General features: G+C 72.2%; 47 protein-coding genes and 1 pseudogene (2 of these 48 only partly in view). 30 read left to right on the forward strand and 18 right to left on the reverse strand.

Annotation, left to right across the window (positions count from 1 at the left end):
• Window positions 1-502: the 5' portion of a PucR family transcriptional regulator gene (locus OG730_RS31830; RefSeq protein ID WP_327307460.1), read on the reverse strand. Its footprint begins 1,121 nt before the window's first position; only the first 502 of its 1,623 coding nucleotides appear in the window; its start codon is at window positions 500-502; its stop codon lies off the left edge, out of view.
• 181 nt (window positions 503-683) lie between these two features.
• Here OG730_RS31830 and OG730_RS31835 point away from each other — a divergent pair, with 181 nt between their 5' ends.
• On the forward strand, window positions 684-2,216 hold the full coding sequence (locus OG730_RS31835) for an APC family permease (protein WP_327307461.1): 1,533 nt from the start codon (window positions 684-686) through the stop codon (window positions 2,214-2,216).
• 15 nt (window positions 2,217-2,231) lie between these two features.
• Entirely contained in the window at window positions 2,232-3,863 is a 1,632-nt protein-coding gene (locus tag OG730_RS31840; protein ID WP_327307462.1) for a flavin monoamine oxidase family protein, read from the forward strand.
• Window positions 3,864-3,878: 15 nt separating this feature from the next.
• Here the strand turns inward: OG730_RS31840 and OG730_RS31845 are convergent, their stop codons facing one another.
• A complete protein-coding gene (locus tag OG730_RS31845) occupies window positions 3,879-5,261 on the reverse strand; it encodes an FAD-binding protein (protein ID WP_327307463.1) in 1,383 nt (460 codons plus the stop codon).
• Window positions 5,262-5,321: 60 nt separating this feature from the next.
• Entirely contained in the window at window positions 5,322-7,127 is a 1,806-nt protein-coding gene (locus OG730_RS31850) for a glycoside hydrolase family 15 protein (protein WP_327307464.1), read from the reverse strand.
• A 540-nt stretch (window positions 7,128-7,667) separates the two neighbouring features.
• Here OG730_RS31850 and OG730_RS31855 point away from each other — a divergent pair.
• The 14 genes and pseudogenes from OG730_RS31855 to OG730_RS31920 all read left to right on the forward strand — a co-directional run.
• Entirely contained in the window at window positions 7,668-9,320 is a 1,653-nt protein-coding gene (locus OG730_RS31855; RefSeq protein ID WP_327307465.1) for a CTP synthase, read from the forward strand.
• Between the two features lie 88 nt (window positions 9,321-9,408).
• A complete protein-coding gene (locus OG730_RS31860) occupies window positions 9,409-10,041 on the forward strand; it encodes an NUDIX domain-containing protein (RefSeq protein WP_327309508.1) in 633 nt (210 codons plus the stop codon).
• A 692-nt stretch (window positions 10,042-10,733) separates the two neighbouring features.
• Window positions 10,734-12,725, forward strand: coding sequence for an AAA family ATPase (locus tag OG730_RS31865; RefSeq protein WP_327307466.1), 1,992 nt, complete (start codon window positions 10,734-10,736; stop codon window positions 12,723-12,725).
• A gap of 152 nt (window positions 12,726-12,877) precedes the next feature.
• Window positions 12,878-13,993: an alanine dehydrogenase gene (gene ald / locus OG730_RS31870; RefSeq protein WP_327307467.1), complete on the forward strand. Its 1,116-nt coding sequence runs from the start codon at window positions 12,878-12,880 to the stop codon at window positions 13,991-13,993.
• A 449-nt stretch (window positions 13,994-14,442) separates the two neighbouring features.
• Window positions 14,443-15,480 (forward strand): ParA family protein, encoded by a 1,038-nt coding sequence (locus OG730_RS31875; RefSeq protein WP_327307468.1) that lies wholly within the window; start codon window positions 14,443-14,445, stop codon window positions 15,478-15,480.
• Complete coding sequence (locus OG730_RS31880; protein ID WP_327307469.1) at window positions 15,465-15,953, forward strand: hypothetical protein; 489 nt, start codon at window positions 15,465-15,467, stop codon at window positions 15,951-15,953. Before OG730_RS31875 ends, OG730_RS31880 begins: the two co-directional genes overlap by 16 nt.
• Before the next feature lie 195 nt (window positions 15,954-16,148).
• A complete protein-coding gene (locus tag OG730_RS31885) occupies window positions 16,149-17,114 on the forward strand; it encodes a segregation and condensation protein A (RefSeq protein WP_327307470.1) in 966 nt (321 codons plus the stop codon).
• Window positions 17,111-17,743 carry an SMC-Scp complex subunit ScpB gene (scpB, locus tag OG730_RS31890; RefSeq protein WP_327307471.1) on the forward strand — a complete coding sequence of 211 codons (633 nt, stop codon included), beginning with the start codon at window positions 17,111-17,113 and terminating at the stop codon, window positions 17,741-17,743. Before OG730_RS31885 ends, scpB begins: the two co-directional genes overlap by 4 nt.
• Window positions 17,743-19,332, forward strand: coding sequence for a pseudouridine synthase (locus OG730_RS31895; RefSeq protein ID WP_327307472.1), 1,590 nt, complete (start codon window positions 17,743-17,745; stop codon window positions 19,330-19,332). The genes scpB and OG730_RS31895 overlap by 1 nt, the downstream gene beginning before the upstream one ends.
• A 121-nt stretch (window positions 19,333-19,453) precedes the next feature.
• The gene (gene pnuC / locus OG730_RS31900) at window positions 19,454-20,062 is read left to right on the forward strand and encodes a nicotinamide riboside transporter PnuC (RefSeq protein WP_327307473.1); all 609 of its coding nucleotides are present in this window, start codon (window positions 19,454-19,456) and stop codon (window positions 20,060-20,062) included.
• Window positions 20,059-21,189, forward strand: coding sequence for an AAA family ATPase (locus tag OG730_RS31905; RefSeq protein WP_327307474.1), 1,131 nt, complete (start codon window positions 20,059-20,061; stop codon window positions 21,187-21,189). Before pnuC ends, OG730_RS31905 begins: the two co-directional genes overlap by 4 nt.
• Window positions 21,186-21,950: an NUDIX hydrolase gene (locus OG730_RS31910; protein ID WP_327307475.1), complete on the forward strand. Its 765-nt coding sequence runs from the start codon at window positions 21,186-21,188 to the stop codon at window positions 21,948-21,950. Before OG730_RS31905 ends, OG730_RS31910 begins: the two co-directional genes overlap by 4 nt.
• Window positions 21,947-22,996: an ADP-ribosylglycohydrolase family protein gene (locus OG730_RS31915; protein ID WP_327307476.1), complete on the forward strand. Its 1,050-nt coding sequence runs from the start codon at window positions 21,947-21,949 to the stop codon at window positions 22,994-22,996. Before OG730_RS31910 ends, OG730_RS31915 begins: the two co-directional genes overlap by 4 nt.
• Before the next feature lie 15 nt (window positions 22,997-23,011).
• Window positions 23,012-23,122: pseudogene (locus tag OG730_RS31920) on the forward strand (nucleotidyltransferase domain-containing protein); the annotation flags it as partial.
• Between the two features lie 131 nt (window positions 23,123-23,253).
• Here OG730_RS31920 and OG730_RS31925 read toward each other — a convergent pair.
• From OG730_RS31925 to OG730_RS31935, 3 genes are all read right to left on the reverse strand, one after another.
• Complete coding sequence (locus OG730_RS31925; RefSeq protein ID WP_327307477.1) at window positions 23,254-24,003, reverse strand: nucleotidyltransferase domain-containing protein; 750 nt, start codon at window positions 24,001-24,003, stop codon at window positions 23,254-23,256.
• 28 nt (window positions 24,004-24,031) lie between these two features.
• Window positions 24,032-24,508 (reverse strand): Rieske (2Fe-2S) protein, encoded by a 477-nt coding sequence (locus tag OG730_RS31930; RefSeq protein ID WP_327307478.1) that lies wholly within the window; start codon window positions 24,506-24,508, stop codon window positions 24,032-24,034.
• An 83-nt stretch (window positions 24,509-24,591) separates the two neighbouring features.
• Window positions 24,592-24,933, reverse strand: coding sequence for a DUF952 domain-containing protein (locus tag OG730_RS31935; protein WP_327307479.1), 342 nt, complete (start codon window positions 24,931-24,933; stop codon window positions 24,592-24,594).
• 136 nt (window positions 24,934-25,069) lie between these two features.
• On the opposite strand from OG730_RS31935, the gene OG730_RS31940 reads away from it, so the two are divergent.
• The 5 genes from OG730_RS31940 to der all read left to right on the forward strand — a co-directional run bounded on the left by OG730_RS31940 (window position 25,070) and on the right by der (window position 29,844).
• The gene (locus OG730_RS31940) at window positions 25,070-25,516 is read left to right on the forward strand and encodes a YidB family protein (protein WP_327307480.1); all 447 of its coding nucleotides are present in this window, start codon (window positions 25,070-25,072) and stop codon (window positions 25,514-25,516) included.
• 157 nt (window positions 25,517-25,673) lie between these two features.
• Complete coding sequence (locus tag OG730_RS31945; protein WP_327307481.1) at window positions 25,674-26,762, forward strand: prephenate dehydrogenase; 1,089 nt, start codon at window positions 25,674-25,676, stop codon at window positions 26,760-26,762.
• 197 nt (window positions 26,763-26,959) lie between these two features.
• Window positions 26,960-27,664, forward strand: a complete 705-nt coding sequence (gene cmk, locus OG730_RS31950) for a (d)CMP kinase (RefSeq protein WP_327307482.1) — start codon at window positions 26,960-26,962, stop codon at window positions 27,662-27,664.
• Window positions 27,622-28,308, forward strand: a complete 687-nt coding sequence (locus tag OG730_RS31955; protein WP_327307483.1) for a lysophospholipid acyltransferase family protein — start codon at window positions 27,622-27,624, stop codon at window positions 28,306-28,308. Before cmk ends, OG730_RS31955 begins: the two co-directional genes overlap by 43 nt.
• A gap of 75 nt (window positions 28,309-28,383) precedes the next feature.
• Window positions 28,384-29,844 carry a ribosome biogenesis GTPase Der gene (der, locus tag OG730_RS31960; protein WP_327307484.1) on the forward strand — a complete coding sequence of 487 codons (1,461 nt, stop codon included), beginning with the start codon at window positions 28,384-28,386 and terminating at the stop codon, window positions 29,842-29,844.
• A 25-nt stretch (window positions 29,845-29,869) separates the two neighbouring features.
• On the opposite strand, the gene OG730_RS31965 is transcribed toward der, so the two are convergent.
• Complete coding sequence (locus OG730_RS31965; RefSeq protein ID WP_327307485.1) at window positions 29,870-30,298, reverse strand: hypothetical protein; 429 nt, start codon at window positions 30,296-30,298, stop codon at window positions 29,870-29,872.
• A 253-nt stretch (window positions 30,299-30,551) separates the two neighbouring features.
• A complete protein-coding gene (locus tag OG730_RS31970) occupies window positions 30,552-31,346 on the reverse strand; it encodes a DUF8842 C-terminal domain-containing protein (protein ID WP_327307486.1) in 795 nt (264 codons plus the stop codon).
• A gap of 286 nt (window positions 31,347-31,632) precedes the next feature.
• Here OG730_RS31970 and OG730_RS31975 point away from each other — a divergent pair, with 286 nt between their 5' ends.
• Complete coding sequence (locus OG730_RS31975) at window positions 31,633-32,325, forward strand: LysM peptidoglycan-binding domain-containing protein (protein WP_327307487.1); 693 nt, start codon at window positions 31,633-31,635, stop codon at window positions 32,323-32,325.
• Between the two features lie 119 nt (window positions 32,326-32,444).
• Here OG730_RS31975 and OG730_RS31980 read toward each other — a convergent pair whose 3' ends face one another.
• Entirely contained in the window at window positions 32,445-34,121 is a 1,677-nt protein-coding gene (locus OG730_RS31980; RefSeq protein ID WP_327307488.1) for an MFS transporter, read from the reverse strand.
• 244 nt (window positions 34,122-34,365) lie between these two features.
• Between OG730_RS31980 and OG730_RS31985 the strand changes: the two genes are divergently transcribed.
• The gene (locus OG730_RS31985) at window positions 34,366-35,490 is read left to right on the forward strand and encodes a putative hexosyltransferase (protein ID WP_442815070.1); all 1,125 of its coding nucleotides are present in this window, start codon (window positions 34,366-34,368) and stop codon (window positions 35,488-35,490) included.
• Between the two features lie 271 nt (window positions 35,491-35,761).
• On the forward strand, window positions 35,762-36,964 hold the full coding sequence (locus tag OG730_RS31990; RefSeq protein WP_327307490.1) for a phosphatase PAP2 family protein: 1,203 nt from the start codon (window positions 35,762-35,764) through the stop codon (window positions 36,962-36,964).
• Window positions 36,965-37,291: 327 nt separating this feature from the next.
• On the opposite strand, the gene OG730_RS31995 is transcribed toward OG730_RS31990, so the two are convergent.
• On the reverse strand, window positions 37,292-38,284 hold the full coding sequence (locus OG730_RS31995; protein ID WP_327307491.1) for a helix-turn-helix transcriptional regulator: 993 nt from the start codon (window positions 38,282-38,284) through the stop codon (window positions 37,292-37,294).
• Between the two features lie 129 nt (window positions 38,285-38,413).
• Between OG730_RS31995 and OG730_RS32000 the strand changes: the two genes are divergently transcribed.
• Window positions 38,414-39,583: an acyl-CoA dehydrogenase family protein gene (locus OG730_RS32000; protein ID WP_327307492.1), complete on the forward strand. Its 1,170-nt coding sequence runs from the start codon at window positions 38,414-38,416 to the stop codon at window positions 39,581-39,583.
• Window positions 39,584-39,649: 66 nt separating this feature from the next.
• Here OG730_RS32000 and OG730_RS32005 read toward each other — a convergent pair whose 3' ends face one another.
• Entirely contained in the window at window positions 39,650-40,102 is a 453-nt protein-coding gene (locus OG730_RS32005) for a cell division protein SepF (protein WP_327307493.1), read from the reverse strand.
• Window positions 40,103-40,385: 283 nt separating this feature from the next.
• On the opposite strand from OG730_RS32005, the gene OG730_RS32010 reads away from it, so the two are divergent.
• The 4 genes from OG730_RS32010 to OG730_RS32025 all read left to right on the forward strand — a co-directional run bounded on the left by OG730_RS32010 (window position 40,386) and on the right by OG730_RS32025 (window position 44,976).
• Window positions 40,386-41,561 carry a DUF5685 family protein gene (locus tag OG730_RS32010; RefSeq protein ID WP_327307494.1) on the forward strand — a complete coding sequence of 392 codons (1,176 nt, stop codon included), beginning with the start codon at window positions 40,386-40,388 and terminating at the stop codon, window positions 41,559-41,561.
• Between the two features lie 376 nt (window positions 41,562-41,937).
• Window positions 41,938-42,822, forward strand: coding sequence for a S1 family peptidase (locus OG730_RS32015; protein WP_327307495.1), 885 nt, complete (start codon window positions 41,938-41,940; stop codon window positions 42,820-42,822).
• A 724-nt stretch (window positions 42,823-43,546) separates the two neighbouring features.
• Window positions 43,547-44,371 (forward strand): S1 family peptidase, encoded by an 825-nt coding sequence (locus tag OG730_RS32020; RefSeq protein WP_327309509.1) that lies wholly within the window; start codon window positions 43,547-43,549, stop codon window positions 44,369-44,371.
• A 125-nt stretch (window positions 44,372-44,496) separates the two neighbouring features.
• The gene (locus OG730_RS32025) at window positions 44,497-44,976 is read left to right on the forward strand and encodes a hypothetical protein (RefSeq protein WP_327307496.1); all 480 of its coding nucleotides are present in this window, start codon (window positions 44,497-44,499) and stop codon (window positions 44,974-44,976) included.
• A gap of 20 nt (window positions 44,977-44,996) precedes the next feature.
• Here OG730_RS32025 and OG730_RS32030 read toward each other — a convergent pair whose 3' ends face one another.
• The 7 genes from OG730_RS32030 to OG730_RS32060 all read right to left on the reverse strand — a co-directional run bounded on the left by OG730_RS32030 (window position 44,997) and on the right by OG730_RS32060 (window position 56,162).
• On the reverse strand, window positions 44,997-45,893 hold the full coding sequence (locus OG730_RS32030; RefSeq protein ID WP_327307497.1) for a DUF4231 domain-containing protein: 897 nt from the start codon (window positions 45,891-45,893) through the stop codon (window positions 44,997-44,999).
• A 107-nt stretch (window positions 45,894-46,000) separates the two neighbouring features.
• A complete protein-coding gene (gene fxsT / locus OG730_RS32035; protein WP_442815072.1) occupies window positions 46,001-50,032 on the reverse strand; it encodes an FxSxx-COOH system tetratricopeptide repeat protein in 4,032 nt (1,343 codons plus the stop codon).
• Window positions 50,016-51,437, reverse strand: a complete 1,422-nt coding sequence (locus tag OG730_RS32040; RefSeq protein ID WP_327309511.1) for a TIR-like protein FxsC — start codon at window positions 51,435-51,437, stop codon at window positions 50,016-50,018. Before OG730_RS32040 ends, fxsT begins: the two co-directional genes overlap by 17 nt.
• A gap of 43 nt (window positions 51,438-51,480) precedes the next feature.
• Window positions 51,481-52,290 (reverse strand): AAC(3) family N-acetyltransferase, encoded by an 810-nt coding sequence (locus tag OG730_RS32045; protein ID WP_327307498.1) that lies wholly within the window; start codon window positions 52,288-52,290, stop codon window positions 51,481-51,483.
• A 56-nt stretch (window positions 52,291-52,346) separates the two neighbouring features.
• A complete protein-coding gene (fxsBH, locus tag OG730_RS32050; RefSeq protein ID WP_327307499.1) occupies window positions 52,347-54,629 on the reverse strand; it encodes a radical SAM/SPASM protein FxsBH, inactivated beta-hydroxylase extension form in 2,283 nt (760 codons plus the stop codon).
• Window positions 54,630-54,658: 29 nt separating this feature from the next.
• A complete protein-coding gene (fxsA, locus tag OG730_RS32055; protein ID WP_254384685.1) occupies window positions 54,659-54,823 on the reverse strand; it encodes an FxSxx-COOH cyclophane-containing RiPP peptide in 165 nt (54 codons plus the stop codon).
• Between the two features lie 436 nt (window positions 54,824-55,259).
• The gene (locus OG730_RS32060; RefSeq protein WP_250740272.1) at window positions 55,260-56,162 is read right to left on the reverse strand and encodes an alpha/beta fold hydrolase; all 903 of its coding nucleotides are present in this window, start codon (window positions 56,160-56,162) and stop codon (window positions 55,260-55,262) included.
• A 300-nt stretch (window positions 56,163-56,462) separates the two neighbouring features.
• Between OG730_RS32060 and adhE the strand changes: the two genes are divergently transcribed.
• Window positions 56,463-57,671: the 5' end (the start) of a bifunctional acetaldehyde-CoA/alcohol dehydrogenase gene (gene adhE, locus OG730_RS32065; protein ID WP_327307500.1), read on the forward strand. 1,428 nt of this gene lie beyond the right edge of the window; 1,209 of the gene's 2,637 nt are visible here — the first part of the coding sequence; its start codon is at window positions 56,463-56,465; its stop codon lies beyond the right edge, outside the window.

Consider the following 57,671-nt stretch of genomic DNA (forward strand, 5'->3'; position numbering starts at 1 on the left):
CCAGGATGTGCAGGACCTGGGGGATGCCGCCGCCGTCGAGCAGGGCCTCCGTACAGCGCCGGTGGACCTCCTCGGCGCGCTGGAGCAGGGCGTAGTGCCCGTTGACGATCTCGGTGTGGACCTCCTCCGTGACGGTCACGAAGGGGACCTCGCGGTGCAGCTGGACGAGGGGGAGGCCGACCGCCCGCGCCGTCTCCACCAAGGTCGCCGGGAGCCGGGTGAAGCGGGGTCCCAGCTCGACGACCAGGGCGGCGATGCCCCGGTCCGCGAGGCGGCGTACGAAGGCGCGCTGCTCGGCGGGGCGGGTGCCGAGGCCGAGGCCGGTGGTCAGCAGCAGCTCGCCGCCCTTGAGCAGGGAGGCGATGTTGGGGACCTCGCCCGCGTGCACCCAGCGCACGGTCCGGCCGAGCCGGTCGGCGCAGGCCACGACCTCGGGAAGTCCGCTGCGCAGCCCCGGCAGCTCAAGTGCCCGCTGAACCGTGATCCCGCCCTGATTGTCCATATGGCGGACGCTACCGGGGCTCTTGTTCCGTGGACATCACCGAGCGGTTACGGGGTTCCATCTACCCCCGTCCGGCCCGACAACTCGTCGCCCCTGCAAGGAGATTATCGGACTGCATGCCGATTGTGGCGTACGTCACGCGGGGAGAGAGTGAGCGCCCTCACGACAGGAACGAGGAGCCATGAGCACGGATAGCAGCACCGGCGGCGGCGCACCCCAGGTCCAGCGGCTGAAAGCCAATTCGGTGGGCCTGGTCGGTGTCGTCTTCATGGCCGTCGCCACCGCCGCTCCCATCACCGCGATGACCGGCAACCTGCCCATCGCCGTCGGCTTCGGCAACGGCATCGGCGCCCCCGCCGGCTACCTCTTCGCGACCGCCGTCCTGACCGTCTTCGCCGTCGGCTACGTGGCCATGGCCAAGCGGATCACCGCGGCCGGCGCCTTCTACGGGTACATCTCGCACGGCCTCGGCCGGATCGCCGGCATGGCCTCCGGCATGCTCGCGGTCCTGGCCTACATCGTCTTCGAGGCCTCGATCGTCGGCGTCTTCTCCTACTTCACCAAGACCACCGTCCACGACCAGCTCGGCGTGGACCTGCCCTGGATCGTCTACGCGGCCGGCATGCTCGCCATCACCGCGGCCCTCGCGCACTTCGACATCAACCTCACGGCCAAGGCGCTGGGCGTCATGCTCATCGCCGAGATCGCCGTCCTCTTCGCCGTCGCCACCGCCGTGCTCATCGCGGGCGGCGGCCCGGACGGGATACCGGTCGAACCCCTCAACCCCAAGAACGCCTTCACCGGCGCCTCCGCCGGGCTCGGCCTCTTCTTCGCCTTCTGGTCCTGGGTCGGCTTCGAGTCCACCGCCATGTACGGGGAGGAGTCCCGGAACCCGAAGAAGGTCATCCCCAAGGCCACCCTGATCTCCGTCGTCGGCGTCGGCCTCTTCTACATCTACGTCTCCTGGATGACGATCGCCGGCAACGGCCTGACCAAGTCCGTGGAGCTCTCCGCCTCCGCGAGCCCGCTCGACCTGTTCTTCGCCCCCACCCAGACCTTCATCGGCGCCTGGGCCGTCGACGCCTTCCAGTGGCTGCTGCTCACCGGCTCCTTCGCCTGCGGCATGGCCTTCCACCAGTGCGCCGCCCGCTACCTCTACGCCATCGGCCGCGAGGGCTTCCTCCACCCGGGCCTGGGCCGTACGCACGCCAAGCACGGCTCCCCGTACGTCGCCTCCACGGTGCAGACGGCCATCGCCACCGGCCTGGTCGCGCTGTTCTGGCTGACCGGGCAGGACCCGTACATCCACCTGTACACGCTGCTCGCGATCCTCGGCACCATGGCCATCCTCATCGTGCAGACCCTGTGCTCCTTCGCGGTGATCGGCTACTTCCGCAAGAACCACCCGGAGGACCGGCACTGGTTCCGCACCTTCACGGCCCCGCTGATCGGCGGCGTCGCCATGGCCGCCGTGGTCGTCCTGCTGCTGGTCAACATGAAGACGGCCGCCGGGCTGGCCGCCGACTCGTTCTTCTTCACGCTGATCCCGTGGATCGTCGGGCTCGTCTTCTTCGGCGGACTGGGACTGGGCCTGTGGCTGAAGTACAAGGCCCCCGCCCGCTACGAGATCATCGGCCGCGTCGTCCTGGAGGACGCCGCCGAGCGCACCGACGAGTCCACCGATGAGCCCGCCACCTCCGCCGCGAACGTCTGAGAAGGAGCCACCGCCATGGCCCGTACGCCACTCATGCACGTGCTCCGTCAGCTCGCCGCCGAACACGCCGCCGCCCGACGGCTCGGACTCCCCGTGGCGGAGGTCCGCGGCTCCACCCGCCGCCAGCTCCTCGGCCGCGCCGCCGCGCTCGGCCTCGGTACCGCCGTCGCCTCGGCGGCCGGCGCCCCCGCGCTCGCCCACGCCGTGGAGGCCGACAAGAAGCCCGTCACCCCCGCCCGCGTCGCCATCGTCGGCGCCGGCATCTCGGGGCTGACGGCCGCCCTCACCCTCAAGGACGCGGGCGTCCCCTGCACGCTCTACGAGGCCAACCCGAGCCGCGTCGGCGGCCGCATGTGGACCCAGCGCTCCCTGTGGGCCTACGGGCAGACCTCCGAGATCGGCGGCGAGCTGATCGACACCAGCCACAAGAAGATCCTCGAGCTGTGCCGCCGCTTCAACCTCCCCACCGAGGACTTCCTCGGCGGCGGCCCCAACGGCGCGGAGGAGGTCCTCTGGTTCAACGGGACCTACTATCCGCGCGAGCAGGCCGACGAGGACTTCAACGCCGTCTACCAGGCGCTGCGCCGCGACCTCCAGGAGGCCGGCGAGGTCTCCTGGAACACCACGACCCCGGCCGGCACCGCCCTCGACAACATGACCCTGTACCAGTGGATCGAGACCCGGATCCCCGGCGGACACGCCTCGCGGCTCGGCCGTTTCATCGACGTGGCGTACAACGTCGAGTACGGGGCCGACACCGATCAGCAGTCCGCGCTCGCGCTGGTCCTGCTGATGGGCTACCAGCCCAACCCGGGCAACTTCAACGTCTGGGGCCTGTCCAACGAGCGCTACCACATCACCGGCGGCAACGACCAGCTGCCGAACGCCATCGCCCAGTCCCTGCCCGCCGGGTCGATCGTCATGGGCCGCGAGCTGGTCGCCGTACGCGTCTCCGCCGACGGCACCCAGACGCTGACCTTCAACGACGCGGGCGCCACCCGGACGGTCGTGGCCGACCACACCATCCTGTGCCTGCCGCTGCCCATCCTCCAGCGGATCGACATCACCGGCGCCGGCTTCGACCCGCTGATGAAGAACCTCCTGCGCGACGCCCGCATGGGTTACTGCACCAAGCTCAACATGCAGTTCACCAGCCGCCCCTGGCGCGGAACCGGACCCTGGCCGGGGGTCTCCGCCGGCGACTGTTTCACCGACGGCGAGGTCCAGCAGACCTGGGACACCACCAAGGTCCAGCCGGGCAACGGCGGCATCCTGCTCCAGTACGGCGGCGGCACCCTGGCCGGCGCCCTCACCCCGGCGACCCCCTTCGCCACCGACTCCGACCCCTACGTACGCGCCCTCGCGGGCCGGATGCTCACCGGGATCGACGCCTTCTTCCCCGGCACCAAGGCGGCCTGGACCGGCAAGGCGCAGCTGTCGGCCTGGCACCGCAACCCGTACGCGCTCGGCGCCTACTCGTACTGGCCGACCGGCTACCTGCACAAGTACGCCAAGTACGAGGGCACCGCGCAGGGCCGGATCCACATCGGCGGAGAGCACTGCAGCTACGACTTCCAGGGGTTCATGGAAGGCGGGGCGACCGAGGGGGCGCGGGCGGCGCAGGAGGTGATCACCGCCCTCACGTAGGCCTCCGGCGGGCCGTCAGGCGGGGGCGATGTTGTGGTTGAAGCGGAAGACGTTGTCCGGGTCGTACTCCCGCTTCAGCCGGCCCAGCCGCCGCATGTTCTCGGGCCCGAGGCCGGCCGCCACCCGGTCACCGCCCTCGTCCCCGGTGAAGTTGAGGTAGACCGCGCCGGTGCTCCACGGCCGGACGTCGGCGCGGACGTCCTTGACCCACTGGCGGCAGCGGTCGTCGTCGCCCGGGTCCTCCCAGGCGGCGAACGGGTGCACCGCCCAGGGCGCGTCGCGGAAGGACACCGGGTAGTCGGCCGGCCCCTCGGCGATCGCGCCGCCCTGGGGCCACACCACGTGCTGGGTGCCGCTCGGCACCGGCATGGAGTCCGCGCGGGCGCAGAACACGTCCACGAACGCGTCGGGCACACCGGTCAGGTACTCCGCCGACCAGTAGTTCCGCAGGCCCGGCGGATCGTCGAGCATGCACTGGAGGTCCGGGTAGGGGAGGGCGGTCACCATCTCCACCTCGTGCGGGATCGCCAGCAGCGGCGCCACGAGCCGCCGCAGCTCCTCCTCGGGTCCCGCGTACGTGACCAGTGCGCCCGCCAGCAGCGCGCCGACCAGGTGCGGCGGGACGAACTCCTCGGGCGGGCCGGTCAGGTAGATGGCGCCGCCGCCGGCCTCGCGCGGCCCGTCCTCCATGACGTCCCGGTACGTACGGACCATCTCGGGCCCGTGCTCCGGCAGGTACAGCAGGAACGCGAGGGACATGACCGGCAGTTCGTGCAGCCGCAGGGTCAGGGAGGTCGCGATGCCGAAGTTCCCGCCGCCGCCGTGCAGCCCCCAGAACAGCTCGGGACGGTCCTGCGCGGTCGCCGTCACCATCTCCCCGTCGGCCGTGACCAGGTCCACGGCGAGCAGGTTGTCCACGGCCAGGCCGAACTTGCGGTCCAGCCAGCCCGTTCCGCCGCCCAGGACGAAGCCGCCGACCCCGGTGGTGGAGACGCGGCCGCCGGTGGTCGCCAGTCCGTACCGCTCGCAGGCCCGGTCCAGATGGCTCATCGTGGCGCCGCCCTCGACGCTGACGGACGAGGCCCCGGGATGGACCGTCACCGCCCGCATCCGGCGCAGGTCCACTACCAGGCCGCCGTCGTTCAGGGACATCCCGGCCACGCTGTGGCCGCCGCCGCGCACCGCGACCGGCAGGTCGAGCCGCCGTGCGAAACGCACGGCGGTCACCACGTCCACCGGGCTCTCGCACTGCGCGATGACGGCCGGCCGTCGGTCGATCATCCCGTTGTAGACGGCCCGGGCCTCGTCGTACCCCGGATCCTCGGGAGCCAGGACGGCGCCGGACAGGTCCTCGCGGAGCTCGGCGAGTGCCGTGCCCGCCTTCGAGAGGGGAGCCATGGCTACCCCCTTCCGGGAGATGCGGAAGGTGCGGAAAGGCCTACGACCCCTCCAGGTTAGTCAGCCCCCGTACGCACCGCTCGCCGTCAGCCGCAGGGCCGTGTCGATCAGGGGGACGTGGCTGAAGGCCTGCGGGAAGTTGCCCACCTGGCGCTGGAGCTTCGGATCCCATTCCTCCGCCAGCAGCCCCAGGTCGTTGCGGAGCGCGAGCAGCTTCTCGAAGAGCCGGCGGGCCTCGTCGACCCGGCCGATCATCGCCAGGTCGTCGGCCATCCAGAACGAGCACGCCAGGAAGGCCCCCTCGTCGCCCTCCAGACCGTCCACGCCCGCCTCCTCGCCCGAGGTCGGGTAGCGCAGGATGAAACCGTCGGGGGTGGACAGCTCGCGCTGGATCGCCTCGATGGTGCCGATCACCCGCTTGTCGTCCGGCGGCAGGAAGCCCATCTGCGGGATCAGCAGGAGGGACGCGTCCAGCTCCTTGGACCCGTAGGACTGCGTGAAGGTGTTGCGTTCCTTGTCGTAGCCCTTCTCGCAGACGTCCTGGTGGATCTCGTCGCGCAGCTCCCGCCACCGATCCAGCGGCCCGTCCGCGTCCCCGCTCTCGATCAGCCTGATCGTGCGGTCCACGGCCACCCACGCCATCACCTTCGAGTGCACGAAGTGCCGGCGCGGACCGCGCACCTCCCAGATGCCCTCGTCGGGCTGGTCCCAGTTGGTCTCCAGGTAGCGGATCAGCTTGAGCTGGAGCAGGGAGGCGTAGTCGTTGCGCGCCAGGCCCGTCATGTGGCCCAGGTGCAGGGCCTCGGTGACCTCGCCGTACACGTCGAGCTGGAGCTGGCCGGCGGCGCCGTTGCCGACCCGGACCGGGCCGGAGTTCTCGTAGCCCGGCAGCCAGTCGAGCTCGGTCTCGCCGAGCTCGCGCTCACCGGCGATCCCGTACATGATCTGCAGGTTCTCCGGGTCGCCGGCGACCGCGCGCAGCAGCCAGTCCCGCCAGGCGGAGGCCTCCTCGCGGTAGCCGGTGCGCAGCAGCGAGGACAGGGTGATGGCGGCGTCGCGGAGCCAGGTGTAGCGGTAGTCCCAGTTGCGGCTGCCGCCGATCTCCTCCGGGAGGGAGGTGGTCGGCGCGGCGACGATGCCGCCCGTGGGGCCGTAGGTGAGCGCCTTGAGGGTGATCAGGGAGCGGATCACGGCCTCCCGGTAGGGGCCGTGGTACGTGCACTGCTCGACCCAGTCCCGCCAGAACTCGGTGGTGGCCTCCAGGGCCTCCTCGGCCTCGGGCGGCTGCGGCGGCTCCTTGTGCGAGGGCTGCCAGCTGATGCAGAACGCCTTCCGGTCGCCGGGCCCGACCGTGAAGTCGGAGTACGTGGTCAGGTCCTTGCCGTAGGTCTGCACATCGGTGTCGAGCCAGACCGAGTCGGGGCCCGCGACGGCCACGGTCCGGTCGTCGACCCGGTGCACCCAGGGCACGACCCGGCCGTAGCTGAAGCGCATGCGGAGCGCCGAGCGCATGGGGACGCGCCCGCTGATGCCCTCCACGATGCGGATGATCTGCGGTGCGTGGTCCTCGCGGGGCGGCATGAAATCGATCACGCGGACCGTGCCGCGCGGGGTGTCCCACTCGGATTCCAGGACCAGCGAGTCCCCGCGGTAGCGGCGCCGGGTGGCACGCGGGGCCTCCGTACCGGCCGGGAACGCCGGGCCGATCCGCCAGAACCCGTGTTCCTCGGTGCCGAGAATGCTCGCGAAGACGGCATGGGAATCGAAGCGTGGCAGGCACAGCCAGTCCACCGCCCCGTCCCGGCAGACCAATGCCGCGGTCTGCATGTCGCCGATCAGTGCGTAATCCTCGATGCGCCCGGACACGTTGCATCTCCAGTCGAACAGCCACGTCCGCCCCGAAGGGCGCTTGCATTGCGCGATGCCGCGGATTCTCCGGTGATGAGGATGGCCGCGTCCAGCCCATGATTCCGGAACCGGACGGGTTACGCCGTTCGCGGGGCCGCTCGGCGGGGATGTGATCGAGATCCGAGCAGGACAAGACGGCACCCTAGTGATCCTCGTCAGCTTGGGGACAATGAGGTTCGGCCGAACGGGTGAGCGTCGGTGATACCGCGGTGACCGACCCCGCGGAGATCGTCCCGGACGGCCCTGGAACACCCCTCGAATGCCTCTCGGATAGCCCTCGGACGCCCCGGGGGCATCCCGCGGGACGCCCCCGCCGCGCGGCCGGAGGCGGACCGGCCCGGGCGCTGATAGGCTGGTATCCCGTGGACCGGTGGTCTGCCTGTGCAAATCAGGAGCCCCGAAACCGCAGCTTCGGCGCCCCCTGAGACCCCTTCGGATCGACGGTGGCAGGCGCCGGACGCACCTCACCTCGCGACCCACGGGAGCCCCCTCTTGGCGATGCCGCCCAAATCCATGACGACCAAGCACATCTTCGTCACCGGGGGTGTCGCTTCCTCCCTCGGCAAGGGCCTGACGGCCTCCAGCCTGGGTGCGCTGCTGAAGGCGCGCGGTCTTCGGGTCACGATGCAGAAGCTCGACCCGTACCTGAACGTCGACCCCGGCACGATGAACCCGTTCCAGCACGGTGAGGTGTTCGTCACCAACGACGGCGCCGAGACCGACCTGGACATCGGTCACTACGAGCGCTTCCTCGACGTCGACCTCGACGGCTCGGCCAACGTCACCACCGGCCAGGTCTACTCGCAGGTCATCGCCAAGGAGCGGCGCGGCGAGTACCTCGGTGACACCGTGCAGGTCATCCCGCACATCACCAACGAGATCAAGCACCGCATCCGCCGCATGGCGACCGACGATGTGGATGTGGTGATCACCGAGGTCGGTGGCACCGTCGGCGACATCGAGTCGCTGCCGTTCCTGGAGACCGTCCGCCAGGTCCGCCACGAGGTCGGCCGCGACAACGTCTTCGTCGTGCACATCTCGCTGCTGCCCTACATCGGCCCCTCCGGCGAGCTGAAGACCAAGCCGACCCAGCACTCGGTCGCGGCGCTGCGCAACATCGGCATCCAGCCCGACGCCATCGTGCTGCGCGCCGACCGCGAGGTCCCCACCTCCATCAAGCGCAAGATCTCGCTGATGTGCGACGTCGACGAAGAGGCCGTGGTCGCCGCGATCGACGCCAAGTCGATCTACGACATCCCCAAGGTGCTGCACACCGAGGGCCTGGACGCGTACGTCGTGCGCAAGCTCGACCTGCCGTTCCGCGACGTCAACTGGACCGTCTGGGAAGACCTGCTGGACCGGGTCCACAACCCCGACCACGAGGTCAAGGTCGCGCTCGTCGGCAAGTACATCGACCTGCCGGACGCCTACCTGTCGGTGACCGAGGCGCTGCGCGCCGGCGGCTTCGCCAACAAGGCCCGCGTCCAGATCAAGTGGGTCACCTCCGACGACTGCAAGACCCCGGCCGGCGCCGCGGCGGTGCTCGGCGACGTGGACGCGATCTGCGTGCCCGGCGGCTTCGGCGACCGCGGTGTCAACGGCAAGGTCGGCGCGATCACCTACGCCCGCGAGAACAAGATCCCGCTGCTCGGCCTGTGCCTGGGCCTGCAGTGCGTGGTCATCGAGGCCGCGCGGAACCTGGCGGGCATCGAGGACGCGAACTCCACCGAGTTCGACGCCTCCACCCCGAACCCGGTGATCTCCACGATGGAGGAGCAGCTGGCCTTCGTCGAGGGCGCGGGCGACCTGGGCGGCACCATGCGCCTGGGCATGTACCCGGCGAAGCTCGCCGAGGGTTCCATCGTGCGCGAGGTCTACGGCGACCAGGCGTACGTGGACGAGCGCCACCGTCACCGCTACGAGGTCAACAACGCCTACCGCGGTGAGCTGGAGAAGAAGGCCGGTCTGGTCTTCTCCGGCACCTCCCCGGACAACAAGCTCGTCGAGTACGTCGAGTACCCGCGCGAGGTCCACCCCTACCTGGTGGCCACCCAGGCCCACCCGGAGCTCCGCTCGCGCCCCACGCGCCCGCACCCGCTCTTCGCGGGTCTGGTCAAGGCGGCCGTGGAGCGGCAGCAGGCCGCGAAGTAGTCGTACGGCACATACCGTAGACAGCCGGGGTACGGAGTTCCGTACCCCGGCTGTCGCGCGTTGTGGAGGGCTTCGGGGCATGTCGGGCATGGAGATCAAGGACACGTCGGAATCCTGGGAGACGCTGTCCACCCAGCGGCCGTTCCAGGGCGCGAAGACGGCGGTTGCTTCCGACGAGGTGCGGATGCCGGACGGGTCCGTGGCCCGCCGCGACTACCAGGTGCATCCCGGGTCGGTGTGCGTGCTGGCCCTGGACGACGCGGGGCGGGTGCTGGTGCTGAGCCAGTACCGGCACCCGGTGCGGCGGCGGCTGTGGGAGCTCCCGGCGGGGCTGCTGGACGTCGTGGGGGAGAACCCGCTGCACGGGGCGCAGCGCGAGCTCGCGGAGGAGGCGCACGTCAAGGCCGAGGACTGGCGGGTGCTGGCGGACTTCTACGCGTCCCCCGGCGGCTCCGACGAGGCCACTCGGATCTTCCTCGCGCGGGGGGTCTCGGAGGCGGACGGCGAGCGCTACGCGGAGTCCGGCTCCGAGGAGGCGGACATGGAGGTGGCGTGGATGCCACTGGCTTCGCTGGTACGGGGTGTGCTGGCGGGCTCGCTGGGCAACCCCGGGCTGGTCACGGGAGTCCTGGCGCTCGCGGCGGCCCTGTCCACGGACCCGGCCCTGTCCTCCCTCCGCCCGGCGGACGCCCCCTGGCAGGCCCGGCCGTACGAGGCGTAGCCCTGCGGCGCCGCTGCCGGGGACGCTGTCCCCGGGGCCCTGCGCCTCAAGCGCCGGCGGGGCTGGGGTTGTGCCGGTGTGGCGCTCGCTGCGGGTGGGGGGTCGGTGCCGGGGGCGGGGTGGGGTGTCGGCCTGGACTGCATGATTTAGGCGCCCTGCCCCCTACTCCGACAGTGATCCCGAGTAGTGCGCCACACATCACGCTTTACGTCCCGGCCAACACCCCACCCCGCCCCCGTCCCCGCCCCGGCCGCAGCCCCCGACCCCGGCCGGGGGGATATTCCAGGCCGCCCGCGCCACTCCAGCCGTCCGGCGTTTGAGGACCGGGGTCTGGGGCGGAGCCCCAGGGGGTCCGGGCGCAGCCCGGTACCCCTCCCAGCCGGTCCGGCGCTTGAGGACCGGGTCCGGGCAGAGCCCGGGGAACGGTGGAAGGGCGGGTAGGGGAACTCCGCCCCGCAGGGCCGAGCCACCCGCACCCGCCCACCGGGCCCGCGCCGGGACGGCGGTGGCGAGCACCCCGCCCGGTCACCGTCGGACGGAGTCCGGCGCAGCGGTGCGAGGGGCGCGTGACGTAGGAGGTAAATGTGCCCATCCGCTGATCCGATCGGGCGATTTGTCCGCCGCGCTCCACCCTGTTCGTCGCTCTGCGTGAACTACGCTCGCAATCCGAAGGCAGCGAGAGGAGCGGATCCGTGACGGATTTCGTCGGGCGGCGGCGTGAGCTCAAGGAGCTCCGCGAGGACATCGCGCGAACCGGGCTCGACACCCTCTCCGGCCGCAAGGCCAAGTCCCCGCGGGCCCGGGTGCTGCTCGTCGCGGGGCGCCCGGGCTCCGGCCGGACGGCCCTCGCCGAAGCGCTGGTGCGCGAGATCGCCGAGGACTACCCCGACGGGGTGCTGAGGGTCCGGCTCACCGCCCCCACGGGCGAGGGCGTCGCCACGGAGCGTGCCGTCCGCACCCTCCTGGAGGGGCTCGGGCAGCCCACCCCGCCCGGCGCCGGGGAGGACGATCTCAGCTCCGCCCTGCGCACGGCCCTGGCCGGCCGCCGCATGGTCCTGCTCGTCGACGACGCCTCCGATCCGCACCAGGTGGACGCCCTGCTGCCGGACACCCCCGAGTGCCTGGTCGTCGTCACCTCGGAGGGCCCCCTGACCGGGATTCCGGATGTCCGGCCCTGCACCCTCGGTGGCCTCGACACCCCCTCGGCCGTCCGCATGCTGGTCCAGCGCATCGGCGACATCCGTGCGGCGAACGACCCGCGCGCGGCCGAAGCCCTCGCCGAGGAGTGCGGTGGCCAGCCCGCCGCGCTCGCCCTCGCGGGCGGCTGGCTCGCCGCGCGCCCCAAGGCCTCCGTGGCGGACGTGGGCAAGCAACTGCACGATATGCCCGGCGGGGTCGGCGGCCCGCTCGCCAAGGCCTTCAGGCTCGTCTACGAATCCCTCCCGCAGCCCGCCCAGCGGACCCTGCGGCTGCTTCCGCTCGCCCCCGCGGGCCTGGTCGACTCCCACGTCGCCTCCGCCCTGGCCGGCTGCTCCGTCGCCGCCGCGCAGTCGACCCTGGAGGACTTCGCCGCGCTGGGCCTGCTCAGACCCGCCCACGACGGGCTGTACCTGCTGCCCGGCTGCCTCGCGCCGCTGCTCCAGGCCCTGCTGGAGGCCAAGGAGCGGCCCGCCGAGGTCCAGCTCGCACGGGCCCGGATGCTGGAGCGCACCGTACGGCTGCTCCTGTCCTGCCGGGCGATGGCGGAGCCGGACGCCGAGGGGCACGACGGGCCCGGCGGCGCCGTCGGGGCGCCGGAGAAGCTCGACGGGGTGCCGCGCGCGCTCCGCTTCGCCGACCGGCGGGCCGCGGAGACCTGGCTGGACACCCGGCTGCCCGCGCTGCTGGCCGCCGCCTCGCTGGCGGTGGCCGACGGGGAGCTGGACACCCTGGCGCGCAGGTTCGTGGCGGCGCTGGCGCGGGCCCTGTCCGAGCACCGCGGCACCGCCGGGGCGGCTCCCGAGCTCTACGGGCTGCACCAGCTCGTGCTGGACGTGGCCGAGCGGCGCGATCTGCACCGGGAACAGGCCGCCGCGCTGCTGAACCTGGCCGATCTGGACGCCGAGACGGGCCGGACGCGGGAGGCGCTGGACCGGTACCGGGCCGCTTTGGACGCGGGAAAGGCGGCGAACGACCCGTACGCGTCGGGCCGCGCGATGGAATCCGTAGGCGGCGCGCACCAGGAGCTGGGGGACTGGCACCGGGCCTCCGACTGGTTTGGCCGGGCCCTGTCCCACGCGCTCGCGCGGGGTGAGCGGGCGGACGAGGCTCGGCTGTACGGACGGCTGGGGAACGTGCACACGTACGCGGGCCGGTACGGGGACGCGCTGCGGAGCTGGCGGGCGGCCTCGGCCGGCTATCGGAAGCTGGCCGATGTCCCGGGCCAGGCAAAGGCGTTGAGCGAGATGGCGCGGATCCAGGAGTACGCGGGGCGGCCCGAGGAATCGCTGCACACCTGCCGGGAAGCGGTGGAGCTGGCGCGCAAGGCCGGGGACCTGCGGCTTCAGGCCGCGCTCCAGGTCCGGCTGGCCGACACGCTGGACCGGCTCGGGGATCCCGCGGCCGCGAGGCTGCACAGGTCCGCGGCCGACAGATTGCTGGGAGATGACCCGGCGGCCTGCGAAATCCGTAGTGGTTCCGACTGAGATTATTACTTTGCAAGGCTAGACAGCGGCTCGTCCTTCATTAGACTGGGTTCACCAGGCCATCCCCTGGGGCATCCCGTTGCGTGTTCTTGTAAACGGGTTTGTATGGAAGTACCCCGAAACATCCCCTGAGCCAAGGACCGTGAGCCACGATGAAGGTCGGCATCCCCCGCGAGGTCAAGAACAACGAGTTCCGGGTCGCCATCACGCCCGCCGGCGTGCATGAGCTGGTCCGGGGCGGCCACCAGGTCTTCGTCGAGCAGAACGCCGGTGTGGGCTCCTCGATCACGGACGCGGAGTACGTCTCCGCCGGCGCCGAGATCCTGGGCACCGCCGACGAGGTCTGGGCGACGGCCGACCTGCTGCTGAAGGTCAAGGAGCCCATCGCTGAGGAGTACCACCGCCTCCGCAAGGACCAGACCCTCTTCACCTACCTGCACCTCGCGGCCTCCCGCGAGTGCACGGACGCCCTGCTGGAGTCCGGCACCACCGCCATCGCCTACGAGACGGTCGAGACGGCGAACCGCGCCCTCCCGCTGCTCGCCCCGATGTCCGAGGTCGCGGGCCGCCTGGCCCCGCAGGTCGGCGCCTACCACCTGATGCGCTCGGTCGGCGGCCGCGGCGTGCTCCCCGGCGGCGTCCCCGGCACCCACGCCGGCGAGTGCGTGGTCATCGGCGGCGGCGTCTCCGGCTGGAACGCCGTGCAGATCGCCGTCGGCATGGGCTTCCACGTGACCCTGCTGGACCGCGACATCAACAAGCTCCGCGAGGCCGACAAGATCTTCGGCACGAAGATCAAGACGATCGTCTCCAACGCCTTCGAGCTGGAGAAGGCCGTCATCGAGGCCGACCTCGTCATCGGCGCGGTGCTGATCCCGGGTGCGAAGGCCCCGAAGCTGGTCACCAACGAGCTCGTCGCCAAGATGAAGCCCGGAAGTGTCCTTGTCGACATTGCGATCGACCAGGGCGGCTGCTTCGAGGACTCCCGCGCGACCACGCACGCCGAGCCGACCTTCCAGGTCCACAACTCGGTCTTCTACTGCGTCGCCAACATGCCGGGTGCGGTGCCGAACACCTCCACCTACGCGCTCACCAACGCCACGCTGCCCTACATCGTGCAGCTCGCGAACCTCGGCTGGGTCGAGGCGCTGCGTCGTGACCCGGCGCTCGCGCTGGGCCTCAACACCCATGATGGCCAGGTCGTTTACCGCGAGGTCGCCGAGGCCCACGGTCTCGAGACCCTCGAGCTGAGCACGCTGCTCGGCTGAGCCGTCAACGACTGACGTCAATCTCACGTATCCGGCCGGACCTTGCTCGCGAGGTCCGGCCGGAGGCGTACTCGGGGTAGCCCGCGAGGCCGCTCAACTCGCCTCGAACGTAACCCTTTAACCCTTTCGCACACCCGTGAAACTTCCCGGCGACAGCTCGTGCGCCCTTGACAGAGTGGTGTTCGGTTGCCGACACATCGCGGCGGGTCCGGCGGATTGTGTTGCCGCTGAGTGGTGACACGCCATAGAGTCGCCAACCGTCGGCATGGTGCCACGCTGACCTATCGATAAGTGTCCTGGTCACGTCCGAGGAGGTAAGACGACTTGTGAATGAGTCGACATTTGCTCCTGGAGGTGGTCGAGCAGGAGGGCCTGCGCGGGGCCAGGGTCCTGCCGGAATCGAAGCCGTGGGATCCGTAGCGGTCCGCACCTTCGCAAACCACCAGCACATGACGACGCCCCAAAAGAGCATGGACGGCCTAGACGTGAACTCCAGGGCCGGCGACCTGAGCGGCGATAAGCCCGTGGGTTTCGCCGACTACGAACAGGTGCCCGAGGGGCATTTCTACGACCCCGACGCGGAGTACGAGCCCGACCCCGAGTACGCGGCCACTCTCGCCCCCGACGCTGCCCGCCAGCGCCGTGAGCGGATCGGCCCGACCGGACGGCCGCTGCCGTACTTCCCGATCCCGGGTCCGCTGACCGACCACGGTCCGGCGACGATCATCGCGATGTGCAACCAGAAGGGCGGCGTGGGCAAGACCACGTCGACCATCAACCTGGGCGCGGCGCTGGCGGAGTACGGACGACGGGTGCTGCTCGTCGACTTCGACCCGCAGGGCGCGCTGTCGGTCGGCCTCGGGGTCAACCCGATGGAACTCGACCTGACGGTCTACAACCTGCTCATGGAGCGGGGCATGTCGGCCGACGAGGTGCTGCTGAAGACGGCGGTCCCCAACATGGACCTGCTGCCGAGCAACATCGACCTGTCGGCCGCGGAAGTGCAGTTGGTCAGCGAGGTCGCGCGCGAGTCGACGCTGCAGCGGGCCCTGAAGCCCCTGCTGCCCGACTACGACTACATCGTGATCGACTGTCAGCCCTCGCTCGGTCTGCTGACCGTGAACGCCCTGACGGCGGCTCACAAGGTCATCGTGCCGCTGGAGTGCGAGTTCTTCGCGCTGCGCGGTGTGGCGCTGCTGACCGAGACCATCGAGAAGGTGCAGGAGCGGCTCAACCCGGATCTGGAGCTCGACGGCATCCTCGCCACGATGTACGACTCCCGCACGGTGCACAGCCGCGAGGTGCTGGCGCGCGTCGTCGAGGCCTTCGACGACCACGTCTACCACACGGTCATCGGCCGTACGGTGCGGTTCCCGGAGACCACGGTCGCCGGCGAGCCGATCACCACGTACGCGTCCAACTCCGTCGGCGCCGCCGCCTACCGCCAGCTGGCCAGGGAGGTGCTCGCCCGGTGTCCCGCCGAGTGAGTCTGCCCGGAGCCGACGAACTGTTCCGTACGACCGGAGGGATGGCGCTGACGTCGTCCTCGCCGTCGTCGCGGGGAGTCGAGCACGCCGCGTCGGCGGCGGAGGGCACGGCGGGAGAGGGCCGCAGCCGGGAGGCTGGGGCCGGTACGGAGCCGGGCGTCGGCCCGCAGCGGCGTCCGCAGGAAGGTTCCGGTAACGCCGTCCCCGCCCCCACCCCCGGTCGGGGGAAGGGGCAGGGCCGGGGTGCGAACCGGCGGCCCAGCGGGCGCGAGCGGCACGACGAGAAGATCACGGTCTACGTCTCCGCGGAGGAGCTCATGGACCTGGAGCACGCGCGGCTGGTGCTGCGCGGGGAGCACGGGCTCGCGGTCGACCGCGGGCGGATCGTGCGGGAGGCCGTCGCGGTGGTGCTCGCCGATCTGGAGTCCCGCGGTGACGCGAGCATCCTGGTACGGCGGCTCCGGGGTCGCTGATCCCGGGGGCCCCGGTCCTCAGACGCCGGACGGGCTGAAAGGACCCTGGGGCTCCGCCCCGGACCCCGGTCCTCGAACGCCGGAGCGCTGGAATTGCCCGGCCCGGCCGCCCGGGTCCCCGCTGCTCGCGTGGGAGCCTTGAGGACCGGGCTCCGGCCCTGACCGGCCACTTCCTCCGTACCACCCTGGATCGCGATGCCCCCTCCCGCCGAATCCGGCCTCCCGCCCCGCCGCTCGCTGGGCCGCGGCCCGGGTGCCCCCGTGCCGGGGGAGGAGGAGCTCCCCGGGCCGCCCGGTTCCCCCGTCGCGGCCGTACCGCGCCCGGAGGGCCCCGCCGGCGCCGAGGAGGCCGCCGCGGCCCCGGCGGACGGGCGGTTCACCGTACGGCTCGTGAACTTCGAGGGGCCCTTCGATCTGCTGCTCCAGCTGATCTCCCGGCACAAGATGGATGTCACCGAGGTCGCGCTGTCCGAGGTCACCAACGAGTTCATGGCGCACATCCGTGCCATGGGGCCCGACTGGGACCTCGACCAGACGACCGAGTTCCTCGTCGTCGCCGCCACCCTGCTCGATCTGAAGGCGGCCCGGCTGCTGCCCGTCGCCGAGGTCGAGGACGAGGGGGACCTCGCGCTGCTGGAGGCCCGGGACCTGCTGTTCGCACGGCTGCTGCAGTACCGGGCGTACAAGCGGATCGCCGAGATCTTCCAGGACCGGGCCGAGGTCGAGGGCAAGCGCTACCCGCGCACCGTCGGGCTGGAGCCCCACCTCGCCGAGCTGCTCCCCGAGGTGGTCATCAGCATCGGCGGCGAGGGGCTGGCCCGGCTCGCGGTCAAGGCCATGCAGCCGCGGGCGAAGCCGCAGGTGTACGTGGACCACATCCACGCGCCCCTGGTGAGCGTCCGGGAGCAGGCCGGCCTGGTCGTGGCGCTGCTCAAGGCCCGGGGCGAGGCCACCTTCCAGGAACTCACCGAGGACGCCGCCGACACCCTGACCGTCGTGGCGCGCTTCCTGGCCCTCCTGGAGCTCTACCGGGAGAAGGCGGTGGTCCTGGACCAGGAGGAGGCCCTGAAGACGCTCACGGTGCGCTGGAGCGGCGGGGACGGGGACGGCATGCCGACGGTGACGGACGAGTTCGACCAGATCGTGGAGGTCAAGGAATGAGTGACACGGCGGCCGCCGTGGCCGGACTCGCGCTGAAGCCCGCCCTGGAGGCGGTCCTCATGGTCGTGGACGAGCCGGCGACCGAGGCGCACCTGGCCAAGGTGCTGGAGCGGACCCCCCGCGAGGTGGCGGGGGCGCTGCGCGAGCTCGCGGACGAGTACGAGGCCCAGGGCCGCGGATTCGAATTGCGGCTGGTCGCCGGGGGCTGGCGGTTCTACAGCCGGGCGGACTGCGCGCCGGCGGTCGAGGCCTTCGTACTGGACGGCCAGCAGGCCCGTCTCACCCAGGCGGCGCTGGAGACCATGGCGGTCGTCGCGTACCGCCAGCCGGTCAGCCGGTCGCGGGTCTCGGCGGTCCGCGGAGTCAACTGCGACGGGGTCATGCGCACCCTCCTCCAGCGGGGTCTGGTGGAGGAGGCGGGGACGGAACCCGAAACAGGTGCGATCCTGTACAGGACGACGAACTACTTTCTGGAGCGGATGGGCCTGCGTGGCCTGGACGAGCTCCCGGAGCTCGCGCCCTTCCTCCCCGAGGCGGACGCGATCGAAGCCGAGACGCAAGAGGGTGTTCCGTCGTTCGATCCGGACTCTCCGGATACCGATGAAGACGACAAGACGACGGAACTTTGATGCGAAGCAGCGGCAACGGCAACGGTGGCGGCAACAGGAACAGCGGCGGCGGCGGTGGAGGCGGGCGCGGTAGCGCCCCCCGCGGCGGCTCCGGCGGCGGTGGTGGCTCCCGCGGTGGCAGCTCAGGCGGTGGCTACCAGGGTGGCGGCTCCCGCGGTGGGTCCTCCGGTGGTGGCTACCAGGGTGGCGGCTCCGGCGGCGGTGGTGGCTCCCGCGGTGGCAGCTCGGGCGGTGGCTACCAGGGCGGTGGCTCCCGTGGCGGCTCCTCGGGTGGTGGCTACCAGGGTGGCGGCTCCGGCGGCGGCTCCCGTGGCGGCTCCTCGGGTGGTGGCTACCAGGGTGGCGGCTCCCGTGGCGGCTCCTCGGGTGGTGGCTACCAGGGTGGCGGCTCCCGTGGCGGCTCCTCGGGTGGTGGCTACCAGGGTGGCGGCTCCCGTGGCGGCTCCTCCGGTGGCGGCTACCAGGGCGGCTCCGGCGGTGGCTACCAGGGCGGCGGCTCCGACCGTGACCGCGAGGAGGCCCCCCGCATCCGCAACCCGCGCCCCGAGGAGCGTCGCTACGACGTAGGCCCCGAGGGCGAGCGCAACGGCCGCGGCGGTGCCAAGGCGGGCGGCGGCGGTGCCCGTGGCGCGGCCGACGGCAACCGTGGCGGTGCGCGCGGCGCGGCGGCCCGCGGTGGCGCCAAGGGCGGCCCCAGGACCGCCAAGGCCCCCGCGATCGGCGGCGCGGGCGGCCCGCGCATCGGTCCCGGCAGCCGCAGCGGCCAGTCGAAGCCGCGCGAGCTGGAGGCGCGGATCGAGGAGCGCGTGCGCGACCGGTACGCCGACAAGCCCGTGATCAAGACCCCGAAGACCTTCCCGGGTGCCGAGGAGGAGGGTGAGCGTCTGCAGAAGGTGCTCGCCCGTGCCGGCATGGGCTCGCGCCGTGCGTGCGAGGAGCTCATCGAGCGGGCCCGCGTCGAGGTCAACGGCGAGATCGTGCTGGAGCAGGGCAAGCGGGTCAAGCCGACCGACGAGATCAAGGTGGACGGCCTGACCGTCGCCACCCAGTCGTACCTGTTCTTCGCGCTGAACAAGCCGGCCGGCGTCGTCTCCACCATGGAGGACCCGGACGGCCGCCAGTGCCTCGGCGACTACGTCACCAATCGTGAGACGCGTCTCTTCCACGTCGGCCGGCTCGACACCGAGACCGAGGGCATCATCCTGCTCACCAACCACGGTGAGCTGGCCCACCGCCTCACGCACCCCAAGTACGGCGTGAAGAAGACCTACGTCGCCGCGATCACCGGCCCGCTGCCGCGCGACATCGGCAAGCGCCTCAAGGACGGCATCGAGCTGGAGGACGGCTACGCCCGCGCCGACCACTTCCGCGTCGTCGACCAGCTCGGCAAGAACTACCTGGTCGAGGTGACCCTCCACGAGGGCCGCAAGCACATCGTCCGCCGCATGCTGTCCGAGGCCGGCTTCCCGGTCGAGAAGCTCGTGCGGACCTCCTTCGGCCCGATCGAGCTCGGTGACCAGAAGTCCGGCTGGCTGCGCCGCCTGACCAACACCGAGGTCGGCATGCTCATGCGCGAGGTCGGTCTCTAGGACCCCCGGCCCACACGGGCCTCCAGGACCCGCGGTGCCTTCGGGCGCCGCGGGTTTTTTGGTTGTGCGGACCCCCGGACCTGTTTATAGTCAGTCTGACTATAAAGGGAGTGGGGGCGTCATGGGGTGGCAGACGAGCTGGACCGAGATCCTCGGGTTCGTCACGGGGGCCGTGTGCGTCTGGCTGGTCGCCCGGCAGCACATCGCCAACTGGCCGATCGGCATCGCGAACAACGTCTTCTTCATCGTGCTCTTCGCCCGGGCGGGCCTCTACGCCGACGCCGGGCTGCAGATCGTCTTCATCGCCCTCGCCGCGTACGGCTGGTGGTCCTGGACCCACGGGGGTGGACCAGGAACCACCACGGCCCTGCCGGTGCGCCGCACCACGGCCGCCGAGTGGACCGTGCTGGCCGCGGCGGTGGCGGTGGCGGTGCTCGGCCTGACCCTGCTGCTGAGCCGGGTCACCGACTCCACGGTCCCGTTCTGGGACGCCCTCACGACGGGGCTCTCGCTCGCGGCCACGTACGGGCAGTGCCGCAAGCTCGTCGAATCCTGGTGGCTGTGGATCGCCGCCGACCTGGTATACATCCCGCTGTACGCCTACAAGGGGCTCTACCTGACCTCCCTGCTCTACGTCGGCTTCCTCGCCCTGTGCGTCGCCGGACTGCTCGGCTGGCGCCGGGCGCTCCCGGCCCGCGGGGCCACGGCGGCGACGGCGGTGACGGCGTGAAGCGCCACGGCCACGGCCTGGTCCTCGGCAAGTTCTATCCGCCGCACGCCGGCCACCACCACCTGGTGCGCACCGCGCAGGACCAGTGCGAGCGGCTGACCGTACTGGTCTGCGCGGCCTCGGTGGAATCCGTACCGCTCGCCGACCGGGTCGCCTGGATGCGCGAGGCGCACCCCGGGGCCGAGGTGGTCGGCGCGGTCGACGACATCCCGGTCGACCTCCACGACCCGGCGGTCTGGGAGGCTCACATGGCGATCTTCCGGGGCGCGGTGCGCCGCCCGGTCGACGCCGTCTTCACCTCCGAGGCCTACGGGAGCGAACTCGCCCGGCGGTTCGGCGCCGAGGAGGTCTGCGTGGACCGGGACCGCACCCTGTTCCCGGTGTCCGGCACGGCCGTACGGGCCGACCCCGTCGGGAACTGGGAGTTCCTGGGGCCCGCCGTACGGGCGGCCCTGACCCGGCGGATCGTCGTACTCGGCGCCGAGTCCACCGGCACGACCACGCTCTCGCGGGCCCTGGCCGAGCACTGGCGGGCACGCGGCGGGGTGTGGGCGAAGACGGGCTGGGTGGCGGAGTACGGGCGCCGGTACAGCGAGGAGCGGCTCGCGGCGGCGCGCGCGGCCGACCCGGCGGCGACCTGGGCCGAAGTGGGCTTCACCCCGGCGGAGTTCCCGGTGATCGCGCGGCGGCAGGACGCGGACGAGGAGCGGGCGGCCCGGCTGGGATCACCGGTGCTCTTCTGCGACACCGACTCCTTCGCCACCGGCATCTGGCACGAGCGGTACACGGGCGCGCGCAGTGCGGAGGTCGAGCGGATCGCCGCCGGGACGCGGCGGGACCTGTACCTGCTCACCGACCACGCGGACGTGCCCTTCGAGGACGACGGGCTGCGCGACGGGGAGGCGCTCCGGCCCTGGATGACCGGGCGGTTCCTGGAGGAGCTGGAACGGACCGGGAAGCGCTTCCTGGTGGTCCGCGGGGACCGGCGCGAGCGGCTCGCGGCGGCGGTGGCGGCCGTGGACGGACTCCTCGCGGAGGGCTGGCGGTTCGCCGATCCGCTGCCGGAGCGGGTGGCCGGGGAGATGCCCGGGCAGGCGGCCGGGCGGACCGGGGCGCGGAGCCGATGAGTGACACCGGACCCGGGGCGGCGCAGGAGTACGACCCGCGCGCCTTCGCACCCTTCGCGGTGACCGTGGACCTCGTCGTCTTCACCGTGCGCGGCGGGACCCTGCACGTGCTGCTGATCCGGCGCGCGCAGGAACCGTACGCGGGCGCCTGGGCGCTCCCCGGCGGCTTCCTCCTGCCGCGGGAGTCCGCGGAGACCGCCGCCCGGCGCGAACTGGCCGAGGAGACCGGCCTGTCGGCGCGGGTGATCGACGCCCTGCACCTGGACCAGCTGCGCACCTACAGCGAACCGGACCGGGACCCCCGCATGCGGGTGGTCTCGGTGGCCTTCACCGCACTCGTCCCCGACCTGCCCGAACCGGAGGCCGGGGGCGGCGGAGACGCGGACCGGGCCCGCTGGGTGCCGGTGCGGGAGGCCTGCGGGCCGGCCTTCGGACTGGCCTTCGACCACGCGGAGATCCTCGCGGACGCCCGCTCCCGCGTGGGCTCGAAGCTGGAGTACAGCTGCCTGGCCACCGCCTTCTGCCCGCCCGAGTTCACCCTCGGCGAGCTCCAGGCCGTCTACGAGACCGTCTGGGACACCGCCCTGGACCGGCCCAACTTCCGCCGCAAGGTCCTGGCCACGCCCGGCTTCGTCGAGGCCGTGCCCGGAGCCGCCCGGCTCACCGGCGGCCGCGGCAAACCGGCCGCGCTCTACCGGCCCGGCCCTGCCGACACCCTGCACCCGCCACTGCTGCGCCCTTCGGAAGGACACCCACGATGACGACGCCGACGACGCCGACGACACCGACCACCGCGAAGACGAAGCGGGCCGCCACCGGCTCCCTGATCGGACTGGCCCTGGGAGACGCCCTGGGCCTTCCGACGGAGTTCAACGACGTGCCCCGGATCCTGGCGAAGACCGGCCCCTGGCGGCAGATGGACCTGCCCCGGCCGGCGATCGTCACGGACGACACCCAGATGACGCTGGCCCTCGCCCGGGGCATACGGACGGCGACGGACCGCGGCCGGGTCGGCCCGCTGCGCCTCGCCCGCCCGGTCCGGGAGGAGTTCGTGGACTGGTACCACTCCCCGGAGAACAACCGGGCCCCGGGCCGTACCTGCCTGAAGGCCTGCAGCCTCCTCGACCACCCCGAGCGGGACTGGCGCGACGCCAGCCAGCTCGGCTCCAAGGGCTGCGGGGCGAACATGCGGGTGGCTCCGGTCGGGCTGGTGCCCGGCTGGACGGAGGAGGAGCGGGCCGGCGCGGCCCAGCTCCAGTCGGCCCTGACCCACGGCCACCCGACGGCACTGGCCGCCTCCGACCTCACGGCGCGGGCGGTGTTCCTGCTGGCGCGGGGCACCGAGGTGACCGGGCTGGTCGGGCAGCTGCGCTCGTACGCCCTCGAGAACCGCACCCGCTACCACGAGCGCTGGCTCGGCGACCTCTGGACGCGGACGGCATCCGACACCTCGGCCGAGTCCTTCATGGCGCGCGGCTGGGACGAGTGCCTGGAGGTCCTGGACCGCCTCGCCGAGGCCCTGCGCAGCCCGTCTCCGGAAACGGACCCCTGCCTGACGACGGGCGAGGGCTGGATCGCCGAGGAGGCCCTGGCCACGGCCCTCCAGTGCTTCCTGCTCTTCCCGGAGGAACCCCTCCTGGCCCTGCGCCGCGCGGCCTGCACGGCGGGGGACTCCGACTCCATCGCCTGCCTGGCCGGCGCCTTCGCCGGCGCCCACCTCGGCGCGGACGTCTGGCCCCGGGACTGGGAGGGACGCATCGAGTACCGCGCGGAACTCCTGTCCTTCGGCGCGCTCTGGGACGCGTGAGCCGTGCTGAACGCGATGGAGATCGACCTGACCGCCGTCGTCGCCGAGCAGCCGGATCCGCTGCTGTTCGCGACGGTCTCCGGCGCCCACCTGTACGGGTTGCCCTCCAAGGCCGCCGGCATCGACGGCGGGCGGGTGGAACGGGACTTCGAGGCCCTGCACGGGGTCCTGGAGGCGGCGCGGGCCGCTTCGCGGCTGCCGGAGCACGCGGACGCCTTCGACGCGCTCGACGAGTTCGTCGTGCGGCGCCGGGTGCGTTAGGCCGTTCCGGTACCGGTTGCCGTCGCCGACGCCCGGCGGGTGCGGAGGAGGAACTCCTCCACCCGGGCGAGGTCCGGGGATTCGGGGAGGGGGGTCGTGGCGAGGGCGGCTTCGGTCTGTTCCTGGAGGAGGGTCATCCACGCGTCGACCTCCTCCCAGGTGAGCTCGCCGCGGCGGACCGCGAGGAGGCGGTCGCGGTAGGGGGTCGCGTCGATCACCAGGCGGCCCGTGCGCAGCAGGTCGCGGCAGGACAGGAGCAGGCGCAGCAGGTGCATGGCGTGCTTCCAGCGCGGGGCGCCGTGGTTGCGGAGGTCGCCGAGGAGTTTGCCGCGCTGGGCGACGGCGTACCGGCTGAAGGTGGTGTGGGCCCGTCGGGAGAGGAACGCGCCGCGGAGCGAGAGGAGTTCCCCGCCGACCGGGGTGAGGTCCTCCACGAGCGGGGAGTGGAGGACCTCCAGGATGTTCGGGTTGGCGCGCAGCGCGAGCTCGCAGAAGCGCTCCAGCTCCCACGAGAACTCCTCGTCCCGGGGCCCCTCCACGTGGGTCGGCGGCTTCTCGAAGCGCCAGAACAGCGGCGTCGGGGCGAGGTAGACACCGCGCCGGTCGGTGTCGCTCGCCTCCGTCGCCAGGCCGAACGCCCTCGAACCGATCACGCACGAGTAGACCGTGTGCTCCCTGACCAGGGTGAGGGCGAGCGGATCGGTCGTCGCTCCGGGCGTCGGTTCGTGCTGGTCGGCCTCGTTCATCCCGCGAGGCTACGGCCGGGGCCGTCGGCTAGGCGAGCGAGATTTCGCCCGCCGGGGAGACGGTGATCTTCTTTTCCTCCAGCGGCCTGGTGGCCGGGCCCTTGGCCACCGCGCCGTCCGTGTCCTTGAACTTGCTGCCGTGGCACGGGCAGTCGATGGTGCCGGCCTCCACCTTGTTGACGAGGCAGCCCGAGTGCGTGCACACCGCCGTGAAGCAGCGGAAGTTGCCCGCCGTCGGCTGGGTGACGACCAGCTTCTCGCCCTTGAGGACCGTGCCGCCGCCGACCGGCACCTCCGAGGACTTGACCAGGGCCTTGGATTCCCCGGCCGGAGCCGAGGCGGGGGCGGAGGCGGACGCGGAGTTCTGCGCCGTGGGGGCGCTGCCGCCCTCGGACGAAGGCTTGGTCTCGTCGGCTCCGCCGCACGCGGTCAGCACGCCGCCCGCCAGGACGCTCGCGCCGGCCGCCAGTACGGTGCGCCGGGCGGCGCGGGTGGGGTCGCTCATGACTTCTCCTCGGGTGATCGCCGGGATGGCGAGAGGCATCCTGGCGCGTGACGGGCCTCAGCGACACCCCGCCACGCTTTGACTCAGCCCTCCGGCGGCCACGGAACGAGCTCCGCGGCGGCGCCGGGGGCGCGTACCACCTCCCACACGCGCACCACGGCGTCCCGGTTCAACGGTCCGTGGACGTGCGGGTAGCGCAGGCCCGCTTCACCCTCCCGGCGGACCTCGGAGGTCAGTGCGCGCTCGTCGAGTTCCACGGCGAGCAGGGTCCCCCGTACGTCCGCGTAGTGCGCGGCGGCGATCGCGAGCACCGTCTCCGGGTCCGCCGAACCGTGCACGAAACCCTCGGAGTCGAGGGAGGCCGGGGCGTACGGGCGTCCGGGGTCGGCGGTCCAGTCGGCGAGCGGTACGAGATGGAAGATCATGCCGATCGTTCTACCGCAGTCGGTGCGCGGCTCTGCGCCAAGTGGCAGACGTGGCCGGATTGGGTGACATTGTCCGTATCTCGAAGCCGGGTACGCCGCATTCCGCGCGCCCGGTCCCTCTTCGAAAGGCATCACCATGGCGGGCAATGACCTCGGCTCCCTCCTCGGCGGCCTCCTCGGCGGCAGCGGCGGACAGGGCGGCAGCGGCGGCGGCAACATCCTCGGCTCCCTCCTCGGCGCCCTGATGGGCGGCGGAGGTGGGGCCGGCGGCGCCCAGGCTGCCGGAGGCGCGGGGAACAACCCGCTCGGCGGGCTGCTGGACATGCTGACCAAGTCGGGTCTGACCGACCAGGCGCAGTCCTGGGTCGGCACCGGCGAGAACCAGCCGGTCAGCGGCCCGGAGATCGCCAAGGCCCTGCCGGACGAGACCCTGGCCAAGGTCGCCGAGCAGGCGGGCGTCACCCCCGAGGCGGCCGCCGACCAGATCGCGCAGGCGCTCCCGCAGGCCGTGGACAAGCTGACCCCGCAGGGCTCGGTGCCGACCGGCTCGCTGGAGGACATCATCAAGCAGCAGAACCTCTGAGCGAGCCTCCGAGCGCCCCGGTCCCTCCGGGCGCGGTTCCCGAGGGCCCGGCGTCCCGTCCCAGCGGACGGGACGCCGGGCCCTCGAGGCGTTCCCGCTGGCTACCCTGAGGCAGGCACCGCACCGCCGCCTCACCCCTGTACCCCTGGAGCACCCCGTGAGAACCGCCGTCGTCATCGGAACCGGACTGATCGGCACCTCCGCTGCGCTCGCCCTGGCCGCCCGCGGCATCGCCGTCCACCTGTCCGACCGCGACCAGGGGCAGGCCCGTACCGCCGCCGCGCTGGGCGCGGGCACGGAGGAGCCCTACCAGGGCAAGGCCGACCTCGCGGTCATCGCCGTACCGCCCGCCCACGTGGCCGCCGCCCTCGCCGACGCCATAGGCCGGGACCTGGCCCGCGCCTACGTGGACGTGGCCAGCGTCAAGGGCGGACCGCGCCGGGAGCTGGACGCGCTCGGCGTGGACACCCGGGCGTACATCGGCACCCACCCGATGGCGGGCAAGGAGCAGTCCGGACCGCTCGCCGCCTCCGCCGACCTCTTCGAGGGCCGGCCCTGGGTGCTGACGCCGACCCGGGAGACCGACCACGAGGTGCTCAACCTGGCGCTGGAACTGGTGGCGCTGTGCCGGGCCGTCCCGGTGGTCATGGACGCCGACGCGCACGACCGGGCCGTCGCGCTTGTCTCCCACACCCCGCAGCTCGTCTCCAGCATGGTCGCGGCCCGGCTGGAGGAGGCCGACGAGACCGCGGTGCGCCTGTGCGGTCAGGGCATCCGTGACGTGACCCGGATCGCCGCCTCCGACCCGCGGATGTGGGTGGAGATCCTCTCGGCCAACCCGGGACCCGTGGCGGACGTGCTCGCCGGGATCGCCGCCGACCTGGAGGAGACCGTGGAGGCCCTGCGGGGCCTGCAGTCGGCCGACGAGGCCAAGCGCCGGGACGGGGCGGCCGGCATCGAGGACGTACTGCGCCGCGGCAACGCCGGCCGGGTCCGGGTCCCGGGCAAGCACGGGGCCGCGCCGACGGTCTACGAGACCGTGGCCGTCCTCATCTCCGACCAGCCGGGCGAGCTCGCCCGGATCTTCGCCGACGCCGGCCGGGCCGGGGTCAACATCGAGGACGTGCGCATCGAGCACGCGACCGGGCAGCAGGCCGGTCTGGTCCAGCTGATGGTCGAACCCCGCGCCGTGGCCGGACTCCAGGCCGAGCTGCGCGAGCGCGGCTGGGCGCTGCGCCAGCCGTAGCGCCTCCGGGGCGGGCCCCGGCGGGCCCGGGACCCGCCTCGCGCCCGCCCCGGGCCCGGTCCCGGACCCGCTCGGGCCCGTCCCCGGGCGGCCCTGCCGCCGCCCCGGCGGGCGGCGGCGAAAAGCCCGGTAACCTGGAGGAGGGGCGCTATTGGCGCGCCCGGACACGTACGCGCAACCAGGAAGGTGCCCGCACCGTGGAAACCGCAGCTCCGACCGCCGTGATCGTCGCCATCGACGGTCCCTCCGGCACGGGCAAGTCCAGCACTTCCAAGGCCGTGGCCGCCAAGCTCGGGCTGCGCTACCTGGACACCGGTGCCCAGTACCGGGCCATCACCTGGTGGATGATCACCAACGGCATCGACATCGAGGACCCGCAGGCGATCGCCCTGGCGGCGGGCAAGCCCGTCATCGTGTCCGGCACCGATCCGTCCGCCCCCACGATCACCGTCGACGGCCAGGACGCCTCCGGCCCGATCCGGACCCAGGAGGTCACCTCCAAGGTCAGCGCCGTGAGCGCCGTCCCCGAGGTGCGCGCCCTGATCACCGAGCTGCAGCGCTCCATCGCCGCCGAGGCGGCCGACGAGGCCGAGGGCATCGTCGTGGAGGGCCGTGACATCGGCACCACCGTGCTGCCCGACGCCGACCTGAAGATCTTCCTCACCGCTTCCGCCGAGGCCCGCGCGGCCCGCCGCAGCGGAGAGCTGCGGGGCAAGGAGGCCGCGGACCTCGCGGCCACCAAGGAAGCGCTGATCAAGCGCGACGCGGCCGACTCCGGCCGCAAGACCTCCCCGCTGGCCAAGGCCGGCGACGCGGTCGAGGTGGACACCACCGAGCTGACGCTCGACAGGGTGATCGAATGCGTGGTCACCCTCGTGGAAGAGAAGCGGGGCCGCGCGTGAGCGATACGCCCTCCCTCAAGGGTGCGGCGGTCGGCCGGAGGATCGGCATCGGTCTCATGTACGGCCTCTGGAAGCCGCGCGTGCTGGGGGCCTGGAAGGTCCCCGCCACCGGCCCCGTCATCCTGGCCGTGAACCACTCGCACATCATCGACGGCCCCATGCTCATGGGCACCGCACCCCGGCCGCTGCACTTCCTGATCAAGAAGGAGGCGTACGTCGGTCCGCTCGGCCCGTTCCTCGAAGGGATCGGGCAGGTCAAGGTGGACCGCTCCGGGACCGACCGGAGCGCCGTCAGCCGTGCGCTGGGCGTACTGGAGAACGGCGGGGCGCTGGGGATCTTCCCCGAGGGCACCCGGGGCGAAGGAGACTTCGCCTCGCTGCGCGCGGGCCTCGCGTACTTCGCGGTCCGGGCCGGCGCACCCATCGTGCCGGTCGCCGTCTTCGCGAGCACCGAGCGGCGCAGCCGGGTCGTCAAGGCCCTGCCGCCGCTGAAGAGCAGGGTGGACATCGTCTTCGGCGATGCCTTCGACGCCGGGGACGGCAGTGGCCGCCGCACCCGTACCGCGCTGGACCAGGCCACCGTACGCATCCAGGACCGGCTGACCGCCCACCTGGCCGACGCCAAGCGCCTCACCGGGCGCTGAGCGAGACTTGACCTAGTAGTGGAACCGCGCTGCGCGGGCCCCACCGATCACCACGAACGACGAGGAACGGACTTCATGAACGACCAGCAAGACCACGGAGCACTTGGCGATGCCGAGTACGCGGAGTTCATGGAGCTCGCCGCGGAAGAGGGCTTCGACATCGAGGACGTCGAGGGCGCTCTCCAGGAAGCCGGCCACGGCCCGCTCCCGGTCCTCGCCGTCGTCGGCCGCCCGAACGTCGGCAAGTCGACCCTGGTGAACCGGATCATCGGCCGCCGCGAGGCGGTCGTCGAGGACAAGCCCGGCGTCACCCGCGACCGCGTCACCTACGAGGCCGAGTGGGCCGGCCGCCGCTTCAAGGTCGTCGACACCGGCGGCTGGGAGCAGGACGTCCTCGGCATCGACGCCTCCGTCGCCGCCCAGGCCGAGTACGCCATCGAGGCCTGCGACGCGGTCGTCTTCGTCGTGGACGCCAAGGTCGGCGCCACCGACACCGACGAGGCCGTCGTCCGCCTGCTGCGCAAGGCCGGCAAGCCCGTCGTCCTGTGCGCCAACAAGGTCGACGGCCAGAGCGGCGAGTCCGACGCGGCCTCGCTGTGGTCCCTGGGCCTCGGCTACCCGCACCCGGTCTCCTCCCTGCACGGCCGCGGCACCGGCGACATGCTCGACGCCGTCCTGGAGGCCCTGCCCGAGGCCCCCGAGCAGACCTTCGGCACCGCCGTCGGCGGTCCGCGCCGGATCGCGCTCATCGGCCGCCCGAACGTCGGCAAGTCCTCCCTCCTGAACAAGGTGGCCAAGGAGGACCGCGTCGTCGTCAACGAGATGGCCGGCACCACCCGCGACCCGGTCGACGAGCTGATCCAGCTCGGCGGGGTCACCTGGAAGTTCATCGACACCGCGGGCATCCGCAAGAAGGTCCACCTCCAGCAGGGCGCCGACTACTACGCCTCGCTGCGTACGGCCGCCGCGGTGGAGAAGGCGGAGGTCGCGGTCATCCTGATCGACACGACCGAGCAGATCTCCGTCCAGGACCAGCGCATCATCACCATGGCCGTCGAGGCGGGCCGCGCGATCGTGATCGCGTACAACAAGTGGGACAACCTCGACGAGGAGCGCCGCTACTACCTCGAGCGCGAGATCGAGACCGAGATGCAGCAGGTCGCCTGGGCGCCCCGGGTGAACGTCTCGGCGCTCACCGGCCGCCACATGGAGAAGCTGGTCCCGGCCATCGAGACCGCGCTCGCCGGCTGGGAGATGCGCATCCCGACCGGCCGTCTGAACGCCTTCCTCGGCGAGGTCGTCGCCGCCCACCCGCACCCGATCCGGGGCGGCAAGCAGCCGCGCATCCTGTTCGGCACGCAGGCGGGCAGCAAGCCGCCGCGGTTCGTCCTCTTCGCCTCGGGCTTCCTGGAGCACGGCTACCGCCGCTTCATCGAGCGCCGCCTGCGCGAGGAGTTCGGCTTCGAGGGGACCCCGATCCACATCTCGGTCCGCGTCCGCGAGAAGCGCGGTGCCCTGCACAAGCGCAAGATGTAATGGCAGTTCGGTAGGGCCGCCGGGGCTAGTAGCCCCGGCGCGGAGCGGGCGGCAGGGCCGCCGGGATGTGCTGCATCCCGGTCTGGTGCTGCCGCCCGCTCGCGTATCCGGCTCCGGCGTACGAGTACTGCGGCTGCGGGGCGGGGGAGGGCTGCCAGGCGTCCGCCTGCTGCCCGGCGTGCTGTCCCGCCGGCTGCCATGAGGAACCGTTCCAGCCGCTCCCGTAGGAGCTCGCGGAGCCCGTCGTGGACCCGCTGCCGTACGCGCCCGCGCCGCTGCCGTACGCGCCGCTGTAGGGGCCCCCGTACGAGAACGCCGTGAAGCCGAGGTCCTCCTCGCCCGTGCGGTCGCCGGGCAGGGCCCGGAAGGCGCGCAGGTACTCCGAGTACAGCGTGTCGTAGATGGGCGTGTGCGAGGCGGTCGGAGAGCTCCCCAGCTCCCGTACGGGGCGCATCGGGGGGACGCTGCTCGGATAGGACGGGGCGCGGGAGACATCGTAGGAATGCACGTATCAGCCAACGAAACCGGCGCCCCACGGATGCGGGGTCGCGGGGCGGAAAACGCAGATCGCCGGGGGTGCGCGGGACGGACCGCGCACCCCCGGCGCACACCGCCCGGCCCCCTGGGCGGGGGTCGGACGGCCGTTTTCGGGGACGAGAAGACAGAGCGGGGGCGGGCGGGCGGGGGAGCCCCGGGATTCCGGGTGCTCAGGCGCCCGGGGTGCCCGCCAGCGGCATCGAGGCGGCGACCAGCTTGCCGTTGCGGGCGGCCTTGTCCAGGGCGTCGCGCAGCAGGTCCTCGCGGGGCTGCTGGCCGATGGTGCCGACCGGAGCGGCGTACACCAGGACGCGCTGCGTCTTGTTGACGGCGGCCCGCCAGCCGTCGGTGACCGACAGCGGCCGGTGCGCCTGCCACCAGGCGATCTGACCGGGCTGGAGCACGGAGTGCAGCTGGCCGGCGGCGAGCAGGATCGACCAGCCGCTCAGGGCCTGCGGGACCTCTTCGGTGTCGGTCATCGGGATGAAGCCCTGCTCGATGAGGAGCGGGAGGAAGTCGTCGCCGGGGCCGGTGGTGCCGGGGCGTGCGATGGGCGCGGTCGGCTCCACCACGAGGGCCGGGTGCAGCTCCCCGTTGATCAGGATCAGGCCGCTGGTGATGCCGAGGACGGCCTGGCCGCCGGGCACGGACTGCGGTACGTCGCCGGCGGGGGCCGCCGGGGCGGGGCTGTCGCCGGTGATGGAGCGGACGGCGCCCTGGAGGTCCGCCTCGGGTACGGAGACGACCTGCGAGGGGATGCAGCCGGCGTGGGCGAAGGCCAGGACGGCCGTCTCGTCGCCGACGAACAGCACGGTGCTGGTCTGCTCGCGCTCGGAGTCTCCGGGGGTGCGGCAGGACGTGCAGTCGTAACTGCCCGGGGACCCGTCGCCCGCGAGCAGCCGCTCGGCCTCCTCGTCGCCGATCTCGGCACGTACCTCATCACTGACTTCGAGCATGCGCGGCACGGGGTGGCTCCTCGGACTAGGCGTGCGGTGCCGGGGGGTTCCGGCTCGCCGGGCTCAACGGGGGAGTGGCGGCCGGGGTCACGCCGTTTGAGGGAACGGAATCGAACCGGACCCCCGAAGGAGTGAACGGTCCGACCGGGCCGTTGTTTTGGTGCCAACTCTTTTTTGGTTGTGCGCAGTTGATGGCCGGTGCTGGCCGTTTCGCCGGTGGGCCGAGCGGGTGGGGGCGCGCGGGGCCCGGTGTGGCGGGCGCGGGGGGTGGTACGGGGCTGCGTAGCGTGACCCGATGCGCAACTTCGGGGTTCCGGGTGGGGTGGGCGCGGCGGCGCTTGTGCTGGTCGTGCTCGCGTCGGCTTCTGCATCGGCATCGGCAGCGGGGGCGATCTCGGCGGTCGCTGCGCCGCCCCCGCCCGTGCCGGGGGCGCCCGGCCGGGCGGTGGACTGCGGGCCCGGCGGGCAGTGGCCCTGGGACTGCGTGGCCGACTGCGAGAGCGGGGGCCGCTGGGCGGTGAACACGGGGAACGGCTTCTACGGCGGACTGCAGTTCTGGCAGCCGACGTGGGAGGAGCACGGGGGGCTGGCCTTCGCACCGAGGGCGGACCTCGCCAGCCGGGAGCAGCAGATCCGGGTGGGGGAGGAACTGCTGGGGAGCCAGGGCTGGGAGGCGTGGCCCGTGTGCGCGAAGCGGTACGGGCTGGCGGGGCGGATGCACGTGGTGCGCGGCGGGGACACGCTGGTGGGGATCGCGCGGAGGCATCGGGTGCGGGGTGGGTGGCAGGCGCTCTACGCGGCGAACCGGGGGGTGGTCGGGCCGCGGCCCGGGGTGCTGCGGATCGGCATGCTGTTGGCTCTGCCGCCTGTGGGGGAGGAGGCGCCCGCGGGCGTGGCACCTCCGGCCGTGCCGGCCGTGCCGCCTCCGGTGTCGTCGGCTGCGCCGTCCCGGCCCGTGCCGTCTGTGAGTCCCGGCCCGGTGCGCTAGCGGGCGGCGGGTGCGGGTGGGTGGGCCCTGCGGGGCGAAGTCCCCTACCCGCCCTTCCGCCGTTCCCCGGGGCTCTGCCCCGGACCCCGGTCCTCAAGCGCCGGACGGCTGGATTCGCGTCAGGCAGGGTGGCCGAGGGCTGGGTCGTGGTCGGGGAGGGGCTGGGTCGGGATGCGGGGGGTGGGGGCGTCGGGGGTTTGCTGGGCGGGGAGGCGTACCGGCTCCGGGTCCGCGCACTCCATCGTGCGCGGGAGCTTCAGGGCCATCAGGGCGCCCGCCAGGAGCAGGGCCGCGCTCACCAAGAGGGTGACGTGCAGGCCGTGGACGAAGGAGTGGCGGGCCGCCGCGAACAGGGATTCGCCCGCCGGGCCGCCGAGGCGGGCCGCGATCTGGTAGGCCTCGCCCAGGGAGTGCGAGGCGCCGGTGGAGTCGGCGGCGGAGACACCCGGAACCGAGGCCAGACCCGGTGCGTAGGCCGCGTTCATCACGCTGCCCAGCAGTGCGATGCCCATGCCCGCGCCGAGCTGGTAGGAGGTCTCGCCGATCGAGGCGGCGCCGCCGGCCGTCGCGGCCGGAGCCTCGCTCAGCATGGACTCGTAGGCCGCGAAGAGGGTGGTCTGGAGGCCGAAGCCGAGGAGGACGAAGCCGACCGTGAGCAGGACCGGCCGGTCGTGCTGGCCCATGAAGGTCAGGAGGAGCACCGCCCCGGCGGTCAGCACGAAGCCCAGCGAGACCATCCTGCGCGGTCCGGTCCGGGACAGCGTGTACGAGCCGGTCGCGCCCGCGGCCATCGCCGCGAAGGTGAGCGGCAGCAGGCGCAGCCCGGTTTCCAGGGGGCTCAGGTGCAGCACGAGCTGGAGGTACTGGACGGCGATCAGCTCCAGGCCGACCAGCGCCAGCATGGCCAGCACGATGCAGCCCACGGAGGTGGTGAAGGCCGGCCGGGAGAACATCCGCATGTCGATCAGCGGGTGCGCACGGCGCTTCTGGCGCCGGACGAAGAGGACGAGCAGCCCGGCCCCGATCAGGAGGGGAAGCAGTGCCTGCGGGTCGACGAGCTGGCGCTCCGCGCCGAGCCGCTTGACGCCGAGGACCGCGCCGAGCACGCCGCCGGCGGCCATGAGCGCGCCGAGCACGTCCCAGGGCCCGTCGCAGGACCCCTTGGACTCCGGCAGCAGCCAGCGTCCCAGCGGCAGGAGCATGATCATGAGCGGGATGTTGATGAGGAAGACCGAGCCCCACCAGAAGTGCTGGACCAGGAAGCCGCCGAGGACGGGACCGCTGGCGGCGCCGACGGCCGCCACGGCCGTCCAGATGCCGATGGCGAGGGCCCGCTCGCGCCGGTCGGGGAAGACCTGGCGCAGGATCGACAGGGTGGCCGGCATGATCATCGCGCCGCCGACGCCCAGCAGGGCGCGGGCGGCGATCAGGACCTGGGCGTTGTCGGCGAGGGCGGCCAGGGCCGAGGCCGCGCCGAAGAGCCCGTAGCCGAGGAGCAGGACGCGGCGGCGGCCCACGCGGTCACCGAGGGTGCCGAAGAGGATGAGGAGGGCGGCGCAGACCAGCGGGTAGGCGTCGACGATCCAGAGGAGCTCCATCGGGCCGGGACGGAGGTCCTCGGTGACGGAGGGAACGGCCACGTGCAGGATCGTCGCGTCGAGCGCCACGAGCACCAGGCTCACGCAGAGGACCGCGAGCACGGCCCAGCGGTTGGCCCCGCCGGAGGCCGCGCCGAGTCGCCGCAGTCGCTGCCAGGGGGAAGGGTTCCTGTCGCCGGTCACGTTCGTCCCCGACATGCATGTACCTCCCAGGTGATCCCTCGCACTCGGCGGACCAGCGTCTTTTCGGGGCCACGGATGGGGAGGGTGGCATCCTGCGGGGTCCGGCGTCGACATGCGAGTGAAGAGTCAGCGTACGCGAGTTCGGCTCTCCGACACGTGGTCAAGCTCTCATAGCGCCGCCGGCCGCGCTGTGGTGTGCGCCACTCGTCCCACCTCGGCCGTTCCTGTCCGGGCGCGACCGCCCCGGACCTCGATAATCATGCCCGTGAAGGATCTTGGATTTCGCCGGGCCGCGCCCGCTCTGACCGTGTTCGTGGCGGTCCGGCTGCTCGGGCTCACCGTGCTCGCGGTGTGGGGGGCGGTGGCCGGCAGCAGTCCGCACACCTTGCTCTCGGCCCGCTGGGACTCCCTCTGGTACGCCCGCATCGCCGCCGAGGGGTACGGGTACGAGGTGGCGCTCCCCAACGGCGACGTCCACTCCAACCTGGCCTTCTTCCCGCTGCTGCCCTGGCTGGAGCGGCTGGTCTCGGCCGTCACCGGGCTCGGCCACGGATCCGCCGGCCTGGTGGTGTCGGCGCTCGCCGGGCTCGCCGCGGCCTGGGGGATCTTCGCCGTCGCCGAGTCGGTCCACGGCCGCCGGGCCGGGGTGTTCGCCGTCGGGGTCTGGGCCGCGCTGCCCGTCGGGATCGTGCAGTCGATGGCGTACAGCGAGTCGCTGTTCACCGCGCTGGCCGTCTGGAGCCTCTACGGGGTCCTGCGCGGGCACTGGCTCACCGCCGGCCTCCTCGCGGCCGGTGCGGGGCTGACCCGGCCGGTCGGAGCCGCGGTCGTCGCGGCGGTGTGGGTGGCCGCCGCCCTGGCCCTGCGCGGCGGGGAGCGCTCCTGGCGGCCGGTGGCGGGGGCGCTGCTGGCCCCGCTCGGCGCGGCGGCGTACGTGCTGTGGGTGGGCGCGCGGACCGGCGGCGGCCTGACCGGGTACCTCGACGTGCAGGGCGGCTGGGGCAACGGCTTCGACGGCGGCCTGACGTTCGCCCGGTTCATCGGGGCGCGGCTGGCCGCCCCGGGCTTCCCCTCCCTGCTCGCCGGGGTCGGGCTGATCGCCGGGGTGGCGCTGGTGCTGTGGCTGTACGCGCTCTGCGTGCGCCGCCGACAGCCGGTGCCGCTGCTGGTGTACGCGGGGATCGTGGTGGCGCTGGCCCTGTGCGCCTCCGGGTACTTCGGCTCCAAGCCCCGGCTGCTGCTGCCGGCCTTCCCGCTGGTGTTCCCTCCGGCGGTGGCGCTGGCCCGGTGGCGGGCGGGCCGGGCGGCCGCGGTACTGGCCGTGGCGGCCGCCGCGTCGGCCGCGTACGGGGCCTTCTGGCTGAACGGTTCGGGGCCGCCGTGAGGCGCGGGGCGGGCCGGGCCGGAGGGTCCCGATGACCCATGATCACGGAATGGACCATTCCGATCCATCTTTGGGCAAAGCAATTGAGCGGGCGTGATAAACGCGGCCTAAGTATGCGAGGAAAAGACCGGAGGAAGGGCCCTTCCCCGCTCCAACCAAAGGCCGAATGCGGGGAATTAAGTCCCGTGTGAGAGCAACTCCACATCACATGGTCATCACAAAGCCCGCGATTCGACCGGGCCGCCCATCGGCGCGCGGTAACGTCGATTGAGTGCGTACCGACCAAATCCTGCCCAGACTGGAGCGGGTGTTCGCCCGGCTGGACCGGGAACCAGAGCGACCGGCTCATCTGCAAACACCGCGGATGAGCCGGCACCGCGTCGTGCTCCTCGGGTCGACCCTCGGCATCTACCTCGCCATCGTCGTCGCGGTCCTGACCACTTCCTGGCTCGTCCGCCTCGACTGGCAGATCATGTTCTTCCGGCCGTACGAGCAGTGGCCGCAGCTCCACGCCTTCCTCGACTACCTCGTCGTCCTGGGTCAGCGCGGCCCCACCGCGGTCATGGTCGCCGCGTGGCTCGGCTGGCGGTCCTGGCGGCAGCACACCCTCCGCCCGCTGATCACCCTCGGCGTGGCGCTGCTGCTGCTCAACATCACCGTGGGCGCCGTCAAGCTCGGCCTGGGCCGGCTCGGTCCGCACTACGCCACCGAGATCGGCTCCGCCGAGCTCTTCGCGGGCGGCGATATATTTCCTTCCGGCCACACCGCCAACGCCGTGGTGACCTGGGGAATCCTGGCCTACCTGGCTTCCACGGGGGTCACCCGCCGGGTGCTCTCCCTGGTCTCGGCCGTGGTCTCCCTGAGCGTCGGCGCGACCACCGTCTACCTCGGCACCCACTGGGTCAGCGACGTCCTGCTCGGCTGGCTCGCCGGCCTGCTCGTGCTGCTGGCGCTGCCGTGGTTCGAGCCGCTCATCGCCTGGGTCGAGGCCTACGTCTTCGACGTGCGGGCGAGGCTGCGCAGCCTCGTGGAGGCCGGGCAGGTGCCCGAGGCCCTCACCGGGGTGCTCGTCCCGCTGCTCTCGGCCGGAGGCAAGTGGCAGCTCCAGCGGACCGTCGGGGAACCGTCCGAGCGGCAGCCGGCGGGCGTGCCCGGCGCGGCCGTGCCGGGTGCCGCGGCCGTGCGGCCCGTGCAGCCCGTACAGCCCGTCGTCCTGCGGCAGCCGGAGCCGGAGCCGGCCGAGCCGGTCCAGGTTCCGGTTCCGGCCTCGGCGGGCGGCGCGGCCCCCGCTTCCGCTTCCGTGCCGGGCGGGGCGCACCAGCCGGCCGCCCGGCCCGCCGCCCACCTCTCCGCCCGTCCGCACCTGATCCGTTCCGAGCGGACCCCGCTCACCCCGGCCGGCAGCCGCCGCCCGGCCCACGCGGAACGCGCCCCGGCACGCGGCGCGGCGCCCCGCCCGGCCGCCGGCGGCTGAGCCGGACGGTACGCACCCCCTCCGCTCGCACGTCCACGGCGGGCCCCGGTTCGAGGACCGGGGCCCGCCGCGGCGCGTCCGGGGCGGACTGCGGCCCTTTCGCGGCCGGACCCGGCCGCGAAAGGGCCGGAGCGTCAGCGTCGCGCCCGGACGTTCCTCCATACCGGGTCACGCTTGGGTCACGGATTGTCGACAGTCTCCCACGGCTGAGTTCGTCTGGACCTTTTATCTGCGGTCCCGCGACACGCCCGAGGAGAATTCTGTTTCGAATTCATCCGGAACTCCCCGGAATTGTGGCCGGAGTGCACTCGGGGCCCCTCTGCTTCCTTACAACTCCTTCACTTCTCCGGCCGCTTCGCGCGGTTCCAGAGACCTGCCGAGCCGATCTCGAGCGGCCCGGATCCGGTCCGTCAGCTCGGCCGGTTCGACGACCTCGAACTCACACCCGATCAGCATGACGTGAATCACCAGGACATCGAGGTTGACCGCCCCGGTGCGCAGGATGCAGCTCTGGTAGTCGAGCGGCTCCAGGGTCCCGTCGGCCGGCCCGATGATCCGCGCGGCCTCCTGCTCGGGCACGCGCAGCTTGAGGACCGCGCGGGCCGCGTACACCCGCTGGGAGATGCCCCGGGAGACGTACGCCGCGAGGTCCCCGGCGGGCGGCGGGCGCGGGGTGAAGCGCGGTCCGTGCGGGGGCCTGGGCTCGATCCGGTCCACCCGGAAGGTCCGCCAGTCCTCCCGGTCCAGGTCCCAGGCCACGAGGTACCAGCGGCGCTCGCTGCACACCAGCCGGTGCGGCTCCACGGTCCTGCGGGTGGCCGTGCCCCCGTGGTCCCGGTAGTCGAAGCGCAGCCGCTCGGTGTCGCGGCAGACGCCGGCCAGCTCGGTCAGCACGGAGGGGTCGATCGTGGACGCGCCCGCCCCGCGGAGCATGGGGACGGTGAACCGGTTCAGCGCGGACACCCGGGCCCGCAGCCGGGACGGCAGCACCTGCTCCAGCTTCGCCAGCGCCCGTACGGAGGCCTCGCCGATGCCCTCCACGCCGTTCCCGGCGGCGGTCCGCAGGCCGACCGCCACGGCCACGGCCTCGTCGTCGTCGAGCAGCAGCGGCGGCAGTTCGGCCCCGGCCCCCAGCTGGTACCCGCCGCCGGTGCCCGGACTGGCGTTCACGGGGTACCCGAGCTCCCGCAGCCGGTCCACGTCCCGGCGCACGGTCCGCGGGGTCACGCCGAGCCGGCCCGCCAGGTCGGCCCCGGTCCATTCCCGGTGGGCCTGCAACAGGGACAACAGGCGCAGCAGTCGCGCGGAGGTATCGAGCATGCCCGCAGTCTGCCCGCAGGAACCGGGGAAACCCGACGGGGGTCACACCGGAAGCGGGTGGACCGCGGACCGGCGGACCGACAAACTTGCGGCGCTAGGTTTTGTGATCCCGGCCTGCCAGGAGGCGCAGTGTCCTTCGTTCCCACCGACCCGCTCGGGCTCGACGAACTCCTCACGCCCGAGGACCTCGCCATCCGGGACACCGTCCGCGGCTGGGCCGCGGACCGGGTCCTGCCGCACATCGCCGAGTGGTACGAGAACGGCGAGCTGCCCGGGATCCGGGAGATCGCCAAGGAGCTCGGCGCCCTCGGCGCCCTCGGGATGTCGCTCCAGGGGTACGGCTGCGCGGGCGCGAGCGCCGTCCAGTACGGCCTCGCCTGTCTGGAACTGGAGGCCGCCGACTCCGGGATCCGCTCGCTGGTCTCCGTACAGGGCTCCCTCGCGATGTACGCGATCTGGAAGTACGGCTCCGAGGAGCAGAAGCGGCGGTGGCTGCCCGGCATGGCGGCCGGCGAGCTCATCGGCTGCTTCGGGCTGACCGAGCCGGACGTGGGTTCGGACCCCGGCGCGATGCGCACGCACGCCAAGCGGGACGGTTCGGACTGGGTGCTGAACGGCCGCAAGATGTGGATCACCAACGGCTCGGTGGCCGCCGTGGCCGTCGTCTGGGCGCAGACCGAGGAGGGGATCCGCGGGTTCGCCGTCCCCACGGACAGCGCCGGCTTCTCCGCCCCGGAGATCAAGCACAAGTGGTCCCTGCGCGCCTCGGTGACCAGCGAGCTGGTCATGGACGAGGTACGGCTGCCCGCCGACGCGGTGCTTCCGGGCGTCACCGGGCTCAAGGGGCCGCTCGGCTGTCTCAGCCACGCTCGGTACGGGATCGTCTGGGGGGCCATGGGCGCGGCGCGCGCCAGCTTCGAGTCGGCGCTGGACTACGCGAAGACGCGCGAGCAGTTCGGCAGGCCCATCGGCGGCTTCCAGCTCACGCAGGCCAAGCTCGCGGACATGGCGCTGGAGCTCCACAAGGGGATCCTGCTCGCCCACCACCTGGGGCGGCGGATGGACGCGGGGACCCTGCGCCCGGAGCAGATCAGCTTCGGCAAGCTCAACAACGTCCGCGAGGCCATCGACATCTGCCGCACCGCGCGGACGATCCTCGGTGCCAACGGGATCTCCCTCGAATACCCCGTCATGAGGCACGCCACCAACCTCGAATCGGTCCTCACCTACGAGGGCACCGTCGAGATGCACCAGCTCGTGCTGGGCAAGGCGCTCACCGGGCTCGACGCCTTCCGCTAGGCCGGAGTGCGGCCACTGGATGCCGGGAGGGCCGGAAGGAGCCCGAGGCGGCCGGTGAAGCCCTGCTCAGCTCTGGTTGAAGAAGTCGCGCGAGCGGCCGCCGGACTCGCCGCTCACGATCTGGGTGTCGGCCGGGGTCAGCAGGAAGACCCTGGTCGCCACCCGCTCGATCGAACCGCGCAGACCGAAGGTCAGACCGGCCGCGAAGTCGACCACGCGCTTCGCGTCGCCCGGGTCCATCGAGGAGAGGTTCACGATGACCGGGACACCGTCGCGGAACAGCTCGCCGATGCCGCGGGCGTCGCGGAAGCCGTCCGGGGTGACCGTCGCGATGCGGCGGCCCTCCTCGACGGCGGACTCCGAGGCCACCTTGACGCGCGGGTCGGTGACCCACTGCTCGCCGGGGCCGACCACCGAACCCCCCTGCGGGGCCTCCGCGTAGTCGTCGTCGTAGTAACGCTCGTCGTCGCTGTCCTCTACGAGACCCAGCCAGGCACTCGCCTTGCGCACCGAACCCATGGACGCCTCCTTTCATCGCGGTCAGTTCTGTCTTGTCTTCCGCGTTCCTATCGTCGTCCATGATGCTGACAACGCGCCAAGTGGATAGTCGCCGCGCAGGGGTTTCGTGACGGTACTGGTGCAGAACATCCGTTGCACCGTCAAGGATCCGGGCGGCTACCGCTGCTGACTGAGTGAAAATACGACCGGCGCCGCCGTACGGGTGACTGACGGGGGCGTACGGGTGACGGCCGGTCTCGCTACCATGCCCGTCAGTACGCGTATGACACACGGGGGAATCGTTTTGTTCGGCATTGTCAGACCCTGCACGCACCGCCTCGGGGAACGGTTCAAGACGGAGTGGATGGCCCATCTCTGCGGGCTGTGCCTGGCACTTCGGGGGGACCACGGCCAGTTCGCGAGGATCGTGACCAACTACGACGGGCTGCTCGTCTCCGTTCTGACGGAGGCTCAGTCGGGTCCCGCCCCGGGCTCCCGGCGCACCGCAGGTCCCTGTCCACTGCGCGGGATGCGCAGCGCGGCCGTGGCCAACGGCGAGGGGGCGCGGCTCGCCGCCGCCGTCTCGCTGGTCCTGGCCTCCGCGAAGGTGCGCGACCACGTGGCCGACCGGGACGGCCTGTTGGCCCGCGCCCCGATCGCCCTCGCCGCGCGCCGGGTGGCCCGCGGCTGGGACCGGGCGGGCGCCCGCACCGGCGCCTCGCTCGGCTTCGACACGGCCGTGCTCGTCGACGCCGTGGACCGGCAGGCGGGCATCGAGACCCTGGCCGGAGCCGGCACGCCGGTGCTCGTGGTGACCGAGCCGACCGAGACCGCCACGGCCGCCGCCTTCGCCCATACCGCGACCCTCGCCGGGCGGCCAGGCAACGCTCCCGCGCTCGCCGAGGCGGGACGCTACTTCGGACGGCTCGCGCACCTGCTGGACGCCGTCGAGGACCAGACGGCGGACGCGGCGGCGGGGGCCTGGAACCCGCTGACCGCCACCGGGACCTCCCGTACCGAGGCGCGCAGGCTGTGCGACGACGCGCTGCGGGGCATCCGGCTGGCACTGCGGGAGGTGGAGTTCGCCGACGCGGGGCTCGCCCACCGGCTGCTCGTGCACGAGCTGCGCACCTCGGTGGACCGGGCCTTCGGGACCGCGAACTGTTCCCATACCGCCCACACGGGGACGGACCGGATGGAACGGGCGGACCGGGCGCTCGAGGGCTCCTTCGGTCCGCCCCCGGTGGACTTCGGCCCCCCGCCGGCGCCTCCGCGCAAGCCGCGCCGGGACCTGCTGCCGGGCTGCGCGGTGGCCCTGGGGCTGTTCTGCACCTGCCAGCTGTGCTGCACGGACCACGAGGGCCCGTGGTCCCGCGAGAAGAAGGACGCGTGGTGCAACGACTGCGACTGCGGGGGATGTGACTGTGGCGGCGACTGTGGCTGCGGGGACTGCTGCTGCTGTCCCTGCGACGGCTGCTGAGGACGTTCCCGCTCCGCTTCGGCTCCGGCTCGGTGACGGATTGGTTCCGGTTTGGCGCGGACGTGGCCCGGCCCCTCGCATCGGTGATTCGGTGGGGCGATTTCCAGCCGTTCCCGGAGCCGGTGGACGGGGGGCGGTGGCAAGGCCTGGTCTGCGGCAAGGGAGTATGTCGGTCGAGTCGGTCGGACGTAAGCGGACAGTGGCTGGAATCAGCTCTTGCCGGGCGGGTCTGACGGCGGAAATTCTTCGATAGCATTTACGGGGTTTGTCAGGGGCACGGCGAACGGCGATATGCCGGTCGCGGTTCCTGACAGCCCGCACAAGCCCGGGCACTGCACCTGCCCCCGGGCTTCGATTCCCTTCGGGAGGACAATAAGTGACGATCAAGCGCAACTTCCGTTCCCGGCTCTTCGCCGTGGCCGCCGGTCTGACCGCCGTGGCCACCCTCGCGGTTCCCGCGTCGGCGTCCGAGGCCCCGAGCGGCGGCAGCGTCAACGCCGAGCGCCTCGCCGCGGTGGAGGCCTCGCTCCTGCGGGCCGACGTCGCCGGCACCGCCTGGGGCACGGACCCCGCCACGGGGACCCTCGTGGTCACCGCGGACTCCACCGTCTCGGACGCGAACATAGCGAAGATCAAGAAGGAGGCCGGGGCGAGCGCCTCGGCGGTGCGCATCGAGCGGACCCACGGCAAGCTGTCGAAGCTCATCACCGGCGGCTCCGGCATCTGGACCTCGCAGTGGCGCTGCTCCCTCGGCTTCAACGTGCGCCGGGGCACCACGTACTACCTGCTGACCGCGGGCCACTGCACCGACGGTGCGGGCACCTGGTACGCCAACTCCACCGGCTCCACCAAGATCGGTGCGACCGCGGGCAGCAGCTTCCCGACGAACGACTACGGGATCGTGCGCTACGACAACAAGTCCCTGTCGCACAAGGGCATGGTCGGTAGCCAGGACATCTCCAGCGCCGCCAGCGCCACCGTGGGCATGGCCGCCAAGCGTCGCGGCAACACCACCGGTATCCACAGCGGCAAGGTGACCGGCCTGAACTACACCGTGAACTACGGCAACGGTGAGATCGTCTACGGTCTGATCCGGACCAACATCTGCGCCGAGCCCGGCGACAGCGGCGGCCCGCTCTACTCGGGTACCCGCGCGCTCGGCCTCACCTCCGGCGGTAGCGGCAACTGCACCTCGGGTGGAACGACTTACTTCCAGCCCGTGAAGGAAGCCCTCTCCCGCTGGAACGTCAGCGTCTACTAGGCCCTAGGAGCCCGGGCCCCAGGGTCCGGGCGCCAGGTCCGTTCGGCGCGTGAGCACGACACCGCCCCGGATGTCCTCCCCCTGTGGGGAGGATGTCCGGGGCATCCGTGTTTCCGGCCGCGTGCGGAGGCGTGCGGCCGCGTCCGGAGGCGTGCGGACGCGGCCGGAGGGTCGGGGACGTGTCCGGGCGCGGACGCCGACAGGTCCGGACGGCGTACCGTCCGGTTTCCGGCCGGGCCCGCGTGGAAGGGGTGAGCGGCATGAGCGCTGACGCAGACGACACCGACGGAATCGGCGGGTCCGGGAGGACCCCGGGGCTCGCCGGCTACCCGGAAGGTCGAATTCCGGCCGTTCCGGGATTCTGGCGGGCCGGCGCCGGAGGGGACGGGGCGGTGCGGGTGTTCGACCCGGCCGCACCTGGCGGCGCGGGGCGTTCGGCTCGCGCCGGGGGTCGCGGCGGACCCCGCCCTCCGGGATGGCGGCGGGCCGGAGGCGGCTGAAAGGCGCCCTTGCTAGCGGTATCCGACACCAGGAGACTCCCGTCAGCGTCTCTCGGGGCTTGTCAGGGGCACGTCGAACGCCATCCCGTCCGCCGTGTCCCCGGCCGCCCTCCACGGGCTCCGGCACCACCCCACCCCGCCGGGCCTCCGAACCCCACTCGGGAGGACGACAAGTGACGATCAAGAGCATCATCCGTTCCAGGCTCTTCGCCGTGGCCACCGGCATGGCCGCGGTGGCCGCCCTCGCGGCCCCCACGGCCGCACACGCCGACGGCGGCTTCAGCGCCGACCGGCTCGCCTCCGCCGGCGCCTCGGTCCTGCGCGCCGACGTGGCCGGCACGGCCTGGCACACCGACCCCGCCACCGGCACCCTCGTGGTCACCGCGGACTCCACCGTCTCGGCGGCCGACCTCTCCAGGATCCGCAGCGAGGCCGGAGCCAACGCGGCCGCCCTGCGCATCGAGCGCACCCCCGGCAAGCTGAGGAAACTGATCTCCGGCGGCGACGCCATCTACGCCTCCGGCTGGCGCTGTTCGGCCGGCTTCAACGTGCGCAGCGGCAGCACCTACTACATCCTGACCGCCGGCCACTGCACCGACGGCGCGGGCACCTGGTGGACCAACTCCTCGCACACCACCGTCATCGGGTCCACCGTCGGGTCCAGCTTCCCGAACAACGACTACGGCCTGATCAAGTACGCCTCCAACTCCCCGGTGCCGCCCGGCACCGTCGGCAGCCAGGACATCACCAGCGCCATCAACGCCACCAACGGTCTGGCCGTCACCCGCCGCGGCTCCACCACCGGCATCCACAGCGGCTCGGTGACCGGGCTCAACGCCACCGTGAACTACGGCGGCGGCGACGTCGTCTACGGAATGATCCGGACCAACGTCTGCGCCGAGCCCGGTGACAGCGGCGGTCCGCTCTACTCGGGCACCCGCGCGGTCGGCCTCACCTCGGGCGGCAGCGGCAACTGCTCCTCGGGCGGCACCACGTTCTTCCAGCCGGTCGTCGAGGCGCTCAACGCGTACGGCGTGAGCGTGTACTAACCCGGCTCTCCGTGTGCCGCGGGGCCGCCACGGACCCGTGCGCCCCCGCCGCACCCCTGGACGTCCTCCCGCCTTCTGGGAGGATGTCCAGGGCGTTCGTGTCCACGGGGGGAGCGGGTTTCCGCATGAAGCGAATCGGCGTGACCGGGCACCGGTCCATTCCGGACGAGCTGCTCGGCCATGTGGAAGAAGGGCTGCGGGCCGTCCTGGGGGGCCACGAAGGGCCGTTGGAGGCCCTCTCCAGCCTCGCCGAGGGAGCCGACCAGCTGTTCGCCGCCATCGCCCTGGAATACGGCGCGGACCTCACCGTGGTGATCCCCAGCGGGGACTACGAGGACGGCTTCGGGGACACCGGCGCGCTGGACCGGTACCTGGGGCTCAAGCGCCGGGCCGCCCAGGAGGTCCGGATGGACTTCGCCCGCTCCACCGACGAGGCCTACTACGCGGCCGGCACCTACATCGCCGATTCCTGCGACCGCCTCGTCGCCGTCTGGGACGGCCTGCCCGCCCGCGGGCACGGCGGCACCGCGGAGATCGTCGCCTACGCCCGCGCGCTCGGGAAGCCCGTCACCGTGATCTGGCGGGAGGGCGTGGCCCGGGACTGAGGCCACGCCCGCCCGGATCCTCAACTACTGTGCCGTGCCAGCCAGTCCGTGTGCTGCGGGGACACGTACCGCTCGGTCTCGTAGACCGCGGTCGGCCACTGCGTCTCCGTGATGGTCGTCTGCATGACGACCATCATCGCGGAGAGGTCCTGCTCGATCAGGGTGTGCGCCTCGATCAGCGGATGGTGGCGCCGCACCTCGTTCCAGGCGATGCCCGCCGTCGCGGCCGCGCTCAGCAGCCCCGTCAGCGCCGGCCCCGGGCCCGAACCGAACGCCCCGAAGAGGGCGAACAGCAGGGCCAGCAGGGTCAGCAGCACGATCGACCACGACCACAGGGCCGTGGCCCGCCGGGACACCTCCGTCTTGCGCTGGTACCAGTTGCGCTGTTCGATCAGCCGATCCCGGACGTACGTCTCCCTGCGGACCCGGTAGTCCAGTCCCCGCAGCCGGAACATCGCCCCGGTGATCTCCCCGCCCTCCGGCACCAGCCCGGCGGTCCGCGGATCCTCCCAGCCCATCTTCCGCAGCTCGTTCAGTCCCGCCTCGAGCCGGGTCCGGTACGTCTCCTCGACGCCCGGGACCTCGCTGCCGAAGGGGGCGCCGTGGACGGCGTACCGCCAGGCCAGCGATTTGATGAACTCCGCGGCGCTGCGGTTGAGCTGCCACTGCGGGCGCGCCCGGCGCCGGGTGGCCCGTACGCCCACGCCCAGCACCCCGGCGTACGCGAGCACGCTGAGGAGCCCGGACAGGTAGGCGGAGCCGAGCTTCGGCCCCTCGGGCAGGGCGGCGATGGCGGCGGCCACGACGAGCAGCATCAGCTGGGCGCGCGTGGCCTGGGTGGACTCCCGCTGCCGGGAGATCGCCGCCTGGTCGGTGTGGTGGAAGAGGGCCGGCAGGTCCTCGTTGCGAAAGGTCATGCTGTCACTCACAGCGAACCCCCCAGTCTGCTGGTTCTGCGTTCTGCGTCCATCGGGAGGGGAAGAGAGGTGCGGGGGCGGCGCCCGGCGGGAGCCGCCCCCGCGGATCACACCGCCAGCGGCTCCAGGTCCCGGTGGACCCGGCGCTCGTCGCGCGCGTACCGGGTCAGCCCGTGGTCCTCGCCGAGCAGCCGGGTCAGCTCGGCCACCGACTCGGCCCGTACCCGGTTCGCCTCCTCCTTGCGGCCCATCATGTCCAGGCTGACCGCCATGTTGGAGGCGCTCGCCAGGGTCTCCGGGTGGTGTACGCCCAGCGCTTCGCGCAGCCGCATCACCGAGATCCGCTCCAGCTCCAGGGCGCCTTCCGGATCACCCAGGTCGGCCCGGGCGTTGGCCAGGTTGAGGTTGGCGAAGATGGTGTGCGGGTGGTTGTCGCCCAGCACCTCGCGCATGTGCCGGATGGTCTGGCGCAGCATCGGATCGGCGGTCTCCGCCGCCCCCGTGCCCCAGTGGAACACCGCGAGGTTGTTGACCGCGGCCAGGGTGTACGGGTGGCGCTCGCCCGGCACCTTGACGTACTCGTCCACCACCTCCTGCGCCAGGTCCCGGGCCGCTCCCGGGTCCCCGGTCGCGAACAGGTCGGCGGCCAGGTTCAGTTCGCAGGCCAGGAGGTCCGGGTTGACCGAGGTGTACTTGGCCCGGTACCGGTTGCGGGTCGCCGTCGTCAGCCGCAGCGCGTCCTCCACGTCGCCCGCCCTGCGCAGCGAGACCGCGAGGTTCTTGGCCGCCGACAGGGTGCCGGGGAAGGCCCGGCCCAGGGTCCGCTTGTAGATCTCGTACGTCCGGCTCAGCAGCTGCACCGAGTCGTCGTACCGGCCCACCTCGCGCAGGTCGCGCGCCAGGTTCTGCGCCGAGGACAAGGTGTACGGGTGGTCCGTGCCCAGCACCTCGGTGCGCCGGTCGAAGACCTCCTGGTCGATCTCCCTGGCCCGCGCGTACTGCCCGATCATGCGCAGGTTCAGCGCCAGGTTGTTCGCGGCGGCCAGGGTCCGCGGGTGGGCCTCGTGGAAGATCTGCCCGAAGCCCTCGTGCGCGGCGTTCGCCAGCTCCATCGCCTCGCCGTAGCGGCCGAGCGCGCCGAGGTCCATCGCCAGACCGCTGGTGGTCATGTACGTGTGCGGGTGCGAGACGCCCAGCGCCGCCTGCTGGCGCTCCAGCGTCCCCTCGTCCAGCTCCATCGCCTCCACGAACCGGCCCTGCGAGCGCAGGATGTTGGAGAGGTGGAAGCGCAGGTACAGGTACTGGAGGTCGTCGCCGCCCAGGGTCTCGCGCCAGGTCTCGCGCAGCTCCTCGCCCAGCGCGTACGCGGCCTTGAAGTCACCGCGCTTCCAGAGGTAGCGGACGCGGTCGATCAGCAGCCGGCGGGTCTCCGGCTCCTTGCAGAACCGGGCCTCGGAGGGGGTCAGGTGCGGCCAGATGGTGTTGAACCGCGGCCAGGTCTCCGGGTTGTCTATCGGCTCGTCGTCGTCCGGCCGGGCACCCGCCAGGATCCGGTGCACCGCGTGCCGGGCCTCGCGCTGCTCCTCCTCGGAGAGCTGCGCCCGGATCACGGCCTGTACCAGGCGGTGGACCTGGATGCTGTTGCTGACCTGGTCGACCTTGGCCAGCGCGAACCGGCCGATCTCCCGGATGACGCGGCCCAGCACCAGCTTCTCCTGGAGGGAGGAGTCGTACGGCTTGAGGGCGTCGATCATCTCCTTGCTGTAGAGGAGGTTCGCCGAGATCGGTTCGGGCGCGAAGAAGGCGCACAGCTGGAGCAGCCGCACGGCCGCGGGGGAGCGGGACTGGAGCCGCTCTATGGAGACGTTCCAGGTGGCGGCCACCGGCTCCGGGTAGCCGGGCGGCTGGTTCAGCGCCAGGACGCGGGCGGCCTGCTGGGCCAGCTGCTCGATGTACGCGGACACCGGGGTCGCGGTCTCCGCGATCCAGGCGCCCGCCTGCTCGACGGCCAGCGGCAGGTCGCCGACGGCGACGGCCACCTGCTCGGCGTCCTCCTTGCTGAGGCCGGGGGCCCGGCGCTGGAGGTGCTCGATGGACTCCTCGCGCAGGAACACGTCCACCGGGAGCGCGTCGCCGTATTGGGACCAGGACTGGTTGCGGGAGGTGACCAGCACGTGCCCCGGGCCGCCCGGCGGGAAGTACCGCTTGAGGGTCTCGGGGTCGTCGGCGTTGTCGAAGACCAGCAGCCAGCGCGAGGAGGGAACCCCGCGCCGCAGCAGGTCGATCGCCTCCTGGGAGGCGGCCGACATGTCCTCGCCGGTCTGCGCGCCCAGGCGTACGGCCAGTTCCGCGAGGGCCGCGACCACGTCGTCGGTCTGCTCGGCGGAGATCCACCAGACCAGGTCGTAGTCGGCCATGAAGCGGTGCACGTACTCCAGGGCCACCTGGGTCTTGCCGACGCCGCCGAGGCCGAACAGGGTCTGCGGCTGCGGCAGCACCACGGATATGCCGCCGCCGAGCTGGTCGCGCATCCGCTCCAGCACGATGGAGCGGCCGGTGAAACCGGGGTTGCGGGGCGGCGCGTTCCAGATCTTCGGGACCGTCCCCGGGAAGCGGGGGCCGGGAGCGGAGGCGCTGGCGACGGTGTCGGGCAGCGCCATCGGCCGTTCCACCGCGCGCAGCAGCGCGGTCGTGGCGTGCACCTCGTCGAGGCGGAACAGGTCCACCGGATTGCGGTCGATGTACGGGGTGGACAGGCGTACGTCGCCCACCCGCAGCGGCACCAGCTGGCGCCGGCCCCCGGTCGGGTCCTCGGCGGCGGCCCGCTCCCACACGTCCACCGCGCGGGCGGACTTGAGGTAGGCGCTGGAGAGCAGCACCACGGTCCGGGCGGCCGTGTCCACGCTGATCCCGGCGCCGCCCAGGGTGTCCCCGGCGGCGGTGTCCGGGACCCGTTCGGCGGAGACGTCCCGGGGGACGACCCGGAAGCCGGCCCGGGTGAGCACCGATTCGATCCAGTCGGCCCACATGCGGTTCTCGGCGACGTAGGACAGGAAGAGGTCCGCGGGCAGGGCGGGGCGGCGCCGGGTGAAGGCGTCGCGGATGCGCAGGCGCACCTCCTCGCCGATCGCCGGCATGGAGGTGACGTCGCCCTCGGTGACCACGGCGGTGAGCCGTTCGAAGGCGGAGAGCAGGGAGTTGGTGAGCCCGGCCTCGTCCCCGAAGGTGGCCAGGGTCTCCTCGTAGGCGTAGTAGGGGCGGTACGGGATCTCCACCGCGCCCCAGTAGGAGGTGAGGTCGTCCCCGATCAGGCCGTTGGGGAAGCGGTCGAACTTGATCCGGGCCAGGGCTCGGCCCGCGTCGGCCTTCTCCTTCTCGCCCTCGTCGATGCGCATCGGGACCGGGTAGATCTTGATGCCGCGGTCGTTGAAGCGCTCGTCGATCTGCCGGGCCACGGAGGCCGCGCCGTCGATGGACTGGTCGGACAGCGTGAAGCAGTCGACCAGGACGTCGGGCAGGTGGACCGTGCAGATGTCGGCTATGTCGGAGAGCCCGGTGCGGCTGTCGATCAGGACGTAGTCGTAGTTCCGCTTCATGTCCGCCCGTAAGGCGTCGAAGAAGAGCCCGCCGCCGAGCCGGTCGTAGAAGTTGTCCCAGTCGAAGGTGGAGACGGTCGCCGAGTACTCGCGGTTCTGCCGGCCCGCCGAGACGAAGTCGAGGGTCCCGCCGTCGGGGAACTCCCAGCCGAGGTTCTCGGGGGTGAGCGAGACGGCGTGCGGCTGGATCCGCGCGTAGTCCTTGTGCCAGTCGTCGGCGCGCTGCACCGGGCTGGTGGCCGCCCACGCGTACTCGCTGATCAGGTCGATGACACCGGTGGTGGCGCCGAGGGTGGAGGGGTCCAGGAAGGGGTGGAAGAAGCGGTGCAGTCCGGGCGCCTCCAGGTCCCAGTCCACGGCGAGGACCCGCTTGCCGTTGGCCGCGAGGATCCAGGCGGTGTTGGCCAGCGCCATCGTGCGGCCGGTGCCGCCCTTGTACGAGTAGAAGGTGACGATGCGCCCCTCGCGGTGCTCGTCACGGCCGCCGTGCAGGCTGTCACGACTCTGGCTGTCATGGCTCTGGCTGTCACGACTCGATGTCATCCGCGTCCCCCCGGTCGTTGTCGTTGTCGGTGTCGGGCCTGCCCGACCCGCCGTGCCCGTCGCCCGTGTCGCCCAGGGTGGGCGGGAAGGGGGCGGGCGGTGGGGCCGGTGGCCCGTTCATCCCCATCGGACCGAGCAGCCGGGGCCGTTCGGTTCCGGCGGCGGGGCTGCCGGCCGGTGGATAGACCTGGGCGTGTCTGAGGAACTGCTGGGCGGCGGCCTCCACCACCTGCGGCAGGATCTGCCCGAGCGTCTCCATGTTGGCCACGCCGTTGGCGGCGGCCCGGCAGGCGGCCCGGCCCTGGCTCATCTTGACGGGCATGGTGTCCTCCAGCCGGTGGGCCAGCTCGCTCTCCTTCGCGCGGCTCTGGTGGTCGTACCGGTTCCACGGCACGACCACGTTGATCCAGGGCCGGGACTCCTGGTCGAAGGCGGCCAGGCGCTGCCGGCGCTGCTCGTCCTCCACCGCCCACCGGTCCACGATGAGGATCTCGGGCCGGGTCGGCGGCTGTTTGGAGTCGAAGTGGCCGGCCTCGTCGTCGAACGAGCCCACCGTGGTCTGGTAGTTGAGGTTGCGGACCAGGTCCTCGGCCACGTAGGCGATGGGCCGCTGGGAGACCGGGTGGTACGGGTTCCAGTCCAGCGCGCTGTCCCCGTAGTACTCGGGGCTGCGGCCCTCGGGCAGATCGTGCCGGGAGGCGGCGGCCACGGTGACGTGCAGGGTGCGGGTGGTGGGTCCGGGAGTGCTGCCCGGGGAGCCGAAGGCGCTGGGCACGAGGCGGTAGTCGAGGGGCCGGATCGGATCGAGCCGGACGGTCTCGGCGACCCGGACGATCCGTTTGGCGAGTTCGTAGACGGCGCTCTCGTACTGCTCGGCGTAGCCCCGCAGTTTGATCAGGCCGTAGAGCCCGTCGGTGACGTACCGCTCGCCGAAGGTGTTGTGGTTGAACTGCAACCGCTCGGCGGGAAGGGGTAGTTGGGAGGGCGGCACCGGCACCCATAACGCGGGCACGATGGCTTCGGCCGGCTGATTGCTGAGCGCCACGTGGTGGATGGTGCGCTGCGCGAAGGCGAACCATTCCTTGCCGCACATTTCGCTGGCGAAGTAGCGCGGCGAGAACAGGGGGACGAAGACCCGGCAGGTGGCGAGCGCCGCCCCGAGCCGTTCCGACCAGCCCTCACCGCTGCGTATCTCCCGGTCCATGAAGCCGGCCTCGGCTCCCGCGGGCAGATTCGTCAGTGCCATGACATGGCTGCAGAGATCGCGGAAAAGCCGCTCCACCCACATGTCCGGGTCCGGTCCTCCCGCCCCGAACCTCGGTGTATGCGCATAACTGAGAAAAAAGTACGGCTGCACTGATGCGGGCACACGACCCCCGTCCCGAAGATGCGAGCGAAGAAACATCATTCCGGAGCTGCTCCGCCACATCCCCTCATCGTTCAGTCAATCAGCGTCTGTTTTCGGTCATCCATTCAAGCGCGTGATCGACGGCATGCGGAAGGGCGAAGAGCATGGTCGATGCCCCGCCGATCCGCCCCCGGCGTATCCCGTCTTCCGGGAACGCCCTGCCGATCTCGGCGAAATCGCTGTCATCCAGCGCGATGTCCTCGTACGCGGTCCACCCTTCCCGCTTCGGCGCCTCTTTGCCGTGACAGGGCTGCCCCCCTGAAGACCCCGGATGGTTCACCTTCACCACACACTCGTACATGCGCAAGGGGGGCTTCGGAATTCGATACTCCGCGAGATGGAAAGCGGTGCAAACGGAAAATCCCACATTGATCATGAGTACCTTCCATCCCTCCCAGCACATCTTTCCCAAGGGGGATTCCTCGCCCAAATGGCTGGTCAGCGGATGTCCCGCACACAGCTCCCGGGCACCGTCGCCGACCGCGGCGAAAGAGGTCTGCGGATGCCCGCTGCGGGCCGCTCCCGGAGCGGTGCGCACCGCCTCGGCGAACACTCCCATGCCGTGGCTCGGGGTGCGCGCCGGGTCGAAGGCGGGCATCCGTGCACGGAAGGCCCGTACGCCCTCCTCGGCGAGGCCCGCGATCTGCGCCAGGTGCGCGCTGGAGGTCTTGGAGTTCTGCGGGGTGAAGGCCGGCGCCGCGAGGGTGCCGCCCGGCCCGACGGCGGCGAGCAGGGCCCCGCGCAGCTCCTCGGCGCGCAGGCCGGTGCCGCCGAGCGCGGCGTGCACCAGCAGGCGCGTGCCGGGGCGGACGCCGAGTGCGCGCAGGGGGCCGGCGAGGCCGCTCGTCATGCGTCGGCCGCCTTCAGGTCGGCCCTCATGAGTCGGCCCTCATGAGTCGGCCGCCGTCACGCGTCGACCGCCTTCAGCTCCCAGCGGAGCCGCTCCACGAGCCGTTTGCCGGTGCTCGTCAGCTCCGCCGCCCCCGACAGCCGGTCCAGCGCCCGGTTGATCCGGTCCAGCCCGCCCGGCTCGGCGGCGGCGGTGGCCCGCCGGTAGGCCTCCACGGCCACCCGCTCGTGCACGTCGGCCAGCAGCCGGGACACCGGGACCGGGCGCTCCCGCCACGGCGAGGGGTGCTGCCACTCCCCGTCCAGCGCGTACAGGTCGGCCACCTCGGTCAGCGCCTGGAGCCCGGCCCGCCGCCGCCCGGTCAGCAGCGCGAGCGCGGTCTCCGCCACGCCCGCCGCGTACGGCACTCCGAGCGCGCCCGGACCGTGCCGCCCGGCCTCGCCCCAGCCGCGGGCCCGGGGCCCGCCCGCGAGCGGGGTCAGCGTGGTCAGCCCGGTGGCGGCCGCCCGGGCGAACTCGGGCACCGAGGAGTGCAGCAGCGCCCACGCCGCGTCGAGGCGCTCCCGCCACTCCTCGGCCTCCCCGGCGCCGAGCCGCAGCCTGGGCGGGCGGGCGAAGCAGTTGCGGTGCGGGTCGAGGTCCTCCAGCGCCACGGGGGCCGTGTCCGGCCCCGGCGACCAGGTGCGTACGGGCTGCCAGCGCGCGTCACCCGCCGCGGGCCCGAAGCGGTGCTCGGCGCGGCCCTCCTCGCGGACGGCGTACCCCCCGTCGGCGGCGTGCAGCGCGGCCCGCCCCTCGGTGCCGGGCTCGCCCAGGCGCAGCAGGCCGAGCGTCGGCAGGTACACCTCGCCGTCCCGGTAGACGACCTCGGCGGGCAGGTCGAGCCCGCCGCGCAGCACGGCGGCGGCGGCCAGTGCGGTCAGCCTGCGGGCCGCCTGAGGGGCGCCCGGGCCCTCCTGGGCGGGGTCGAGGCAGGCCATGACCCAGGTCCGGGTGAAGGGGTGGGCCAGCACGGCGTCCAGCGCCTCCGCGCCCGTCGGCCCGGCCCGCTCCACGGAGCCCAGCACCTGCCAGGCCCGGTCCCAGTCGGAATCACCCGTACGGCGGTCGTTCAAGAGGGCGAGCAGGTCCCGCGTGAGCTGCTCCTGGGAGCCGGCCAGCGCGGTGGGGTCGGACAGTTCCGGGGCGCTCGCGCGGGTGCTCGTACGGCCCTCCACGCCGTCGACGAGCTCGCGCAGGTCGGTGCAGTAGACCGAGGGGTTGTCGAAATCGCCGACGGCTTCCGAGTCGGAAAGGTCCTCGGGGCCGGCCTTGTAGCGGTGCGTGTAGAGCCCGCCTCCGCACGAACGTACGACGGGGCAGCGGCGGCACGTGTCGCTGACGCCGGCCAGTCCCAATTGCCGGGCGCGGACCCCGGGATGGGACGCGACCAGATCGAAGGCGTGGTCGAAGACGTTGAACCCGGTGGCGGCGGCCCCCTCGAAGGCGCTCTTCAGGGAGTCGACCTGCTCCAGGGTCCCGTCGGTTTCCACGACCACGAGGTCGGTGGGCGCGAGGCCGAGCGCCTCGGTGAGGCTGGGGCCGCCGGCCAGGGTGGAGAACAGCGAGTCGAAGAGCCGTACGGGGACCGGGCGTCCGAGGTGCTCCCAGTGGTCGAAGACCCGCAGCAGCCAGCGCGCGTAGGTGTCGGGGGCCTCGTCGGGGCGGACCGGGGGCGTCTGCCAGGTGGCGTGCGGGAGGAGGAAGTCCACGCGCGGCGGGTCCAGTTCGACGAGGGCGTCGAGGACGGCCACCGGATCGTTGGCCACGTCGATGGTGCAGAGCAGACCCTGGTAGAGGTGGCGGTAGGGCTCGGTGCGCAGGAGGTCCACGGCGGCGAGGACCAGGGGGTGACTGGTGCGTCCGTCGGCGAAGCGGCGGTGGCGGTCGTTGGCCGCGCGGTCCCCGTCGAGGGAGACGCTGACGCTGACGCCGAACTCCGCGAAGAGGTCCAGGTAACGGCGGCTGAGCTGGAGGCCGTTGGTGTGCATGCGCAGGTCGAGGTCGGCGATGCCGTCGAGGGCGCGGGTGAACTCCTCGCACACGAGCCGGAGGCGGGCGGTGCCCGCGAGAAGCGGTTCCCCTCCGTGAAGGATGACCGTGACGGAGGGGAGTGCGTGTGTCCTTGCGTGTTCGGCGAGACGCGACGCGGTCTGGGCGATCACCTCGGGGGAGATCACTTTGGGCCGGCCACGCCAGCTCTGATCTGCGTGTTCGTAGACATAGCAATGATCACAAGCAAGATCGCATCTGCTGTGAACTTTCAGGACGATCTCGCGAAAAGCGATCAGGCCGGTCATTCCACCAGTCTAGAGCGCTGACTTCCTCGTCAGAGTGCAGAGTTGAAGATGGGCGTCTGAACCTTTCGGCCGGATTCCGTCGGGAGGACGCGACCCAGGGTCGCGGCCGCGCGCGCACCGCGGACATCGATCCGGTCGAGCGGCACGCGAGTGGCGGTGACGGTGCTGGCCGGGTGGGTTGCGGAGGTGTTCATGACGCCGTCCTCGGGGAGGTCATGGGGAATGGGAGGGGTTGACATTGACGAGAAGCCAGTGTCTGGCGCGGACTTTACCTCCCCGGCCACTGATCGGCGTGCCGAACTGCCCAGGTCGTCGCTACAGAGTGATGTCCTGTGCAGGGCCGATCGGGCGGCTCTGGTAAACATGATCGAATTCCCCCGGACCCGGTATTCGCCCGTTTGCCTTACGGCAAGATCCTTTCCATTTGCGGTGTCGGCGTTCGCGGCTCCCGATCGGGGGCGGCGGCCCCTGGTCGGGAGGCGCGACCGTGCCGCGGTCGCGGTGGTCCCGCGTCCGCGGACCGGGACCGGCGCGGTCGCAACTCGCCTTGCTGTGAAGGCGAGTTGACGGCGCCGTGCGCGGTGGGCCCGCGCCCGTGTCTGCGCCCGCGCCCGTGTCCGCGCCGGTCGCCTACGCCGGCTGCTGTTCGTTGACGGGAGGCGCGGGTACCTCCCTGAGCAGCCAGGTCAGTACGTCGGGCAGGGCGCGCAGGGCCGCGAAGTGCGCGGCGGCCGGGTCGATGTTCGTGGTGGCGCCCGGGATGCGGCCGGCCAGCCAGCGGGAGTGACCCACGGGGGAGAACACGTCGAGCTCGCCGTGCCAGATCAGCACCGGGCAGCGGATGTCCGCCGGGTCGAAGCCCCAGGGGCTGCTGAAGGAGATGGCGTCGTCGATCCAGCCGTAGGCGGAGGTGCGGACCCCTTCGCGATAGTTGCGCAGCAGCATGGCCCGCAGCCCCGCGTCGGCGACGATCATGCGGTCGCTGTCGGTGAGCTCGCGGCGCAGCTCGTCCAGCAGCCGCCCGGGGTCCTCGGCGATCCCGGCGGCGCGCGGGATCAGCCGGGCGGCGAGCTCCTCCGGGTCCCGGCCGGCGGTGGAGTGCTCCCGGATGTTCGAGGGCGACATGCCCTCGAACCAGTCCAGGTCCTCGGCGTCCCGCGGTGCCAGGGAGACCAGGGCGGCGGTCCGGGTGACCCGGTGGGGGAGCAGGGCGGCGCAGGCCAGCGCGCCGGGGGCGCCGCCGGAGCGGCCGGCCACGGCGAAGGTGTCCAGGCCCAGGGAGTCGGCGATCGCGGCCACCTCGGTGGCGACGTCGGCGACGGTACGGCCCGGATGGCGGTCGGAGCCCCCGTAGCCGGGGCGGTCGTAGGCGATGAGCTGCATCCGGCGCTGGTAGAGGACCATGCCCCGGGGTGCGGGGCCCAGTCGGCTGCCGGGCATGCCGTGGAGCAGAAAAACGGGTTTGCCGTGCGGGTCGCCCCAGCGCTCCACCGTCAGATTCCGTCCGTCCGCGACGCGCACCTGACTGCGCACGCGCTCCCTCCCTCACGGTCGACGCGACTCGTCACGGTGATTGTGCGCGCTGGGGGAGGAGTGCGGTAGGGCGCACTTCGCCCGAAATTCTTGTGAAAGTTTTCACAAGCGCACAGGGGTCTTAGGTCCCACGGTATCCGTGCAGGTCGGAGGGGTGATGGAGGGGGCGTGAACGGGCGTGAACGGTCCTTCGGCCCGGTGGATAAGGGCTTTTTCGGCGGCACGGCTTCCGCTTTTGGGTGTCGAATTGAGTCATCAGGAAAGCGGTTCAGGTTGAGTCGAAATGAAGGAGTTCCTGCCATGCAGGCGAACGAGATGGTGGATGGACTGGTCCAGGGGGCGCTCAAGGCGCTCGACCAGTTCTCGTCGTTCAACCAGGAGCAGGTCGACCACATCGTCAAGAAGGCCTCGCTGGCCGCGCTGAGCCAGCACGGCGAGCTCGCCCAGCTGGCCGTCGAGGAGACCGGCCGCGGCCTCTTCGAGGACAAGGCCGTCAAGAACCTCTTCGCCTGCGAGCACGTCGTGAACTCGATGCGCGGGCTCAAGACCGCCGGCGTCATCCGCCGCGACGAGCTGAACGGCATCACGGAGATCGCCGAGCCCGTCGGCGTGGTCTGCGCGATGACCCCGGTGACCAACCCGACCTCCACCACGATCTTCAAGGCCCTGATCGCCCTGAAGACCCGCAACCCCATCATCTTCGCCTTCCACCCCTCCGCGCAGAACTGCTCGGCCGAGGCCGCCCGCATCGTCCGCGATGCCGCCGTCGCCGCCGGCGCCCCCGAGAACTGCGTCCAGTGGGTGACCGCCCCGTCCATGGAGGCCACCGGCGCCCTCATGAACCACCCGGGCGTCTCCACCATCCTCGCGACCGGCGGAAACGCCATGGTCAAGGCCGCCTACTCGTGCGGCAAGCCGGCCCTGGGCGTCGGCGCGGGCAACGTCCCGGCGTACGTCCACAAGAGCGCCAAGCTCGGCCGCGCGATCCACGACATCGTGCTCTCCAAGGCCTTCGACAACGGCATGATCTGCGCCTCCGAGCAGGCCGTCATCCTCGACACCGAGATCTACGAAGCGGGCCTCGCCGAGTTCAAGCGGCTCGGTGCCCACGTGGTCTCCGCCGCCGAGAAGACCAAGCTGGAGCAGTTCGTCTTCGGCACCACCGCCTACGCGGCCGACGCCAACGGCGCCAAGCTGAACCCGGCGGTCGTGGGCAAGTCCCCGCAGTGGATCGCCGAGCAGGCCGGCTTCACCGTCCCCGCCGACGCCTCGATCCTCCTCGCGGAGTGCAACGAGGTCGGCGAGAACGAGCCGCTGACCCGCGAGAAGCTGTCCCCGATCCTGGCCGCCCTGAAGGCCTCCGACACCGAGCACGGCCTCGAACTGGCCGCCGCGATGGTCGAGTTCCACGGACTGGGCCACAGCGCCGCCATCCACGCCGAGGACGAGGAGCTCGTCGAGGAGTTCGGAAAGAAGGTCAAGGCGATCCGCGTCATCGCCAACTCGCCC

Source organism: Streptomyces sp. NBC_01298, assembly GCF_035978755.1.
Taxonomy (GTDB): domain Bacteria; phylum Actinomycetota; class Actinomycetes; order Streptomycetales; family Streptomycetaceae; genus Streptomyces.

Coding starts and splice junctions, on each gene's coding strand:
- OG730_RS31885 (WP_327307470.1), top strand. CDS start 16,149: ATGCCCCCTCCCGCCGAATCCGGCCTCCCGCCCCGCCGCTCGCTGGGC.
- OG730_RS32020 (WP_327309509.1), top strand. CDS start 43,547: ATGGCCGCGGTGGCCGCCCTCGCGGCCCCCACGGCCGCACACGCCGAC.
- OG730_RS31930 (WP_327307478.1), bottom strand. CDS start 24,508: ATGAGCGACCCCACCCGCGCCGCCCGGCGCACCGTACTGGCGGCCGGC.
- OG730_RS32005 (WP_327307493.1), bottom strand. CDS start 40,102: ATGGGTTCGGTGCGCAAGGCGAGTGCCTGGCTGGGTCTCGTAGAGGAC.
- OG730_RS31840 (WP_327307462.1), top strand. CDS start 2,232: ATGGCCCGTACGCCACTCATGCACGTGCTCCGTCAGCTCGCCGCCGAA.
- OG730_RS32030 (WP_327307497.1), bottom strand. CDS start 45,893: ATGACCTTTCGCAACGAGGACCTGCCGGCCCTCTTCCACCACACCGAC.
- OG730_RS31835 (WP_327307461.1), top strand. CDS start 684: ATGAGCACGGATAGCAGCACCGGCGGCGGCGCACCCCAGGTCCAGCGG.
- OG730_RS31925 (WP_327307477.1), bottom strand. CDS start 24,003: ATGAACGAGGCCGACCAGCACGAACCGACGCCCGGAGCGACGACCGAT.
- OG730_RS32045 (WP_327307498.1), bottom strand. CDS start 52,290: ATGACGAGCGGCCTCGCCGGCCCCCTGCGCGCACTCGGCGTCCGCCCC.
- OG730_RS31935 (WP_327307479.1), bottom strand. CDS start 24,933: ATGATCTTCCATCTCGTACCGCTCGCCGACTGGACCGCCGACCCCGGA.
- der (WP_327307484.1), top strand. CDS start 28,384: ATGAACGACCAGCAAGACCACGGAGCACTTGGCGATGCCGAGTACGCG.
- OG730_RS31915 (WP_327307476.1), top strand. CDS start 21,947: ATGACGACGCCGACGACGCCGACGACACCGACCACCGCGAAGACGAAG.
- OG730_RS31965 (WP_327307485.1), bottom strand. CDS start 30,298: ATGCGCCCCGTACGGGAGCTGGGGAGCTCTCCGACCGCCTCGCACACG.
- OG730_RS32040 (WP_327309511.1), bottom strand. CDS start 51,437: ATGTTTCTTCGCTCGCATCTTCGGGACGGGGGTCGTGTGCCCGCATCA.
- OG730_RS31995 (WP_327307491.1), bottom strand. CDS start 38,284: ATGCTCGATACCTCCGCGCGACTGCTGCGCCTGTTGTCCCTGTTGCAG.
- fxsA (WP_254384685.1), bottom strand. CDS start 54,823: ATGAACACCTCCGCAACCCACCCGGCCAGCACCGTCACCGCCACTCGC.
- fxsT (WP_442815072.1), bottom strand. CDS start 50,032: ATGACATCGAGTCGTGACAGCCAGAGCCATGACAGCCAGAGTCGTGAC.
- OG730_RS31845 (WP_327307463.1), bottom strand. CDS start 5,261: ATGGCTCCCCTCTCGAAGGCGGGCACGGCACTCGCCGAGCTCCGCGAG.
- fxsBH (WP_327307499.1), bottom strand. CDS start 54,629: ATGACCGGCCTGATCGCTTTTCGCGAGATCGTCCTGAAAGTTCACAGC.
- OG730_RS31895 (WP_327307472.1), top strand. CDS start 17,743: ATGCGAAGCAGCGGCAACGGCAACGGTGGCGGCAACAGGAACAGCGGC.
- pnuC (WP_327307473.1), top strand. CDS start 19,454: ATGGGGTGGCAGACGAGCTGGACCGAGATCCTCGGGTTCGTCACGGGG.
- OG730_RS31985 (WP_442815070.1), top strand. CDS start 34,366: ATGCCCGTGAAGGATCTTGGATTTCGCCGGGCCGCGCCCGCTCTGACC.
- OG730_RS31955 (WP_327307483.1), top strand. CDS start 27,622: ATGCGTGGTCACCCTCGTGGAAGAGAAGCGGGGCCGCGCGTGAGCGAT.
- OG730_RS31910 (WP_327307475.1), top strand. CDS start 21,186: ATGAGTGACACCGGACCCGGGGCGGCGCAGGAGTACGACCCGCGCGCC.
- ald (WP_327307467.1), top strand. CDS start 12,878: ATGAAGGTCGGCATCCCCCGCGAGGTCAAGAACAACGAGTTCCGGGTC.
- scpB (WP_327307471.1), top strand. CDS start 17,111: ATGAGTGACACGGCGGCCGCCGTGGCCGGACTCGCGCTGAAGCCCGCC.
- OG730_RS31940 (WP_327307480.1), top strand. CDS start 25,070: ATGGCGGGCAATGACCTCGGCTCCCTCCTCGGCGGCCTCCTCGGCGGC.
- OG730_RS31860 (WP_327309508.1), top strand. CDS start 9,409: ATGGAGATCAAGGACACGTCGGAATCCTGGGAGACGCTGTCCACCCAG.
- OG730_RS31980 (WP_327307488.1), bottom strand. CDS start 34,121: ATGTCGGGGACGAACGTGACCGGCGACAGGAACCCTTCCCCCTGGCAG.
- OG730_RS31855 (WP_327307465.1), top strand. CDS start 7,668: ATGCCGCCCAAATCCATGACGACCAAGCACATCTTCGTCACCGGGGGT.
- OG730_RS31875 (WP_327307468.1), top strand. CDS start 14,443: ATGACGACGCCCCAAAAGAGCATGGACGGCCTAGACGTGAACTCCAGG.
- OG730_RS32025 (WP_327307496.1), top strand. CDS start 44,497: ATGAAGCGAATCGGCGTGACCGGGCACCGGTCCATTCCGGACGAGCTG.
- OG730_RS31975 (WP_327307487.1), top strand. CDS start 31,633: ATGCGCAACTTCGGGGTTCCGGGTGGGGTGGGCGCGGCGGCGCTTGTG.